Here is a 57,010-nt window from a genome sequence, read left to right on the forward strand (position 1 = left end):
GCAAGAGATTACGCAAACGCTCATCTTCCAGCTCTCGCTCTAAGCGTTTGATCTTCTGGGCGGGTGTTTCCTTGGCTTTCGGTGAGTGAGGCATCGTGCGTCCTTTCGATTGAGACCAATCAAGCTTACCGTGTTTACGTAACCAGTTAAGTACCGTACTGCGTCCTTGGATGCCGTAGATCCTTTGGGCCTGTTTATAGGTCATATCGCCTTTTTCTACCGCCGCGACAACCTGCAATTTAAAGCCCATTGTGTAGTCACGCTGTGTGCGCTTTTGGCGGGTAGGTCTAGAGGTGTCCATTATAGGTCTCCAATGTGTAAACCTATTTCAGGACGGGACAATATTCAAACAAAAAAAGGCAGCTCAAAGAGCTGCCTTTTGCGTTTACGCGGCGGAGGGATCAGTCCAGTTTGGACAGGTCGCGGACCGCGCCTTTATCGGCTGAGGTCGCCAGCTTGGCGTAGGCTTTCAATGCTGCAGAGACCTTACGCGGACGCTCTTCGACTGGTTTCCAGCCCAATTTGTCCTGTTCGGCACGGCGTGTTGCTAGCTCTTCGTCGGACAACAGTACGTCGATGGTGCGGTTCGGGATATCGATACGGATGATATCGCCGTTGCGTACCAGGCCGATCGCGCCACCGGCAGCCGCTTCTGGAGAAACGTGACCGATCGACAGGCCGGAAGTACCACCTGAGAAACGGCCGTCTGTCAGCAGCGCGCAGGCTTTACCCAGACCTTTGGACTTGATGTAGGAGGTCGGGTAGAGCATCTCCTGCATACCCGGGCCACCCTGTGGGCCTTCGTAGCGTACGATGACTACGTCACCGGCTTTCACCTTGTCATCCAGGATGTTGGCAACCGCTTCGTCCTGAGACTCGGTGATATGGGCAGGGCCTTCAAACACCAGGATCGACTCATCGACACCGGCAGATTTCACCACGCAGCCATCCAGAGCGATGTTGCCGTGCAACACTGCCAGACCGCCTTCCAGCGAGAAAGCGTTTTCCAGCGAGCGGATACAACCGTTTTCACGGTCGCCGTCCAGGGTTGGCCAGCGGCTTGCCTGACTGAAGGCGACCTGGGTCGGGATGCCGCCGGGGCCGGCTTTGTAGAATTCCATCACGTCGGCGGATGGGTTGCGCATGATATCCCACTCGTCCAGCGCATCCTTCATGGTGGCGGCATGAACGGTCGGTACGTCGGTGTGCAATTTACCGGCGCGATCCAGTTCGCCCAGAATCGCCATGATACCACCGGCACGGTGTACGTCTTCGATATGGTATTTCTGGGTGTTCGGCGCCACTTTACACAGCTGAGGCACTTCGAGGGAGAGGCGATCGATATCCTTCAGGGTGAAGTCGATCTCCGCTTCCTGGGCAATGGCCAGTAGGTGCAGGATGGTATTGGTAGAGCCACCCATGGCGATATCCAGGGTGATGGCATTTTCGAATGCTTTGAAGCCGACGGAACGTGGCAGTACGCCTTCGTCTTCCTGCTCGTAGTATTTCTTCGCCATCTCAACAATGGTGCGACCGGCACGCAAGAACAGCTGTTCGCGGTCGGCGTGGGTCGCGACCACGGTACCGTTACCCGGCAGGGCCAGACCCAGCGCTTCCGCCAGGCAGTTCATAGAGTTGGCCGTGAACATGCCGGAGCAGGAACCGCAGGTTGGACAAGCGGAGCGCTCGACTGCGTCGACCAGCTCGTCGGAAGCGTTCGGGTCGACCGCCAGTACCATCGCATCGACCAGATCCAGCTTGTGATCTGCCAGCTTGGTTTTACCGGCTTCCATCGGGCCACCGGAAACGAAGATCACCGGGATATTCAGGCGCATTGCCGCCATCAGCATCCCCGGGGTGATCTTGTCACAGTTGGAGATACACACCAGCGCATCGGCACAGTGGGCGTTGACCATATACTCGACGGAATCGGCAATAATATCGCGCGATGGCAGGGAGTAGAGCATGCCATCGTGACCCATGGCGATACCGTCATCGACCGCAATGGTGTTGAACTCTTTAGCGACACCACCGGCTTTCTCGATTTCACGGGCGACCAGCTGACCCATATCCTTCAGATGGACATGGCCGGGTACGAACTGGGTGAAAGAGTTGGCAACGGCGATGATCGGCTTGTGGAAATCTTCGTCCTTCATGCCGGTGGCACGCCACAGGGCGCGGGCACCTGCCATGTTACGACCTGCGGTGGAGGTCTTGGAGCGATATTGAGGCATTACGGATCCCTCGGGGCTTTATAGTATGCTTTTCTTTAATGGCCGCCGGCTGTTATATGCAGTCAGAATCGGGCAGACCGCCCGGCAGTGTTGTAGGGCCGAGTATATCAGAAGCGATGGGATTGGCGCATTTCTGTACTGTGATCTGACGCTTTAGGTGAATATACTTCGGACCCTGCCCGCGCTATATATAGCAACCTGTCAATAACCGGAGAAGTAGTATGTCCAGCCTCGACCGTAAACAGATCCGTTCAGATAAGTGGATGCAACGGCTGATGAAGACCGGTATTCCGGTTGCCATTGTCAGTGCACTGAGCCTCTGGATCGGCTGGTGGCTTAAAATCCCCGGGCTGGGACAGGTCTTTATTGTCACCGCTTCGATCGCCCTGGCGATCGGCATGCTCTACAACGTACGTTTTGTCTATCTGTCGGTGCGACAGCTGAAGGCGAAAGAGAAGTCCTAGTGGAAGCCCTGCAATCACTCTATCCGGCATTGCGCCAGCTCGATACCGAAGGACAGGCGCTGCTGGCCCAGGCACGGCGTATTGAGGCCCACGCCGGTACGGTGCTGTTTCGTCAGGGTGATCCCTGTGAGCAGTTTGTCATTGTGGTATCCGGCCAGGTCAAGGTGCTGGGCCGCTCGGCTGCCGGGCGGGAGATGGTACTCTATCGTATCGAGCAACAGGGTACCTGTGTCCTTACAACATCCTGCCTGCTGGGACATCAGTGCTATCCGGCGGAGGGGATTGTCGAGCAGGATCTGGTGGCGTATCTGTTGCCCCTGTCGGCCTTTGAAGCGGCGATGCAGCGCTCGCCAGTGCTGCGTGGCTTTATTTTTGAGAACTACTCCCACCGCCTGGCAGACCTGATCGGCCTGGTGCAGGCGATCGCCTTTGAGCGGATTGAGCAACGCCTGGCCCGCCATCTGTTGCAGCACCAGCAGGATGGAGTGATTGAAGTCTCACACCAGCAGCTGGCCGATGAACTGGGCAGTGCGCGAGAAGTCGTCAGCCGTCAGCTGAAGCAGTTTAGCGACAAGGGCTGGATCAGTTCCCGGCGCGGACATATTGAACTGTTGCACGCTGAGGAGTTAACTCAGTTGGCGGAAGAATAGTTTTCCGTTTTGGTGACTAAGTCACAGAAGTGATCTCCCGATCCTTTTATCCTGTAACCAACAGATGACCTGAAGAGACAGGAGAGGGATCATGAACAAGAATATCGGTAACATTGATAAAGCGGTACGTGTGTTGGTGGGTCTGGTGCTGATCGCACTGGTGTTTGTTGGTCCTCAGTCAGTCTGGGGCTGGATCGGCGTACCGGTGATCGCTATCGCACTGTTTGGCTGGTGTCCGCTTTATAGCGTGCTGGGTATCAGCAGCTGCAGCAAATGTGAAAAAGTATCCTGATCTTATCAGTCAGGAAACCGCTCCCAAGGCAGTCCATCGTGACTGCCTTTTGTGTTTCTGGGCCTTTCAGCTTTATCTCAGCCTGAGTTAAGAATTGATTCATCAGCGGGGTTCTATCCTGAGGACATGATCAACTGCTGGCCACCAGGCCGGAGAATTCTGATGAACAGGCTAACTCCCCTCGTACTCGGTCTGGCACTGCTGCCCCTGCAGGCTCAGTCCGATCATCGCAAGCATCATTACAACAGCGACTATGACTTTGCCAAGGTGGTTCATGTGGAGCCTCTGAGCCGAACGGTACAGCAGCGCATCCCCCGCGAGGAGTGCTATATCGAACAGGTGGCCGTGGAAGAACCCGGTTATCAGCGCGGTAACGGCTCCTACACTAATGAACTGGTGGGTGGTGTGATTGGCGGCGCGATTGGCAATGCCCTCGGCAGTAACAAGAGCAACAAGAAAGTTCAGGCGGTAATCGGCGCAGCACTGGGGGCTTCTATCGCCAATGATATGGAGCGACGCAACCTGCGTAACCACTACCAACCCGGCTATGTGCGCTATGAAGATGTGCAGCGTTGTACCGTGCGTCATGATGTGGAGTATCATGAAGAGATAACCGGTTACCGGGTGACCTACAAGTATCACGGACGAACATACCAGACACGTATGAACCATCATCCGGGTAAGCGCATCAAGGTGAGGGTTGATGTGCAGCCAATGTGATGCTTTTAAAACGAGGGTAGCAGTTGATGCTGAAAAAACTGATGATGCTGGCACTGGGGTGGTGCCTGTCAATCAGCTGTATGGCGATGCCTGTCGACCAGGGGATAGCGACAGGCTTTGCTCAGATCAGTCAAACACCGTTGCAGCTGGCAGGCGGCGGTTTAAGTCTTAAGCAAGCCGCGCGTAAGGTGCAGCGGCAGGAGGGCGGCCAGGTCGTGAAAGCGGAATCGGCCCGTATTCAGGGGCGCGCTATGTACCGTATCCGGGTTGTTAAGAACGGCCGGGTAAAAGAGGTATTGGTGGACGCTCAGAGCGGGCAGCTTTCTGGCCGTCGTAAGTAACAGTTAAAGGAGATACCAGATGAAATTGCTGGTGGTAGAGGATGATCCGGATCTGAGACGTCAGCTGGTTACGTCGCTCAGTGGGCGTGGCTACACCGTGGAAGAAACCGGCGACGGCGAGGAAGCGCTCTATCTGGGGCGTGAGTTTCCCTATGATCTGGCCATTGTCGATCTGGGTCTGCCCAGTCTGTCCGGGGTTGATGTCATCCGGCGCTGGCGTGCGGAAGACAAGGAGTTTCCCATCCTGATCCTTACCGCCCGGGGCGACTGGCAGGATAAAGTGGAAGGCCTGGAAGCCGGTGCCGATGACTATCTGGTCAAGCCGTTTCATATGGAAGAGCTGGCCGCGCGTATCAATGCGCTGCTGCGCCGGGCTGCCGGTCACGCCAAGCCGAAACTCAGCTTTGGTCCGCTGACTATTGATACTGTCGGCCGGGTGGTGCATCGCAATGGTGAAGTGGTCAGCCTGACCAGCTTCGAATACCGTACTTTCGAGTATCTGGTGCTCAATGCCGGTAAAACTATCTCCAAGACTGAACTGACCGAACACCTCTATCATCAGGATTATGACCGTGACAGCAACGTGCTGGAGGTGTTTGTACGCCGCCTGCGCCAGAAGCTCGATCCCGATCAGGATCTGCAACCGATCACCACTGTCCGCGGATTGGGCTATCGCTTCGATCTGCCGGTGGATTCTGACAGCAAATGAAGCGGCTCTGGCCGCTTCGCTCGCTGCAGGGCCGATTGCTGCTGGCATCACTGGTGATATTGCCACTGGTGATGCTGGCCGCAGGTCTGGCCCTGAAAAGTGCCTACCATAACAGCCTGGAAAGTGCGGTACAGGAGCGATTGCAGATACAGGTGTACCTGTTACTGGGGGCGATCGATCTCAGTGAAGAGGGCCTGAGTCTGCCACCGGCACTGCAGGAACCCCGTTTCCAGCAACTGGGATCAGGACTCTACGGTACGGTGCATGACGGATCGGGCCGCCTGCTGTGGCGATCAGAGTCGACTGAGCTGATGCCCGAATTTATCCTGCAGCTGGATGATCCGGCGGCCAGTATCCTGCCGCTGGGTGAAGCGCAGTTTGCCCATCTTCCCAATCAGGGCGTTTATCAACACCGTTTCCGGGTGATCTGGGAGCTGGCCGATGGCGAACATGCGCTGACCATCACGGTGATGGAGGCGGATGGCCCGGTACTGGCGGCGCTTAAGTCCTATACCCGGCAACTGCTGTTCTGGCTCAGTGTGGTATTGCTGCTGGCGATGCTGGCCCAGCTTGGCATTATGCGCTGGGGGATCCAGCCCCTGATCGGGCTGGCCGATGATCTGAAAAAAATCAAAGCCGGAGAAACCGAAAAGCTGGTGGGCCAGTATCCGCTGGAGGTACAACCGGTCACTGACAACCTCAATTTGCTGCTACAGAGCGAGCGCCAGCAACGGGAGCGCTATCGCAATACCCTGGGCGATCTGGCTCACAGCCTGAAAACCCCGCTGGCAGTGATTCGCGGCGCCGGTGAAGAGGGACTGGGATTCGGTCAGTACAGCCATATTGTGAATGAACAGGTGGGGCGGATGGATCAGATTGTCCAGTACCAGCTGGCCCGGGCAGTGAAATCCCAGGGGCCGGCCCTGCGCGATACGGTTTTGCTGCGGCCTCTGGTCGAGAGAATGCTGACAGCGCTGGGTAAGGTCTATCGCGAGAAAGATACAGCAACGGAGTTGCAGATCGATCCGGCACTGGGTTTTGCCGGTGATGAGCGTGACCTGATGGAGCTGCTGGGCAACTTGCTGGAAAACGCCTTTAAATACGGCCATAGCCAGGTTGCTGTCAGCGCGACACTGCGGGATGGCTTATTGGATATCGCTATCGAAGATGATGGCCCGGGGGTGTCCAGTGAACAAAGCCAGACCATCCTGCAGCGCGGTGCCCGGCTGGATACCTCCATTCAGGGACAAGGCATCGGCTTGTCAGTGGCGGCGGATATTGTCAGCTCTTATAACGGAGCGCTTTCCGTTGAGCGCTCGGAGAAGCTTGGCGGTGCGCTGTTCCGGCTGGAACTGCCGGGCTCGGTCAAAAACGGCTGAATGGTGCAGAATCTTTGCGCCTGCTTCTGCAGGCGCCGGGTCCTGATTTGCGTCTATCGCCCGTGGCTCAGTTTGAAGTACCAGTAGCGCCGGTGGTACCGGTCGTACCATCACTGCCGTTGCCTGCCGCGACTGCCACGGCACCTACTGCGGCGGCGGCTACAGCAACGGTGGTGACTGACAGCGCGCCGATGGCGCTGGTGCTGGCGACGGTAGTGCTGGCAGCGACCCCGCCGGAGGATATGCCGGTGGCGGCCCCGCCTGATGCAGAGCCGCCAGCCCCGCCTGCTTTCGCCGGATCAGTCGCCGAGGCCACTGCTGGCGCCAGTAGTGCGGCGCTGAAAACGATGGCTGCAACTTTTCTGAACGTAACTTTCATCTGACTGTTCATGGCTGACTCCTTGCAGGTGAGCAGGTGATCTGTAATGCATGTTCTGTAACAGATGTGCTCATTTCATCTTAGGAGCTTTGACGGGCGCTGCAAATGAAGAGCAGTCCACCTGATTCAGAATCAGGTGGTAAAACTTTCACTCAGAAATAGTCAAATTGTGCTTGTCCGAAGTTACTGGTCGGTAACCGATGTTGTCCTGAGCATAAGCAGGCGAGCCTCAGTGCCGGGGTGGCTGTCCAGCCAGCCAGTTGAGCCATCGCCGCCATACTGTTGTTCCAGCTTATGCAGCATCGTGGCGAGGTGGCCGGGGTCTTTATTCAGCTGTTGCAGCAGATCTATAGCAAAGCGGTCGGCTTCAGTTTCAAACTCGCGGGAGTAATGGGCTTCCACCAGCAGGGTTGGCAGCACTGTCAGTACGGAGGCCGCAGCATTCAGGTCACCGGTTACGGTGGTGAGAATCACCGCAACCGCGCTGCTCTGCAGAATCTGGCGCAGACCATGACGTTCGCGCACATGGCCAATCTCATGGGCCAGAACGCCGAGCAGTTCATCCGGGTGCTCTGTCAGCTCGACGATCTGATCGGTGACAATGATCTGTCCTGAGGGCAGGGCGAAGGCGTTGGCGCCGATCTGCTGGCCGTCTCGAAACAACAACTGGTAGTTGAATTCACCCGGCTGTCGGGCGGTCAGTTGGGCAAAGCGTGTTTGCCATTCACTGCGACTTGCCTCGGGCAGCTGACTTGGACTGAACAGCGCCTTATCCAGGGCCGCCAGAGTCTGGCGACTGATACTTTCTGTTACAGAGGGTGGGAGCTGGTAAGCGATCCGCTCTGCCAGTCCGGGCATACCGTAGACCACAAACCAGCTGACGAATGAAATGGTAATAAACAGTGACAGGGCCACATAGCGCAGGCGGCTTTCCAGCCGGTGAATCAGTCCGGTGCGCGGTGGGCTGTGCAGCTGGCAGAGCTGATCGATCAGGTCATTCTCACTGCACTCCAACCGGCTGCCATCGGGAAAGTCCAGATAGCGGGCGCTGCTGCCAATCCGGGCGCTGATCTCGACCTCCTGCCAGCGCCAGCTGAGACCATCCGCCAGCAGCACGCGCCCCTGCTCATCAACGGTGACGATCACCTGCTGGCGGGCTGATCTCTGGCCGTCGTATAGAAAACCCTGAATTCTCATCAGAAGCCCAGTTCGATATCCATCATATCGCTCAGCTCTTCACCGAATGCTGCGTCATCCTGCTGGTTGTTGCGGATAAAGTTATCCAGGCTGCCCTGTGCGATCACCGCGGTGGACTCGGCGCGATAGCGTGCCATGCGAATCTTTGCCCAGGGGATCGCCAGTCCCAGTGTCAGCAGGATGGCACAGCTGTTGATAAACATCAGCTTAAAGAAAGCGCCGGTTCTAAGCGTGCTGCTAAAGCGATGTCCCTCGAGCTCGCTGTTATTCAGGGTCATATTGATCACCTGTACCTTGATAAACACATAGGCCAGATAATACAGCGGCAGTACCAGCAAACCGGAAAAGGCCCCCAGTACCGGCATAAAGCTCATAATCGCAAACATCAGCAGCGCGGCGATTATTCCCAGGCCGAACACGACCAGATAGATTTTATAGAAAGCGCCAGTGCTCAGATTACTGCTGAAAGCTGAGCTGCCAAAGCGGGCATTATCGACCAGGAAACGTTGCTGGCGGCTCTGTACCCAGGGCCATGCGAGGCCGAAACTTAAGGCGCCCAGCAACGGTAGCAGTATAAAGTTCAGCGCTACTGTCCAGTAACTGCCTTCATAGCCAAAGCGGATGTTGCGATAGCGGGTATTGCGGGCGTTGAACTGCAATGCGCGCAGGATAATCCAGGGAATAAAAGGCAGGATCAGCAGGGCCATAATTACCGCGGCGATGGGGAAAAACTGCCCCAGCAGTGAATAGCTGGCGAAGACGATAAAGGCCAGGATCCGTCCCTGCAGGATCTGTAGCGGTTTGGCGGTGTACTCAAAACTGCTGCCATCAAGTGCGGTATGGCCGTAAAAGTACTGGTTAGTGCGCACTTTGGCCCAGGCCGAATAGATGCCCAGCGTGACGATACTGAGGCAGATATTGACGATCCAGATCTTAAAAAATTCGCCGGTGCTGCCGGAGAACTTAAACTCCAGAGTCTGACTGCTTTCTGACGTTTCCATCTGTCGTATTCCTTCCCAGGATTAAAGGGGTTTGGCGAAAACCTTAGAGTTTCGCTGCAGGTTGTAGAGGGCCTTCTTCTCCCCCGGTAGCTGGTTAACCGGTATTTCACGGAATCCGCGTTCGATAAACCAGTGGGCAGTACGGGTGGTGAGGACAAATAACTGTTCCAGACCCTGATCCCGCGATTGCTGTTCGATCGCTTCCAGCAGCGCATCACCGCGCTGCCCGCCGCGATAGTCAGAGGAGATTGCGACGCAGGCCAGTTCGGCCATCGCTTCTTCGGCAAAGGGGTAGAGCGCAGCACAGCCAATCACTACGCCATCGCGTTCGATGACGGTGAAACGGTCAATCTCGCCTTCCAGCCGCTCTCGCGAGCGCCGCACCAGTATGCCGGCGTCCTCCATCGGCTGGATTACTTCGAGGATACCGCCGACATCTTCAATCGATGCCGGGCGCACCTGTTCGTAGGATTCCTGCAGCACCATGGTGCCGGAACCATCCCGGGTCAGCAGCTCGGTGATCAGGGCGCCGTCCTCTTTATAACTGATCAGGTGGCAGCGCTCGACGCCGCCTCGGCAGGCCTGTACCGCAGCATTAAGGTGGCGGGAGATTTCGCTGTGCGACTGCCGGGCGTTTTCGATCGATGCAAGGTAGTGCTGTACCAGCCGTTCGGCCTTGCGGGTCAGCAGTTCGCTGCGCAACTGGTTCTTGCTGTCGTAGATGCCACGATGACTGCCAAACAGGATCAGTTTATCGGCGTTCAGGGCGGCAGCGGTGCAGCTGGCGATCTCCTCGCAGGCGACATTGAAGATCTCCCCGGTGGGCGAGTAGCCGAGATGAGAGACCAGAACGATATTGCCATCATCCAGCTGGTGACGCAGGGTATCGGCTTCGACCCGGCGCACCTCCCCGGTATAGCCGAGGTCGACGCCGTCATCGACACCCAGGGGGCGTGCCGTAATGAAATTACCGGAGATGACCCGGATACGGGAGCCGTGCATCGGGGTATTGGCCAGTCCCATCGACAGTCGTGCCTCAATCCGGGTACGGACACTGGCCGCGGCCTCGATCACGCACTGCAGGGTGTCGCTGTCGGTCACCCGCAGGTGATGGTGCAGCCGGTTGGGGATCTGGCGCTCCTGCAGGCGTTGTTCGATCTGGGGGCGGGAACCGTGCACCAATACCAGTCGCACGCCGAGGCTGTTGAGCAGGGCGATATCGTGAATGATATGGTCAAAGTTGGGGTCATCGACCGCTTCGCCGTCCAGCATCAGGACAAAAGTTTTGCCCCGGTGGGTGTTGATATAGGGCGAAGAGTGGCGGAACCAGTTGACGTATTGCTTGATGTCGTCGATCACGGCGCTTGTGCAGGGTCCTTATCCCGGATAACAGGGCCAGCGGGCTGATCCGGCGGCGGCTTGGCCGCCTCAGAGGCAGTATCTGGCAATCATTTGCTCGAGTATCGCTACTGTAGGCTTTATCTGGTCAAAAGCCAAATACTCATCGGGCTGGTGCGCCTGATCGATACTGCCCGGTCCCATCACGATCGTATCCATCCCCATCTGTTGCAGGAATGGTGCCTCGGTACCGAAGGCGACGCACTCGGCCTGATGCCCGGTGAGCTTTTCGGCGACTTTCACCAGCTCCGATTGCTCGTTGCTGAATGAGGGTACGCCGGGAAATAGGGCATGGGTTTCCAGGCTGACGCCAAACTGGTCGGCCAGCGGGCTAAGGCGCTGACTGATCGCCTCGCGCAGGTTGTCCAGATCCATGCCCGGTAATGGGCGCAGGTCATACTCCAGATCGCAGGAAGCACAGATCCGGTTGGGATTATCGCCGCCGTGGATGCAGCCCAGGTTCAGTGTCGGCACGCTGACCCTGAAGTTACTGTTGTGGTAGTTCTGTTGCAGCTCATTGCGGTAGCCAATCAGTTCGGATAGTACCGCATGCATCGCATCCAGTGCGCTGGCGCCCAGCGACGGATCAGAGGAATGACCGGCGCGCCCTTCGATACGCACGGTCTCCATCATGATCCCCTTATGCATATGGATCGGTTTCAGGCTGGTGGGTTCTCCAATAATGGCATAGCGGGCTTTGGGATAGCCGGCCTCAGCCAGTGCCCGCGCACCGCTCATGGAACTCTCCTCATCGGCGGTGGCGAGGATGATCAGTGGCTGCTGCAGGTCGCGGTCAAGGAAACGCTTTGCCGCTTCGATCGCCAGTGGGAAAAAGCCTTTCATATCGCAGCTGCCCAGACCGTAGAAGCGGTTGTCCCGCTCGGTCAGCTGCAGCGGGTCAGAGTGCCAGCGCTCTTCATTGAAGGGCACCGTATCGGTATGACCGGATAGCACCAGTCCGCCCGGGCCGCTGCCAAGGGTTGCGATCAGATTTGCCTTGCCCGGATGGTCAGGTACCGGGCTGATTTCGGTGCTGAAGCCAAGATCATCCAGCCAGGCGGCCAGTTTATTAATCACTGGCAGGTTGCTGTGATCCCAGTCGGGCTGGGTACAGCTGACCGAGTTGATGGCGATCAGTTCGCCAAGCATGGTGACAAGTTCCGGGCATCTGACTGACATGGGCAGGCTCCTTGGGTTGGCTGCCTCCATTGTGTCTCTAAATCCCTGCCTGAACCAGAACCACAGGCGCAAAAAAACCGGAGACGACAGGCGCTCCGGTTTTTTAGAGGGCTGCTAAATCGCCGGCTTAGCCGCCGAACATGCCCTTGAACATGAAGAAGAACATAATCGCCAGACCGGCACCCGCAGGCAGTGTTACCACCCAGGATACGAAGATGGTGCCGACAACACGCATGTTCAGCGCGGCCATGCCGCGTGCAATACCTACACCCAGTACCGCACCCACCAGGGTGTGAGTGGTGGAGATCGGCAGGCCGGTACCGGACGCCACTACGACGGTCGTTGCCGCCGCCAGCGTCGCGGCGAAGCCGCGGCTTGGTGTCAGCTCGGTAATGTTGTTGCCAACAGTGGCAATAACCTTATGACCGTACATCATCAGACCGGCCACGATACCGCCGCCACCCAGAATCAGGATCCATACCGGCATACTGGATTTCTGTGCCACTTCACCGCCGGCCGCAACCACGCTGACAATTGCCGCCAGTGGGCCAACGGCGTTGGCAACGTCGTTCGAACCGTGGGCGAACGCCATGGCGCAGGCGGTGAACATCATCAGGATACCGAACAGTTTCTCAACGCTGGCAAAGTGATAATCGCGGTCAGCAGAGACGTCTGGCTTGATCTTCTTCTGCATCTGCATGCCAAGCAGCATGGCACCGATACCGAAGATCACGGAGATGGCAGCACTCTGGCCCCAGCTCAGGTCCAGGCCAATATGCTTCAGGCCCTTGGTGAAAGTCACCATGGCAACAATGAAGCCCACCATAAAGATGTACATCGGCACGTAACGCTTGGCGTTTTTGAACGGGTCCTCGGTATCGAGGATCAGCTTCTGCACGCTGCGGAACAGGAAGAAGGCTATCAGTCCCGCGGTGACCGGTGAGACCACCCAGCTGGCCACGATCTTACCCACTTTCGCCCAGTTCACCGCATCGGCGGAGATACCGACTGCCGCGAAGCCGACGATAGCGCCGACAATCGAATGCGTGGTGGATACCGGCCAGCCGTAGTGGGTGGCGATCAGCAGCCAGACACCGGCAGCCAGCAGGGCCGCCATCATGCCGAAGATCAGCAGTTCCGGCGTGCCGGAAAGCAGGGCGGGGTCGATGATCCCCTTACGGATAGTGGCGGTTACAGCACCGCCAGCCAGCCAGGCACCGGCAAATTCAAATACGATGGCGATCAGGATCGCCTGTTTCAGGGTCAGGGCTTTAGAGCCGACCGATGTGCCCATAGCGTTGGCGACATCGTTGGCGCCCACACCCCAGGCCATAAAGAATCCAAAAATACACGCAAGGATGACAATAGTGTCACCGTACTGAGCGATGATTTCCATTTAGATAAGATCCGGAATATCAGATTAACGGGCAACCAGAAGCAGCAAACGGCTGCCTACCTGCTGAGCGCGGTCGGCCAGATCGCCAACCCAGTTGATCACTTTGTAGAGGAAGATCACATCCACCGGGTGCAGCTCTTTTTCGACTTTGAACAGGGTGCCGCGAATCTCGCGCTCCAGTTCGTCGGTGATGTGCTCCAGGCCATCCAGCTCGATGATCATCTTCTCGACAACGTCGACCTCGTGGCCGCTGAAGCCACTGGTGACCAGTTCGTCCAGTTCGTTCAATGCCTGCAATGCCTGTTCAGACGTTTTCAGCGAGGCGCGCACAAACTCTTTCATCTGAGGCTGAACGCATTCCGGAATTGACATCTCGCGACCGACCATCAGGCCTGCGATATCTTTGGCCCGGTTGGCGATCTTATCCTGCATACGCAGCAGCTCGAGAAGATCTGTACGAGGTACCGGCAGGAAGAGACTATTAGGCAGATTCTGGCGAACCTCCTTTTTCATCGCATCTGCTTCACCTTCCAGCACAGCGATCCGTTGCTGTATCTGTTCTGCTTGTTGCCAGTCTTCGTCCATTACGGCGTCAAAGAAAGGGACAAGCTCTACGGCGCACTCCTGTGCTTTTGCAATGTGTTCCTGCATCGGTTTGAACGGAGAACGGGCAAACATCTGTAGGAAAGGGTTACTGGTTACCATAAAACTAACCTTTTTGGGGTCTGATTTCGCGGCAAGTATAAGGGGTGATGGAGGTCACTTGTAGTAAAAATGACGCCTTAATGTCATATAAATGATATTTAATGAAGGGTTGCTTTTCTGTGGTCTGGTTGCATTTGTTGCAACAGACTGATTTTATGTCGGTTTCCTGTGCCTTTCGGGTACGCGGAGGCGTCCGGCAACAGGAGCCCGAAGATTGGGAATATCGGATATCTGGCGATAATTTCCCCCGCTATTGGCCTGCAGTGATTGGAATGGGTATGGCAAAAGAGATTGAGTTGAAGCTGGCGCTGAGTCAGCACCATGTAGAAGTACTGAAGCAACAACCCCTGTTTCTGTCTGATAAGGTCAGCGTGCTGGGCAACCGCCCGCTGAAGAATATTTACTTTGATACGCCGGATCAGTTGCTGTCGCGCCACAAGGTCGCCCTGCGTATCCGCAGTAAAGAGGGCGTCTTTATACAGACGCTGAAAACCCAGGGCGTATCGGAAGGCGGTCTGCACCAGCGCAATGAGTGGGAATGGGAGGTGAAGGCTCCTGAACTTGATTTCGAGTTGCTGAAACAGGTTGAGTGGCCGCTTGGGCTGGATCTGACTGCCCTGGAAGACGCGGTAGAGCCGATCTTTGCGACCGACTTTATGCGCCAGCTGTGGCTGTTGGAGGATCTGGATGCCGATGGCAATCCGCTGCAGGTCGAGATGGCGCTGGATATCGGCGAAGTCTGGTACGATGATGAGGCCAGCGGAGGTCGCCGGGCAGACCCGCTGTGTGAGCTGGAACTGGAACTGCGTCAGGGCGAACCCGCAGCATTGTTTGAGGTTGCATTGCAGCTGGCCAATCAGGTTCCCCTGCAGATCTGCGATATCAGCAAGGCTGAACGGGGCTACCGCCTGCGTAATGACGAAGCCGCATTGCGGCCCATCGCTGCGCTGGAACTGAATCCGGATGAAACGCTGGAGGTCGCCTTTGCCCGCCTGGTGCAGCATGAGCTGATGCAGTGGCCGCGCTATCTGGAAGCCTGGCAGTTCAGCGGCGACTGGCAGTATATCCCCAGGGCGCTGGAGTCCCTGCGCAATATGGGGGCGGTATATGAGAGTTTTTCCGACATCATTCCCTATGAGAGTTCGGTGCAGCTGGATGAGCAACTGACCAAGGTGATCCGCAAGATGCGTGATATCGATGCCTGGCGCCGGGCCGGTGCCCTGATGGGCGATGCCGGACAGGCATGGTGCCAGAGTGCCCAGGCCCGGGCCGAGCCGCGTATGGAGGTGCTGCTGCAGACCCGCGAACCGGGCGTTATCGCGCTGACGGTTGCCAGTCAGCTGGTCAACGCCGGCTGGCGTAAACACTGGAAAGAACAGCACGAAGCGCGGGCGCAGCAGCCTCTGGGTATTGCTTGACCGAGCGGGGCTTTGGTCCAGCTAAGCTGATTCTGCCTTGACCCCGGTCAGGCCGGTTGCCGCCAGCCACAAAGGGTTTGCTCGCAATCGGTCTGATTCTGGTAAGCTGATCCCAGTTAACCTAACAGGAGATGGGCTGGTAATAAGTGCTGCCGGCCCCAGTCAGGAGTTATGGGATGAGCAACGCCCTGAGTACCCCGCCAGCCGGTATCGAACTGCCCGCTGAACTTACCCCGCTACTGGCCCGCAACTGGGCGCAGATCACCGAAAAACTTTCTGCAACGACCGCGCCCGATACATCGGTGCTGCATGACCTGGCACGGGTTCTGGTCGGTAGCGACTTTGTCGCAGAACAGCTGTCCCGCTCTCCGGACATGTTGCGATCACTGCTGGAGTCTGGGGACCTTTATCGCGGCTATGCCGATGATGCATACAGCAGGGCCCTGAAGCAGCGGCTGACTGATGTGACTGAAGAGAGTGACCTGCATCGTCAGCTGCGCCAGTTCCGTCAGCGCGAACAGGTAAGGATTATCTGGCGTGACCTGACCCGCAGTGCCGAGATGGAACAGACCACCTGGGAGCTGTCCCGACTGGCGGATGCCTGTATCGATCAGACCCTGAGCTGGCTCTATGCCGATGCCTGCAAGCGCTGGGGCGTGCCGCATAGCCGCAACGGCAAGCCACAACAGATGGTGGTGCTGGGGATGGGTAAGCTAGGTGCCAACGAGCTGAACCTCTCCTCCGATATCGACCTGATCTTCACCTTTCCTGAAAACGGCGAGACCGATGGCGAACGCAAGTCACTGGAGAACCAGGAGTTCTTTATCCGTCTTGGTAAGAAGCTGATTCAGGCACTGGATAACGCGACTTTCGATGGCTTTGTCTTCCGTGTCGATATGCGCTTACGACCATTTGGCACCGCCGGGCCGCTGGCGGCCAGTTTTGCCGCACTGGAGGGGTACTATCAGGATCAGGGGCGTGACTGGGAGCGCTACGCCATGATCAAGGCACGGGTGGTGGCCGGTGATCAGCGGGCCGGTGCTGAGCTGCTGGATATGCTGCGCCCCTTTGTGTACCGCAAGTATATCGACTTCAGTGCCTTTGACTCGCTGCGTGATATGAAGCAGATGATCAACAGTGAAGTCCGCCGCAAAGGGCTGCAGCAGAATGTGAAACTGGGGGCTGGGGGGATCCGCGAGGTGGAGTTTATTGCCCAGGCGTTCCAGTTGATCCGTGGCGGCCGCGATAACCGGCTGCAACAGCGGGAGTTAAGAAATATCCTGCCATTGCTGCCGGATGCAGTGGGTATGCCGCCGCAGGCAGTGGACGAACTTCATGCAGCCTATCGTTTCCTGCGCAATGCCGAACATGCGATTCAGGCCATCGCCGATCGCCAGACGCAGGAGCTGCCGCGGGATGAACGGGATCAGGCGCGCCTGGCCTACAGTATGGGATGCGCCGACTGGGAGCAGTTCAGCGCGCAGTTACAACAGCACCGCGATGCGGTCAGTCGTCACTTTGCCGATGTGATCGCCCCGGCAGAGGAGGTCGATGACAATGCCGAAAGCTGTGATCGCACCGACTGGTTGCTGTTGTGGAACGGGACTTTTGATGAGGAGCAGGCTCTGGAATTCCTGCAGGCGCAGGGCTATGACGATCCGGTTGCCAGTCTGAGGGAGCTGAATACGCTCTATAACACCCGTACCGTGCAGATGTTGCAGCAGATCGCCCAGGAGCGCCTGCATGCGGTATTGCCAAACCTGCTGGAGCAGGTGGCGCTGGTGGATAACAGCAGTGCCACCCTGAGCCGGGTGCTGGTGTTAATCCAGGCGGTATTGCGCCGCTCTGCCTACCTGGTGTTGCTGGCAGAAAACCCGGGGGCGCTGCAGCAGCTGGTGAGGCTCTGTTCCGGCAGCAGCTGGTTCTCGGAGCAACTGAGTAAGCAGCCGATTCTGCTGGATGAACTGATCGACCAGCGCAGCCTCTATCGCCCGGTGGATAAGCAGCAGCTGCAGAATGAGCTACGCCAGCAGCTGCTGCGTATTCCCGAAGAGGATACCGAGCAGCTGATGGAGGCGTTGCGCTACTTCAAGGGCGCCCAGGTGCTGAAAGTGGCGGCCTCTGATATCACCGGCGTGCTGCCGCTGATGAAGGTGAGTGATTACCTGACCTGGACCGCAGAGGTGATTCTGGAAGCGGTGCTGGATATCGCCTGGCGCAATATGACCGAGAAATATGGCGTACCACTGCGGGCGGCGGGAGAGCCCTGTAATCCGGACTTTATTGTGCTCGGCTACGGCAAGGTTGGCGGTATTGAGCTCTCCTATGGTTCTGATCTGGATCTGGTCTTTATCCACGATGCCGATCCGAACCTGTTTACCGAGGGCGAGAAGTCGATTGCCAACTCGGTGTTCTTCACCCGCCTCGGCCAGCGCATTATCCATATCCTTAATACCTTCACCCCTTCAGGTCAGCTGTACGAAGTGGATATGCGGCTGCGTCCGTCCGGTAACTCCGGATTACTGGTGAGCAGCCTGAAAGCATTCCGTGACTACCAGCTGAAAGAGGCCTGGACCTGGGAGCACCAGGCACTGGTGCGTGCCCGCGTCGTGGCTGGCGATCCGCGCCTGGCAGAGCGCTATAGCGCGGTGCGGCATGAGATTCTCTCGGCGGCCCGGGATCGTCAGGAGCTGACTAAGGAAGTAGTGGATATGCGCGAGAAGATGCGCGCTCATCTTGGATCGAAAAAGACCGAAAATACCGAAAACCCGGTGTTTCACCTCAAGCAGGATAAAGGCGGTATCGTTGATATCGAGTTTCTGGTGCAGTTCTGCGCCCTGAACTGGGCCGGTCAGCATCCTGCACTGATCGAGTTTACCGATAATATCCGTATCCTCGATGCGGCGGAAAATGCAGGCCTGATGCCAGCCGGTGATGCGGAGATATTGCGTGAGGCCTACAAGGCTTATCGCTCGGTCGGTCATCGTCTGACGCTGCAGAATCAGTCGGGTGTGATTGGTGATGATGAGATGAGTGACTATCGTGTTGAAGTCAGCCGTATCTGGTCCTTTCTGATGGGAGACTGATGCCGCAAGCCTGAAAGCAAAAAGCCAGACTGTATAGTCTGGCTTTTTTGATGCTGCTGGCGGGCTTACAGGTGGGTCAGCCAGCCGTGCTTGTCTTCGGCCTTGCCCCACTGGATATCGTTCAGGGTCTGGCGCAGTTTTACCGTGGTACTGCCGACACCGCCGCTACCCACATCGTACTCTTTACCCTGATAGATCAGGGTGCCAACCGGTGCCAGCACCGCAGCGGTACCGGACAGGGCGGCTTCGCAACCTGGCTTGGCGGCACGTTCCAGCAGTTCTTCGACGGTCAGCTGGCGCTCAGAGACTTTCATACCCAGGTCGCGGGCGATGGTCAGGATCGAGTCACGGGTGATACCGTGCAGGAAGCTTTCGTCCAGGGCCTTGGTGATGATCTCATCGCCGTCGATCAGCAGGAAGTTGGCAGCGCCGGTTTCCTGAACATCACCGTTCGGGCAGAACAGTACCTGATCGGCCTGTACTTCGGCACGGGCTTTCATGATCGGGCGCAGGGCGCTGGCGTAGTTGCCACCGCTCTTAACCATGCCCATGTGCGAAGAACAGCGCATACCTTCATCATCCAGCAGCAGGCGCAGGGCTTTATCGCCACCGGCAAAGTAATCACCAACAGGGGAGAGCAGTACATACTGGCAGGAGGTCGCTGTCGGAGCAGCGGCTTTACCAATCGCAGGTTCAGTACCAATATGGGTCGGACGAATGTACATGGAGCCCGGAGGTGCCGGAACTTCATCTTTAAAACGGCCGACGATATCGGTGATCATGCGGCTGGTGGCAGCTTTATCGATCTCTGGCAGGGCCAGAAGCTGAGAACTCTGGGCCAGACGCTCGACGTTCTGATCCATACGGAAGATCTTGATAGAGCCGTCTTCGTGACGGAATGCTTTCAATCCTTCAAAGCAGGTGCTGGAGTAGTGCAGCACGTGCGCGCCCGGATGCATCTGGATACTGTCACTGGAGACGACTTCTGCTTCGCTCCATTCAGAACCATCAAACCAGGATATTGCCATCTCAGGCATAAAAACAGTACCAAACGCAGCCATAACGACCTTCCTAAAAAACAGACATTTCACTTCGCTTGCATGCTGGGGCGAAGTGAGTTTTTGTGATTATTCGATTTAAGAGAGTTGATTGTAAGCATCCTGCGGCAAATTGGAATTCCTCTGTGCGGAAATAATGGCCTAGTCGGCATGAATACAGCGATCCGCGCGGATCGCTGGTGGCGTTCGGACGATTCTTGATAGAATGTTGTCCGGTTTTCGGTCGATGGCCGTATCTCAATATCATTCAGCATCCAGCAGGGCGCCAGTGAAGCGAATCTTGATCATCAGTGATGGCAAACCCGGCCACCTCAATCAGAGCCTGGGTCTGGCGGAAGCATTACAGCGTCGATGTGAACATGTGCAGGTCGAAACTGTTGCGGCGCTGAAGCCGCTGCAGGCGCTGCTGAAACTGTCGGCTGGTCGGGATCGCCAGCTGCAGGCAGATCTGCTTATTGCCGCCGGGCACCGGACGCATCTGAGTCTGTTAGCGCTGAAGCGGGCGAGCGGTGCTGCAGCGGTGCTGATGATGACGCCGTCGCTGCCGAAACGGTTGTTTGATCTCTGCCTGATTCCGCGCCACGACCGGCCCGCTATAGCACCGAATGTTGTTGAAACCGATGGTGCCCTGAACCGGATGCAGGCCGGGTCAAAACAACCCCGGCAGGGGATGGTGCTGATTGGCGGACCATCCAAGCATTTTGGCTGGGACTCTGCTCAGCTGATCGCTCAGCTGGAGTCGATCTGTGATGGCACCACCAACTGGTTGCTGACGACCTCAAGGCGCACACCGGAGGACTTTCTACCGGCACTACGCGTAATGGACCTCCCGGGTCTGGAGATAGTGCCCTTTGAAGATACAGGCCCCGGCTGGCTGGCGACAGAGTTGCCCCGGGCCAGCCAGTGCTGGGTTAGCGAAGACAGCGTCTCTATGGTGTACGAGGCATTGACCGCAGGCTGTGCGGTCGGGGTATTGGCCGTTCCTGCCAATGCAGTCAGCCGGGTTTCAAAAGGTGTTAGGTTGTTGGCCGACGACAGAAAAATCACTCTGTATCGGGACTGGTCACCGGGAACTACCTTGCAATCTCCGGCGGCTGAATTTAATGAAGCAGAACGCTGCGCGCAGATTGTTTTGCAAAGAGGCTTATTGTGAAGGTTATTCAGGTTTTACCGGCGCTGGATGGCGGTGGCGTAGAGAAAGGCACGCTGGAAGTCGCCAGGGCGTTAGTGGATGCCGGGCACGAGTCCGTCGTGGTTTCAGGCGGTGGCCGGATGGTTGCGCAGCTGGAAGCGGAAGGAAGCCGTCATAGGGAATGGGATCTGGGCCGCAAGTCGCCGCTGACCCTGCTACAGGTCCGGGCAGTACGGCGTTGGTTGCGAGCCGAGAAGGCGGATATCCTGCACCTTCGCTCCAGGATGCCCGCCTGGATCTTCTATCTGGCCTGGAAAGGTTTGCCTGAGTCAGAGCGCCCCGGTCTGGTAACTACAGTGCACGGTCTTTATTCTGTTTCTGCCTATAGCGAGGTGATGTGCAAAGGTGAACGGGTGATCGCTGTCTCGGAAACCGTTCGCGACTACATCCGCACTAACTACCCCGGTACTGATATGGACCGGGTACGCCTGATATATCGTGGCATTGATCCGGAAGAGTTTCCGCGTGGCTACCAGCCTTCGCCGGAGTGGCTGGCTGAATGGCGACAGCAGTATCCTCAGCTGGCAGGGAAAAAGGTACTGACCCTGCCGGGCCGGCTGACCCGACTGAAGGGGCATAATGACTTTATTGATCTGATCATTCGTCTCAAAGCCGATGGCCTGCCGGTGCACGGTCTGATCGTCGGCGGCGAAGATCCCAAGCGACAACAATATGCGCAAGAATTGCGGCAGCGGATTAAAATCGAAGGGCTGGAGGGTGATATCACGTTTACCGGCGCGCGGCGTGATATTCGTGATATTTACGCGATGTCCGATCTGGTGTTCTCACTGTCGACCAAACCTGAATCGTTTGGCCGCACCACGCTTGAAGCTCTGGCTATGGGCACACCGGTGATTGGCTATGACCATGGCGGCGTGGGTGAGATTCTGTCACAGCTATACTCGGTCGGGAAAACGCCTCTGAAAGATATCGATGCGTTGCAGGTGCAGGCAGCAGAAGCTCTCCATAGCGAGGCAAGGCCACTGGAAAACCACTGTTTTCTTAAGACGGATATGCTGTCGAACACCTTGAAAGCTTATGGGGAGTTATGTCAGTGAAGGTGATGATGTTTATTGCCTCCAGCCTCGACGGCGGCGCCGAGAAGGTCGTTGCCGACCTGAGCAATAGCCTGGCGTTTAAGGGTGTTGAGGTTGTAGTCGTGGCCTTTGCGGGTAGTCTGTGGCTACCTCGACTGGAACAGCAGGGCAGGGTCATCACGCTTACCAGCAGTGAAGAGTGGTATGATCCGCGCCTGTATCTGCAGTTGCGACAACTGGTGGCTGCCGAAAAGCCAGACCTGGTGCACTCTCACGGCGCTAAAGCGTCTAAAATTGTTAAGCGCCTGTCCCGGTTAATAACCCTGACTCAGGTTGCGACCAAACACAATTCCCGCAAAGGCAAGGTCTTTAATCTGTTGCCAAATGTGACGGCAGTTTCTGCAAAAGTGGCCGAGTCTATTTGCCATCCCGCAACGGTTATCTACAACGGTGTACGGCGCGATCGTAGTATTCAGCCTCAGCTACCTTGTGGGGGCTTTTCCCTGCTGGCCGTCGGGCGTCTCGATCCAATTAAGCGGTTCGACAGCTTAATCCGGGCAGTGGCAGAGCAGCAGGATGATTGTACCCTGGATATTGTCGGTGAAGGTCCTCAGCGCGATTCATTGCAAAGGTTGATTGATGAACTGAAATTACATGATCGGGTGAAGCTGCTAGGGCATCAGAATGATATCGCTCAGCGTATGAGTCAGGCACATCTGGTCGTGATAGCATCCCGAAGCGAAGGTTTCAGCCTGGTGATGGTCGAGGCCCTGTTTTACGCCAATTTATTTATCTCTACCGAGGTCGGCGCGGCTCCTGAGTTACTGCCGCAGGAATTGCTCATTGAAGAAGATAAGTTATCGATCAAACTGCAGCAGGTCAGAGCGACTTTTGATTCCTTGCGGCACTCTTTTCACTATTTTACGGACCAGCATGCCAGTCAGTTTGAAATGCCGGAAGTCGCATCTTCCTACATCGATTATTACCAAACGGTATGTGCGGCGAAGGAGAGGTGATCTGAGGTGATAATCGTGATCGTTATAGCGGTACTTGTGCTGGCTGCTCTGTATTTCTCAGCTCACTATAACTGGTGGCGCAAACCCGTGTCGATGGGCTACCCACGGGTACTGATGTACCACAGTGTTAATACGGAGTATGGCAACCTCTCAAAGGACCTGGTGGTCAGTCCCGATTCGTTTGAAAGTCAGCTTAAATACCTGAGCCGACGCGGATATCGGTTTTGTACAGTATCGGAGTTGTTGGGCCTGGAGCCGGAAGCGCGTTCGAAATGTGTAGTACTGACTTTTGATGATGGTTTTCGGGACAACTACACCCATATGTTTCCATTGCTGAAGCAATTTAACGCCAAGGCGACTATCTATCTTGCTCCGGCAATCCCGGATATTGAGCGTCTGGATCAGGAGCAGATTCTGGAGATGCAGCAATCCGGGTTAATTGAATTTGGTGCTCACACTATGCACCATATCAATCTGGACAAAGCGGGTGACGAGACGGCCCGATCAGAAATTGAAGAGTCTAAGGCTGCGGTAGAAAGGCTGACGGGAAGGCCCTGTCAGGCATTCGCCTATCCATTCGGTCGCTATAACTCCCGGAATGTTGAGCAAGTCCGGGCTGCCGGTATGAGTAATGCCGTTACTGTTAAGAAAGGGATTGATGGCATTGATGACCCGTTCCGTATCAAACGTATTTCCGTACTGGGATCTACCAGTACGTTACAGTTCCATCTAGCAATGACCCGGGGACGTTACCGCGTATGATAAGTGTTTATCTGGTGGTGAAAAATGAGGAACACAATATCGAACGCGTGTTAAACAGCGTGCGTGACTTCGATGATATTGTGGTGGTAGACAGTGGTAGCACTGATTGTACGATGGAGCTTGCCGGGCGCTATACCGACCGCCTTTACTCTCGTGAATGGACCGGGATGGCGGAACAGAAAGAGTACGCCAAAAGCCTCTGTAAGCATGACTGGGTTTTAAACCTGGATGCCGATGAAGAGCTGACAGAGGATCTTCGCCTGCAGATTCTGGAAATTGCTGCCAGGGAAAGCGTTTCTGGCGCCAATATTCCGATTCAGGAATACTTTCTGGGCCAGGCTGTTCATGCCAAAACCAAGAAAAACCGCCATATTCGCTTTTTCCGTCAAAGCAAAGGCGCTTATGGCAAGGAACGCTTTCATGAGAGTCCGCTGGTGGACGGGGAAATAGTCGAACTGGACGGTGCGATCAACCATTACGGAGAAGTCTCTGTTGAAGTCAAAGTGGACAAGGTGAATCGCTACTCCTCAGGCAAAGCGCTGGATAAATTTGATAAGGGAAAGAAAAGCAGCCTGTTGAAATTGCTTTTGGTCATGCCTGTCACTTTTCTCAAGTCGTTCTTTATACGCCGAAATTGCTATAACGGACGCCGGGGCTTTGTGGGCAGTATGATCAATGCCTTCTATGCCTTTCTGAAGGAAGCCAAGTTATATGAGCTTGAGTTGCGTCAGTCAGATTTGGGTGAGAAGGAGAAGACCCGGCGATGATGGATTTTTTTCGCTCACTGGCAGGTGCTCCAACAAAAGTTATTGGCTCCAATCCTCGGTTATTGATGTATCACATGGTTTCGCCCCATCTTCCCTATAAACGTTATCGGGACGGACAGAAGGTGAAAAACTACCTGCGGGTAGAGCCTGAGATGTTTGATGCCCAGATCAGCTGGCTGAAAACCCGCGGTTTCAGCTTTTTTAAGATGGCAGATGTATTGCGTACCGACCTGCCAGAGCGATCGGTATTTCTTACATTTGATGACGGTTTTGAAGATAATTACACTCAGGCCTACCCTATTCTGAAAAAGCACGGGGTGCCTGCCACGATCTATCTGGTCGGTAACCGGTTTGATGGTAGCTGGTCTACTGACAGGGCGACGGGAGTCGTTTCCGCCGAGCTTAATGAACAGCCAATGCTAAGCCATGCTCAGGTTACGGAAATGCTGGACAGTGGTTTGGTCGAGTTCGGGGCCCATACGATGGATCATGTACGACTCAATGAGCTTTCTGAGGCTCAGGCGAGAGAGCAGATCCTGCGTTCGCGGGAGCTGATCAAAGAGCATTATCAGGTTGAATGTAGCAGCTTTGCCTACCCTTTCGGCTACTTTGATCAGCAAAGTGTTGCACTGGTGGAAGCTGCAGGGTTCAGTAATGCCTGTACCACAGTAGAGGGGACCGACAGTGACCGTCAGGCCCGGAGGTTTTGCTTACAGCGCCTGATGGTGAGTGGTAATGACACTATGTGGAAGTTCAGGCGTAAGATCCTGAAAGGAACACGCAAGTAATCTGCCACTTTCAGATCCGTATTCCTGACCCGGTCGACATATGTCTTGGATTGACGAACGACCAGCGCTCAGAACTTAAAGAGTTTCAACAGTATGAACACTTCAAGATCGCTCCGTATTCTTCACGTCGCTAATTTCGAACGCTTTAAGTACGGACAGTGGTATATGGGGCTGGATTCCAAACTGTCCTATGGCTTCGTGCAACTCGGTCACTGTGTAGAGCCGTTTTCACATCGTGATGTTGCACGCGCTGAGAACATGTTTAAAAGCAAAAAAGGCGGCACTAAGGTGATGAATCGACGTCTGCTGGAGATGGTCGACAACTACCAGCCCGATTTCATCATGTTGGGGCACTCGGAACTGATATCGCTGGAAACCCTGCAACAAATTCGCAGCCGCTATCCGAATGTTCCGATTGCGATGTGGTACTGCGACCCTTTGTTCCATGAACACGGTGTGGAATTGCTTAACAGCCGCACCTCTTTGCTTGATGCCCTGTTTACTACCACCGGCGGGCCGCTGCTGGAAGCGATTGGTCAGTCAGAGGGCGGGCGGAACTGTACCGTAGCTCATATACCCAACTGGGTTTATAAGGGGGCTGAGAGTGGAGAGGCATTCCGTAATCCCGAACCGAGTAGCGATCTTGTCTTTGCTGGTAGTGACTACCATGAACCGGAGCGGCAGGCGCTATTGAAAAAGTTACGCGATGACGTGCCGGGTGTTAACTTCCGGATTTTCCAGGCGCTGGATAATCCACGTATCCATGGTCGTCCTTATTATGCAGCATTGGAATCTAGCTTGATGGGATTGTCCTTGTCACGCAGAGTGGATGTGGACTGGTACAGCTCGGATCGACTACAACAGATGACAGGCAATGGCCTTTGCACATTCTCACCACGGACTCAGGGATTGGATCAGCTATTTAGCGATGACGAAGTCGTCTGGTTCGATTCCAATGATGAGTTGATCGATAAAGTCGCTTATTACAAACAGAATCCGCAGGCAGCCAGAGATATTGCTGAAGCTGGCTGGAACAAGGTTCATCGGATTTGTGATGCGCGTCGGGTAGCAAAGTTTATCCTTGAAGTTGCTCAGGACCGGCCTCTGTCCGAAGGCTATGAATGGGCCTCCCAAATCTATAAGGCACCTAAATGCGGAGCTGTTTCTAAATGAGTGTGGTCGTAGAAAGCCAGTCGCTACGAATTGAGCGAGTAGGCAACTGGGCATTGTATCTGTTCTTCTTAACCGCATGGGTGGCACCGGGGGCCGCAAACCTTGCACTGCTGACTATGCTGGTCTGCAGCTTACTCACGCCCCGCGTCAGTTTATCTGCATGGAGCCGTATGCCGATTTTCTGGCTTGTCGTGGCCTGGAATCTCTATCTGGGGTTGCGGTTGGGCTTAGTCTATATAGAGACCCCAGAGCAGTTTGGGATCCACCTATCTGCAACTGCTGATTTCTTCAAACTCAGTCTGTTCTTTATCGTCGGCTGGTGGGCGAGGGGGGATGAGCGCAAGATCAAGTTGCTGCTAGTATTGGCCCTTACCGGGCTTGTTCTCAATACTTTAAAGCGTGTTGATTGGGATAGCCTTCCTCACTATCTGTTTACCAATCGTAGGACAGGGTTTGGGGTGCAGATTCCAATGGCTGCATTGTTAAGCGGGGCGCTTGTAGTGGGCTTAGTAGCCTTGCATAAGGAAATGGTAGGGAGCATTGGGCGGTGGCGGCTGGGGCGTGGCGTTATGTGGACGCTGCTACTGACTTTTTCGCTGACTATCGTTTTTCATACTCAGACCCGGGCAATCTGGCTTGCTTTAATCATTCTGACTCCCAGCATCCTGTTTTGTCAGTATGGGGGGGCTGGCTTGAAGGAGAGTATTCTTCGTGGTGTTGCGTTGCTATTGATTAGTGTGCTTGTCCTGGTTGGGTTGTATCAGCTGGATACAGTCTCTTCCCGAGTGTTATATGAGTTAGAGACCATCAAGTCTATTTTTGATCCGCAGAGAGCTGTACCCGGAGGCTCTCTGGGTGTCCGGTATCATGCTGTTTTGCTTGGTTTTGAGGCATGGTGGGAAAAAGCTTGGCTGGGGTGGGGGGCAGGATATGAGCTGGCAAAAGAAGGAGCGGATTCTCTGCCGTTAAAAATTTACCATCTGCATAACACTTACCTGGAACTTCTTGTTCGCTTTGGTGCGATTGGCATTGGGATTTTAAGTGTGGGTGCGGCTTTGCTCCTGTTCACCTTATTGGATGCATGGCGTAAAGGTGTTTTGGAGCACGGGGTAGTGCTGGCTCTTATTGGCTTGGGGCTTAACTTTGCAATCTGGAGCTTGGCTGATTATCAAATCATGCGAGGCTACTGTCAGATGTACTGGTTCCTTCTTGGGGGGCTTTTTCTATCGGTGCACTTCTCACAATCTTTCTCAATTCCGCCGGTGAGTAAGGAGGAACTACAATATGACACAATCTAATATGGTATTTTACACATTGGCGGTGGGCTCATCCGTGAGTTATCACCAAGAGGCCCAGCTCTCTGTCATATCACTCTACGCTTATTCTGACCCCGAGACTGTAATTGTAGTCTATACGGATCATCCAGAATACTACTGTTGGTTAGAGGGAGGACGTATCCAAATCCGGACAATGCCGCAAGATCAATTGCAAGGATGGATTAATGGCGGGCCTGGGAAGAACCCCTACTTTTTCCGTGCAAAGCTATGTCTGGCTGCTGACATAGCCAGTGCATACAGCTGTGCGTCAATATGGTTTGATACTGACTGCGTGGCTGTGTCCCATCTTTCTGGCTTACAGGAGCGATTGGAGCAGGGTGTAGCATTGATGCAGAAGTCAGAAGACCGCTTCAGTGATGGTGATACCAAGGCCGAGAGGGCCTATTGGAAAGCCCTGAAAGGTAGCGACTTTGCAGGTATACGGGCGACTAAGGAATCTCGTCAGTGGAATTCAGGCATCATCGGAGTACCCGCGGGGCAAGCGAGCAGGGCGATGAAAGCCTTGCAAACTCTTGATGCGATGATGGCTGCTGAGATACCCGGTCGAACTTTAGAGCAGGTTGCCGCGGGATTGGCATTGGAGGAAAGTGGGCCGTTAGAGGCCTGTGATCAGGTTATCTATCACTATTGGGCTAATAAAGCACAGTGGCATGATTTTGCCCTTACTCTGCTTTTTCAGGCGCTTAATATAAAGGCTGATATTGATCAGGTTGCAGGTAAGTATCGTGAGCTAGTAGAAAATCACAAACTGCCACCGTTACGAGCTGAACGCCCCTCCCGTGTGGAGCGGCATAAGCGCAGATGGCGTAAACGTTTGAGGCTACTTGCCCCATGTGAAAAGTAGCTTTTGCACGCAGCAGCGTAGGTAATGCGCGGCTGCTTTTATCTGGCGTGGATCGGCTTTGATAGCTTCCCAGTAAAGCCGACGGGCCGCAGCTTTCTTGCCCGCTTTATCGCAGGCTCTGGCAGCAGCGTACCAGGTTTTCCAGATAGCCCAGCGAACGTCCGGGTTTCGTAATTGGTTTTGATCACAAAGCTCGTTGAGTCGTTTAGATAAAACTCGTGCACAGCGTAGCCTTGAAGTGAGTTGAGGCGCGGTGGATGCGTGGGGCTGCTGCGGGTTATGGAAGTATCGGTACTGAAATGGTTTACCCGGCAAGTAGCCCCAGCTGCCTTGTGTAGCAATCAAATGCCAGAGAAGATGGTCCTCACCGTATCTGATACGTACATCAAACCAGCCAATAGAGTCTAGGGCGCTAAGCTTAAACACGGTGGCACAGACAAGCGGTGATCGGTTTCTTAGTAACCTAAACGACTGCGGGTTTGGTTCAAGAGGTAATAGCTTTCGATGAGTAATAGAGCCTTGTTCATCATAAAACAACTTTACTCCATCGGATGATGCCGCTATGTCATCTGGATTTGCTTGAAAGTGGTTTTTAGCGCGGCGGACAAAATCCTCTGGCCAGATATCGTCGGAGTCCAGAAAGACAATTAAGTCCATATTGCTCACAAAAGGCCTGGCCGCGTTTCGAGCGCTTGAGAGTCCTTTATTTACCTGATGTACAAGCCGCCATCTGGCTGGATCCAGTTTATGACTTTGAATCCAGTGTTCCACATTCGTGTGGCTACAATCCGTTGAGCCGTCATCAATGATCACAACCAGATCAGGCTGAACGTCTTGACGCCGGACTGAATCCAATGTCTCCAGAACCAGAGTCTCACGGTTGTATACAGGGATTACAACAGCTAGCTGTGCTTGAGGCATAAACGCTTGTGGGTTCCTAGACACGTAAGATACCGATCGGGTTATTCGTAGCGGACAGCTTTATCGCTACCATCAAAAGCGGTCTTAAAGCGACGGTGTACCCACATATACTGGGTTGGATATTCCCTGATCGCTTGTTCCAGTGCAATATTGACGCGAGTGGTGTCGGATATTTCATCGTCAGAAGGGAAGTCGCTCATTACGGGGTGAAACTTTAACAGGTAATGCCCATCTTCAGATGATCTGTAATGCGCGAAGATCATAACCTGAGCTTTGCCGAGCCGAGCCAGCTTCGATGCCGAAGGGACTGTCGCTGCTGGGATGCCAAAAAAAGGAACCTCTATTGATTGCTTCGGCCCCATATCCTGATCGGGCGCAAACCAGACGATATTGCCGTTGCGAAGGTTCCGGATGATCCCTCTGCTGCTTTCATTGTTGATCAGCTGTTTTATAAAGCGATTGCGTCCCTTGCAAATAAAATGATCGAACAATGGATTGTTGTGAGGGCGATAGACTGCATAGAAATCAAGATGCTGTCCCAGCAGAAAGCCTCCCAGGTCCAGAGTTGAATAGTGCGCTGCAGTTAATAAAATGCCTTTCCCGTTGGCCTTTGCCGCTTCCAGATGTTCAAGACCCTCTATGGTGCAGCGGTTTTCGAACCGGGCAGTTGATGACCACCAGGCGTTGGCTGTTTCGAGCAGGCCGATGGCGTTGTTCTCAAATACTTCTATAGCCATCTGCCGGCGCTCCGGGGCGCTCTTTTCCGGAAAGCAGAGTTCCAGATTGACTTCGACAATTCGACGCCGACGCCTGATGGCTCTATACAAAAGTCGGCCTAGTTGGCGACCCAGTGCGTATTGAATTCGCAGAGGCAGAAGTATCGCCAGTCGCAATAGCGCTAGCAGCAACCAGGTGGGCCAGAAACGGGGAGCGTAAAATGACATGGGCTGTGATTTTAAGGTAAGCGGACGTTGATTCAAAAAGCTGATTGTACCATGTACATGGCACGCTGCCGCGCAGAATATGCAGTATATGAAGCCCGTTGCTAATCGGGGTATACTCCTTGCCTCATCCTTTTGTTTTTATTACTGCCATGCCTCTACAATCTGATTCCGCACATGCGTCAAGCTGGCGCGTCTACCTGCGTTTGCTTACTTATGTACGTCCATACTGGTTTACCCTGGTAGTCAGTGTACTGGGCTTTGGACTCTATGCCGGCACACAGGCGGGGTTTGCCAAGTGGCTGCAGTATGTGGTGGACAGTGTCAGTGCAGGTGATCTGGATGCCAGGGGCTGGCTGGCCCTGTCAGTGATCGGGCTGTTTTTTGTCCGGGGGATAGGCAGTTTCCTGGGGCTGTATAGTATTTCCTATGCTGCCCGGCATGTGATTAACAACCTGCGCAAGAGCCTCTTTGACCATATGCTTCGACTGCCCAGTGCATTCTTTCAGGGCAGCTCCAATGGACAGATTCTTTCACGATTTACCTATAACGTTGAGCAGGTCACGGATTCGGTGACGATGGCCTTGCGAATTCTGCTGCGCGAAGGTCTGACCGTGATTGGCTTGTTTGGCTATCTGATTTATTTGAATTGGAAGCTCACGGCTATTTTTCTGGTGGTCATGCCTGTGGTGGCCTTGCTGGTGACCCTTGCAGCGAAAAGGTTTCGTAAGCTAAGCGGTACTATTCAGGATTCGGTCGGTGATGTGGCCCATGTCGCTACCGAAGTGGTTAATGGTATTGATGTGGTGCGGGTGTTCGGTGGTATTGAAGCGGAGCAAAAGCGTTTCCATGAGGCCAGCGATCGAAACCGGCAGCAGTTTATGAAGCTGGTAGTGACCGAAGCAATCAGTACTCCGCTGATTCAGCTGATTGTGGCCTCGGCGCTATCGATACTGGTCTATATGGCGATGCATCCTTCACTAATGGCGGCGATGTCAGCAGGGGAGTTTATCTCCTTCATCACAGCAGCGGGGATGATAGCAAAACCGCTACGCCAACTTACGAGCGTCAATAGCGTGATTCAGAAAGGGATCGCCGCCGCTGACAGCGTTTTTGAAATTCTGGACGAGAAAGTCGAGCAGGATAACGGGATTCTTGTTGTGGAAGAATGCCGGGGAGACCTCCGCTTTAAGGATCTCTGTTTCCGCTATCAGGGGGCTGACTCTGATGCGATCCGAAACCTGAGTCTTGATGTGAAAGCCGGCGAATCAGTGGCTTTCGTTGGCCGCTCCGGCAGCGGGAAATCAACCCTGGTGAGTCTTCTGCCGCGCTTTGGAGAGCCCACATCGGGTTCGATATATCTGGATGATGTAGTACTGAAGGATTACAGCCTCAACTCTCTGCGAAAGCAGATCTCAATCGTCAATCAGAATGTAGTGCTATTCGATGGCACACTAGCTGAGAACATCGCTTATGGCGCACTGGCCACATGCAGTGCAGAGCAGGTGCGTCGGGCTGCAGAAGCTGCTCATGTGGTGGAGTTTGCCGATAGGCTGCCTCAGGGACTGAATACTCTGATTGGGTCTCAGGGGATAAGTCTCTCCGGTGGACAACGGCAACGTATTGCAATAGCGCGCGCACTATTAAAGGATGCCCCGATCCTGATCCTGGATGAAGCGACATCGGCATTGGATTCAGAGTCTGAACGCCATATTCAGGATGCCATGCATAATGTAATGCGGGGCCGCACTACGCTGGTGATTGCCCACCGTCTTTCAACGATTGAAGACGTAGACAGAATCGTGGTGCTGGATCAGGGGCAGATTGCCGAAGTTGGCAGTCACGCAGAGTTATTGGCGCTGGATGGTATTTATGCCCAGCTGCACAGCCTGCAATATCAGAGAACCTCAGAGTAATTGCGGCGTAGGGGTAAGCAAAAGTGAGATGGCTCTATTCCTGTGCCTGGTATCTGGCACTGCCGCTTGTACTGGTCAGGCTTTACCTGCGTAGCCGTAAGGCTCCTGCATACGCTGAGCGCGTATCCGAGCGTTTTGGCCTGGCTCCGAAAATATCGGGTCAGCCGTTATGGATTCATGCGGTTTCTGTGGGTGAGACCGTGGCAATTGCACCGCTGGTTGAATTGCTGCTGAAGCGTCATCCGGAGCTGCCTGTCCTGGTGACCACTATGACACCCACCGGGGCTGAACGGGTGAGATCGATTTTTGGCGATCGTGTGCTGCACTGTTATTGTCCCTACGATCATCCCTGGCTGGTGAGCCTGTTTTTACGCCGTACAGATCCCCGCGCGCTGGTCGTAGTGGAGACTGAGTTGTGGCCTAACATTGTCTCGGGCTGCCATACTCGCGCTATTCCGGTAGTGCTGGCCAACGCCCGGCTTTCGGAACGTTCCGCTAGGGGATATGCGAAGTTTTCTTCACTGACCCGGCCGATGCTGCAGCAGCTGACGCTAGTGGCGGCTCAGAACAGAGTAGCGGCAGATCGGTTCCTGCAATTGGGCCTGCCTGAAAATCGACTGCAGGTTACGGGCAGCATCAAGTTTGATATTTCGCCAGCCGATGACTTGGTGGCTAAAGCCTTTCAGCTCAAGGCAGAGTGGGGTGCTCGCCCGGTTATTGTGGCGGGTAGTACCCATGATGGCGAAGAGCAGATGCTGCTTGAAATATTGCCTGCATTGCAACAGCTGGAGCCGGATCTGTTACTGGTTATAGTCCCCAGGCATCCAGAGCGATTTGGTCCGGTCGCTGAATTGTGTTCTTCCAAGGGCTTCCAGGTTGTGAGTCGGAGCAGTGGTGCTGAAGTTCGCTCCAGTACGGCGGTCTATATTGGCGATACCATGGGTGAGCTTCTATTGCTATTTGCAGCAGCCGATATCGCTTTTGTCGGCGGTAGTCTGATAGAACGTGGGGGGCACAATCCGCTGGAGCCTGCGGTGTTGGCAAAGCCGGTGGTGATGGGGCCGCATGTGTTCAACTTTGCAGAAATCTGTAGCGAGCTTGAGCTATCGGGTGGTCTGCAACTGGCTGAATCAGGAGATGGTCTGCAACGTTGTCTGGTCGACCTGATGGCTAACCCTGAGCGCGCATTGGAGCAGGGAAGGAAGGCGGCGGCCTTTGTCAAACAGAATCAGGGAGCGTTAGAGCGCCTCTACTCCCTGATCGAAGAACATGGGAATATCAGCTGAAATCGAAGCTGAAAGTTTCGTTTGCCTGATCTCGGAACGCAGATTGCAGGAAGTCTGCCAGTGACTCGCCATCACTGTCTCGCACCCAGCCTCCGTCTTTGTAATCAAAGTGGAAACCGCCGCTGCGGGTAGCAACCCATAGCTGGAGCACCGGAGCCTGGCGGGTGAAGATTATCTGACTACGGTTTTCGCAGATAACCGTTAATACGCCACCGCTATTTTCGTAATCCAGATCACTTTCCGCATCATCCAGTTGGTACTCGATGTTTTCCAGCGTTGTGTCCACCAGATCGTTAAATTCTGATTCGGTCATCTCCAGGCCCTTACATCACTAAAACTCTGTTTGCAGAGAAGTGTATTCCTTTTAGCCTCCGGAGACACCTCCGACGGCCACCATTTTGTCAGCGGCAGGCAGCTTTTTGACGGCGTTAAAGCGCTCTTTGTGCGGGGTTTTGCGGTACTCAAGCCGTTGGGAGGCCGGTATACTTTGCCTATCAACTAATCAGGCTGTGGATATAGATGTGAGAAAATTCGGACTGATGCTGCTGGTCAGCATGACGTTACTGGGTGGTTGCGGACAGAAGGGCGATCTCTACCTTCCGAAAGGCGACGCACAGCAATCACAGCAGAACTGACGAGACAACAGATGGATAATTTTGAATACCGAAACGGCCGGCTGCACTGTGAAGATCTGGCGGTCACGAAGATTGCCGCCCAGTATGGCACGCCGACTTATGTTTACTCCCGCGATGCCTTTGAGCGTAACTACCTGCAGTATGCTCAGGCCCTGGAAGGGCGGGATGCGCTGGTATGCTACGCCGTAAAGGCTAACTCCAATATTGCCGTGCTGAACCTGCTGGCCCGTCTGGGGGCGGGGTTTGATATCGTCTCCGTCGGTGAGCTGGAGCGGGTATTAAAAGCCGGTGGCGAGCCGTCGAAGATTGTTTTCTCTGGTGTGGGTAAGAAGCCTGCCGAGATCAAGCGTGCGCTGGACGTGGGTATCCACTGCTTCAATATCGAATCTGAGCCGGAGCTGGAGCGCGTTAATGAAGTGGCTGCGACAGAAGGCAAAGTCGCCAAAATCTCGTTTCGCGTAAACCCGGATGTTGATGCGGGGACTCACCCCTATATCTCGACCGGCCTGAAAGAGAACAAGTTCGGTATCGATATCGATGAGGCGGTACGTATCTATGGTCGTGCAGCGGCGATGGATAATGTCGAGGTAGTGGGTATGGATTGCCATATTGGCAGCCAGCTGACCGAGATTGAGCCGTTCCTGGATGCCCTGGATCGCCTGTTGGTACTGGTCGACAAGCTGGCAGAGCAGGGAATCACCATCCGTCACCTGGATCTGGGTGGTGGCCTCGGCGTTTGCTATACCGATGAAGAGCCGCCGGCAGTGGCGGATTATATCGATGCCATTGTTGCAAGACTGGGAGATCGCCCGCTGGGACTGATTTTTGAGCCGGGGCGCTCTATTGCGGCGAATGCCGGCATCCTGGTCACTGAAGTGGAGTTCCTCAAGCCAACCGGTGAAAAGAACTTCGCGATTATCGATGCGGCGATGAACGACCTGATCCGTCCGGCGCTCTACAGCGCCTATCAGGAGATCATTCCGGTCGAGCTGCGCGAAGAGGGTGAGACTAAAGCCTGGGATCTGGTGGGACCGGTCTGCGAAACCGGCGACTTCCTCGGAAAAGAACGTCAGCTGAATCTGCAGCCGGGTGATCTGCTGGCGGTATGCTCGGCCGGAGCCTACGGCTTTACCATGGCTTCTAACTACAATACCCGAGGCCGTGCCGCCGAAGTGATGGTGGATGATAATAAAGCCCACCTGATTCGCCAGCGCGAGTCGCTGACCGATATGGTACGGGGCGAGAAGCTGCTGCCGAAAGATGCATGAGGATAACCTGATGCTGGTACGTTTTACGAAAATGCACGGCCTTGGCAATGACTTTATGGTGCTGGATCTGGTGACCCAGCGCCTGAAGCTGACGCCAAAAATGGTAAAGAAGCTGGGTGACCGTCATTTTGGTGTCGGCTTCGATCAGTTGCTGATTGTCGAAGCGCCATCCGATCCGAACGTAGACTTCCGTTATCGGATCTACAATCAGGATGGCTCTGAAGTCGAGAACTGCGGTAACGGTGCGCGCTGCTTTGCCAAGTTTGTGCGGGATAAGCGCCTGACGGCAAAAGATGAGATTGTGGTCGAGACCGCTAATGGTCGCGCGATCCTGAAAGTGCGCGAAGATCGTCAGGTTGAAGTGGACATGGGGGCGCCGGTACTGGAACCGCCGAAGGTGCCCTTTGATGCGCCTGAACAGGCCTCAGTCTACGATATCGACGTGCAGGGTGAGTCTTATCAGATCAGTGCGGTATCGATGGGTAATCCCCATGGTGTATTGCTGGTCGATGACACGGCAAGCGCTCCGGTCGAAACGCTGGGGCCGCTGCTGGAAGCGCATCCACGTTTCCCGGCGCGCGCCAATATCGGATTTATGCAGCTGATCAGCCGTAGTGAAGTGAATCTGCGGGTGTTCGAACGTGGTGTGGGTGAAACCATGGCCTGCGGTACCGGCGCCTGTGGTGCCGTTGTCGCGGGGATACTACGGGGGAAGCTGGATCAGACTGTCACAGTGCATCTTCCCGGCGGTGATCTGGAAATCAGCTGGCAGGGCATGGGGCATCCGGTCATAATGACCGGTCCGGCAACCACGGTCTATGAAGGTCAGATATTCCTATGAGTAACAACACAGCAGAGAACAGTCAGGTCACTCTGGATGAAGCGGCGGTGGCGGAGTTCCTCTCCAGTACGCCTGACTTCTTCAGTCGTCATCAGCATCTGCTGGCCGAACTCTATGTGCCTCATGACAGCGGGCGGGCCGTTTCTCTGGTCGAACGCCAGACCGCGGTCCTGCGTGAGAAAAACCAGACTCTGGCTGGCCGCCTGAGCGAACTGGTGGATATTGCCCGCTTTAATGACCTGCAATTCAACAAAACCCGGCGTATGGTACTTTCCCTGCTGGAAGCCCACACTCTGGATGATGTCGCCGTGGCGATCGACGAAAGCCTCTGTCAGGATTTTAATGGCGATGAAACTGCCCTGATCCTGTTCAGCGAGAGTGCATTTGAAAGTAACGATCTGCGTTGCGTCCATCCGGATGCTACCGGGCCGATCGAGGCGCTGATAAGCAGCAACCTGGCCAGTGTTGGTCAGCTGAACGAGGCGCAGAATCGCTTTGTTTTTGGCGAAGCGGCGATCCGGGTCCAGTCTGCAGCGGTCGTGCCGCTGGTGCAGGGCGAAACCATCGGTTTGCTGGCGGTCGGCAGCTATGATGCTCATTACTTCCAGAGCAGTCAGGGCACCCTGTTGCTGAGCTATGTCGGTGAAGTACTGAGTCGTGTTGTTTCCCGCCTGACACACTGATTGCCGATCAGCCATGCATATTGACGTTCAGGACCGCTGGCTGGAAGCCTTTATCCACCATCTGCAGACTGAGCGTCAGCTTTCTCCTCATACCTGCAAAAATTACCGCCGTGATCTGCAGCAATTACTGGCTTTTATCTATCTGCAGCCACTGAATGGATGGGCTGATCTGCAGAGCACACAGGTGCGTCAGTTCGCGGCGAAGCTGCACCGCGAAGGTCAGGGCGGCCGCAGTATCCAGCGAGTGCTTTCCGCAACCCGAACCTTTTATAAATATCTGCACCGTGAAGGTGTGGTCGAACACAACCCCGCGTTAGGCGTACAGGCTCCTAAGGCACCCCGCAAACTGCCCAATACGCTGGATGTCGATCAGACTGCCATATTGATGGATATTCCGGTCAGTGATGCCGTATCGGCGCGTGATAAGGCGATGGTCGAACTCATCTACTCCTCCGGATTGCGACTGGCTGAGCTGGTGAGTCTCAATGTGACCGACCCGGACCTGGCAGACGGGAGTCTGGTTGTGACCGGTAAAGGGCAAAAAGACCGCCAGTTACCGATCGGAAGCAAGGCCGTTGATGCATTGCAGCGCTGGCTTGGTTATCGGGATGAGTTTGCCGGGCTGGATCAAACGGCGCTGTTTGTCAGTAACCGGGGCAATCGCCTCAGTAGCCGGGCGGTGCAACAGCGCATGGATCATTGGGGAAAGTTGCTGGGTGTGCAGGGGAAAGTTCATCCTCACCGCTTGCGGCACAGCTTCGCCAGTCATATGCTGGAATCCAGTGGTGATCTGCGTGCTGTTCAGGAGCTGCTGGGCCATGCCGATATCTCTACCACCCAAATCTATACACACCTCGACTTCCAGCATCTGATGGAGGTTTACGAGAAAGCGCACCCAAGGGCACAGAAGAAAAATGATTAAATGTATTACATTCGACCTCGACGATACCCTGTGGGCAGTGGATCCGGTGGTTGATCAGGCCAACCATACCCTGTTTGAATGGCTGGCGAATAATGCGGCACCATTCGGTGAGTTGTACCGATCCAGTGACTGGCCGGAGCTGCGCCGCACTGTGATGCAGGCAAAGCCGGAAATCAGTCATAGCGTTACACTGATCCGAATGGAAGTTATGCAACATGCGTTGCGCAAGGCCGGTTTTGATGCCGATCAGGCGACGGTGATTGCTGAGAAAGGTTTCGAAATCTTCCATGAAGCCCGCCAGCAGGTGGAATTTTTTGAGCACGCGCTGGGCATGCTGCAGCAACTGAAAGATCAGGGCTATCTGCTGGGGGCTCTGAGTAACGGTAATGCCGATATCCATAAGGTCGGTCTTGGCCATCTGATGGATTTCGGTCTCAATGCCGATCAGGTCGGTGAGGAAAAGCCGCATCCGTTGATGTTTGAACAGATGCTGCAGCAAAACAATCTGCGGCCTGAACAGGTGATCCATATTGGTGACAACCCGGTGGCCGATGTGCAAGGAGCCAATGACCTGGGAATCTGGACCATCTGGGTCAATCTGACCGGCTCTGATCAGCCGGTAGAGGCCAGCCGCACGGTCCAGTGTCTGAGTCAGATACCGGCGGTGATTGAAGATATTGCCGGGGAAGCGAAAGAGCGGTTTACGCTGTAGCGGCGAATAGAGGCGTCTGTTTTATTCAGGGGCCGGTTGTATGCAACGAGGTTATTGCCGATCGCAGGGGAGGCGGTTTGTCGTTCCCGCAACAGGCCCGAACATAAAACAGAGTTCACCTCGCTTCAGTTAGGCTCTATACTTTCGGCAACAGCAACCGAAATCGTTGTAAAACAATTTGTTGGATTAAGTTGCAACGATTTCCAGGCCAACAGGACTGCACATGGGACAGGATCCTATCACTCTGATTATTCGCACCTTGGGTGAATTGTATGCGTTTGTGGTGATTATGCGCTTTCTGCTGCAGATCGCCCGGGCCGACTATTACAACCCGATATCACAGGCCGTGGTGAAGCTGACATCTGTGCCGATGGCGCCGCTGCAGAAGCTGGTGCCGCGCATGGGGCGCTTCGATTTGTCAGCATTGATTCTGGCCTGGGGGGTGAAGTTTGCAACCCTGCTGCTGATGTTCCTGGTGGTGGACCAGATCCCTAATGTGGTGCAGTTGCTGATCTACGCCGGGATCGGTGTCTTTGATACCATCCTGACCATTATGTTCTGGGCAGTACTGGCATCGGTGATTATCAGCTGGGTTGCACCCGGCAGCTATCACCCGGGGCCGCAACTGATTCAGCAGCTGACCGAGCCGCTGTTTGCCCTGGCGCGTAAAGTTATTCCACCTATTGGTGGACTGGATCTGTCGCCTATCCTTATATTTCTGGTCATCCAGATCGTGCAGTCTCAGTTGTCGCGTCTGGTTGTCTGAGCAGGCTGTCTGAGTTGGACTGGTACCAGTGGCAGGCGGGTGACTTGATTCTGAGTTGCCACCTGCAACCGAAGGCTTCAAGAGATGAGTTCGCCGGCCTTCATGGTGATAGTATTAAGATCCGTATTACGGCACCGCCCATAGAAGGGCGTGCCAATGCGCATCTGAAAAAGTTTCTGGGTAAGCAGTTCGGCGTCGCTAAAAGCCATATCAGTATTATCAGTGGTGAGCTGGGCCGCCAGAAGCGGGTGAAGATCGACAAGCCTGCTAAGATTCCGCCAATATTAGAGATAGAGACCCCTTAAGGTGATCGCGAAGACCCTTTTCCTCTGCCGTCGCGTCCTCCTCCTATACGAGATGTGATGCTCGACCTGCGGCCGTTAGCGGCCATGTTCAAACCTATTGTCTGTTTTTGAATTGTCGAGTATTCACAATGCCTGAATGTATTCCCGAAGATTCGGTTGGTATCGTCCAGCCACGCCTAGTTCACTTTGACCAGCCTCTGGAGTTGTCCTGTGGTCGCACGCTGGATAGCTATGATCTGATGGTGGAAACCTACGGAGAGCTCAACGCTGATGGCTCCAACGCCGTGCTGATCTGTCATGCCCTGTCCGGGCATCATCATGTGGCGGGCTATCACAGCATGGATGATAAAAAGCCGGGCTGGTGGGATTCTGCGGTGGGTCCCGGTAAACCTATCGACACCAATAAGTTCTTTGTCGTGGGGTTGAATAACCTGGGTGGCTGTCATGGCTCCACGGGGCCGAATACGACCAATCCGGATACCGGTAAGCCGTTCGGGCCGGATTTCCCGATTGTTACCGTAGAAGACTGGGTCGAGAGTCAGCGTCGTCTGGCGGATAATCTTGGTATTCAGCAGTGGGCGGCAATCGTCGGTGGCAGCCTCGGCGGCATGCAGGCGTTGCAATGGTCGATTAAATTCCCGCAACGCCTGCGTCACTGCATGGTTATTGCCAGCGCGCCTAAACTGTCGGCACAGAATATCGCCTTTAACGAGGTGGCGCGTCAGGCTATCAGCCGTGATCCGCAGTTTTATGCCGGACATTATTACGAGAACAATGAGGTGCCCAAAACCGGGCTGATGCTGGCGCGGATGCTGGGGCATATTACCTACTTGTCAGCCGATGGTATGCGTGAGAAATTTGGTCGCGACCTGAAGGAGGGCAAAATCGGCTTCGACTTTACGCCACAGTTTGAGGTCGAATCCTATCTGCGTTATCAGGGCGAGCGTTTCTCCGGTGAGTTTGATGCCAATACCTATCTGCTGATGACCAAGGCGCTGGATTACTACGATCCGGCGGAAAAATTTGGTGACGATCTGGCGGCAGCGCTGTCGAATGCATCCTGTCAGTTTATGCTGGTCTCCTTTACCACCGACTGGCGCTTTGCGCCGGATCGCTCGCGTGAAATTGTCGATGCACTGGTGGAGGCCGAAAAGCAGGTCAGTTATGCCGAGATTGACGCCCCACAGGGGCACGATGCGTTTCTGATCCCGATTCCGCGCTATATGGAAGTGTTCCGTGCCTACATGCAGCGGGTGGAGGCCGATACTCCGGCTCTTGCAGCGAAGGGAGGTCGATAAGATGCGTTCGGATCTGGATATTATTAAGAACTGGGTTAAACCCGGGAGCCGGGTGTTGGACCTGGGCTGTGGTGATGGTGAGCTGTTGCACTGCCTGACACAGGAAAAGAAGATCCGAGGCTACGGCCTTGAGATTGACCATGACAATATCACCTGCTGTATCGCCAAGGGCGTTAATGTTATCGAGAAGAATATCGATGACGGGCTGGCATCGATCAAGGACAACAGTTTCGATACGGTGATCATGACTCAGGCGTTGCAGGTAATGTCGCGCCCCGAGTTGATCGTCGATGAGATGCTGCGTATCGGCAAGGAGTGTATCGTCACTTTCCCGAACTTTGGCCACTGGCGTGCCCGGGGATATCTGGCGTTTCGCGGTAAGATGCCGGTGTCAAAGTTCCTGCCCTATACTTGGTATAACACGCCCAATATCCATTTTTGTACCTTTAAGGATTTCGAGCGGCTCTGTGTAGATCGTAATATCTATATCGATGAGCGCACGGTGGTGGATAACGAGCATAAAGATCACTGGTGGATTCGCCTATGGCCCAATATGCTGGGTGAAATTGCAATCTACCGTATTACGCGATAACAGGCAGGTATGTTATGAAGCGAGTTCCACATCTTTTCTGCCGCCTTGCAGCACTGGCAGGCATATCACTGGCGCTGATGATGAGTCAGGTCGCCCGGGCTGATCAGTTTGTTTCTTACGGCGATTATGAGATCCATTACAACGCCTTTAACAGCAGCTTTCTGCAACCGGACATCGCACAGGAATACGGTTTACAGCGCGGTAAGCGACGAGCGATGGTGAATGTGTCGGTACTGAAAAAAGCCCCCGAGGGGAAAGCCGTGCCGGTATCCGCGTTGGTGCAGGGTAAAGCCAGCAATCTGCTCGAACAGACCCAGGATATGCCGTTTAAAAAGATCGACGAGGGTAACGCAATCTACTACATTGGCCAGTTCGGTTTCAGTGACGATATGCTGATGCGTATTTCGCTGAGTGTGCAACCGGATCCAAATCAGCCGGCTTATGATCTGCAGTTTGAACAGAAGTTCTACGCCGACTAGGTCGTGTGTTCAGGCTTGCGTGTTGCATCCGATGGCGGCGCGCAAGTCATCATTGTTCACTACCTCTTTAGTTAGTCCCCCGACTTGCCTGATAGCAACTCTACGTCCTGGCCTCAATCACTGATACAATCGCGCCTTTCGAATTTTCCAGCTTCAGAGACCTCCGATGATTGACAAAATCGTGCTCGCCAGTGGTAATAAAGGCAAATTGCGTGAATTTAATCAGGTGCTCGCCGACTTTCATATCGAAGTGCTGCCTCAGTCAGATTTTGGCGTGACCGATGCGGACGAAACCGGACTGAGTTTTGTTGAGAATGCGATTCTTAAAGCCCGCCATGCAGCAGCTGCGACCGGCCTGCCGGCGCTGGCGGATGATTCCGGTCTGGAAGTCGATGCACTGAAGGGCTCACCGGGGATCTATTCGGCGCGTTTTTCCGGCGAGAATGCCACGGATGCGCTGAATAATGCCAAACTGCTGGAGATGCTGAAAGATGTGCCTGAAGCTGAGCGAAGCGCGCGCTTTCAGTGTTTGCTGGTATTTATGCGTCATGCAAATGACCCGACGCCATTGATTTGCCAGGGAAGCTGGGAAGGCCGGATTCTGACAGAGGCGTGTGGTGAAAATGGTTTCGGCTATGATCCGTTGTTCCTGATTCCGGAGCTGGGCAAGGCTTCGGCCCAGTTGCCCCCTGAGCAGAAAAACCGCCTCAGCCATCGGGGTCAGGCAGTGGCGCAGTTTATTGCCGAGATCGGACGCCGCTACGGACAGCGCTAAGTCCTATCTCCCGTTAATCCTTTGATGGGGAGGCCTACTCTCCTCCCCGTTATAATGTCCGAAGTCCTTTTATGATTCAGTTACCGCCGCTCTCCCTCTATATCCATATCCCTTGGTGTATCCGTAAGTGCCCCTACTGTGATTTCAATTCCCATGCCGTCAGGGATGAACTCCCGGAAGCTGATTACATCACAGCACTGATGGCGGATCTGGAGCAGGAGTTGAATTCGGTTGCCGGCCGTGAGCTGCAGAGCATCTTTATCGGAGGAGGCACGCCAAGCCTGTTCTCTGCTGAAGCACTGAAAGAGATTCTGCAAGGGGTCGAGCAGCGTATCCCGTTCGCGCAGGGCATTGAGATCACAATGGAGGCAAACCCCGGGACCTTTGAGCAGGAAAAGTTTGAAGGCTTCCGGGAAGCCGGTGTAAATCGTCTGTCGATCGGCATTCAGAGCTTTCAGGATGAGCAGTTAAAAGCCCTGGGCCGGGTGCATTGCAGCGACGAAGCCAGGCATGCCGCCGGGACCGCGCGCAAGATCTTCGATAATATCAATCTGGACCTGATGCATGGCCTCCCCGGACAAGGTCTGGAACAGGCCCTGGATGATCTGCGTAGCGCGATAGCGTTGCAACCGGATCACCTTTCCTGGTATCAGCTGACGATAGAGCCGAACACGGAATTTCACTCCCGCCCGCCATCGTTACCTGTGGATGAAACCCTGTGGACGATCCAGGAGCAGGGGCAGGTGCTCCTGGCTGCTGAGGGATATGCTCAGTATGAGATATCAGGTTATGCCCGAAATGGAAAACAGGCTGTGCATAACCTTAACTACTGGCGGTTTGGCGACTATCTGGGAATCGGTGCCGGTGCCCACGGTAAAGTCACTTTACCCACAGGTGAGGTGTTACGCCGCTGGAAGCTGCGTCAGCCAAAAGCCTATATTGGCGAAGAAAACCGCCTGTCCGGAGCGGATCGGATTGCACCGGATGCGCTGCCGTTTGAATTTATGATGAATGTCCTGCGACTGCATCAGGGTGTGGATAGTTCTTTATTTGAATTACGCACAGGCTTGAAGCTGGAAACTATTCACAGGCAGCTTGAGGCTGCGCGTATGAAAGGCTTGCTGGTCGAGGATCCGCAGCGATTGCAGCCAACTCAGCAAGGACGCCTGTTTCTGAATAACCTGCTGGAAATGTTTCTGGAATAGCCGTTTAGTTTGCAAGACCGGCACGATACCAGAAGCATCGTGCCGACCTTTAGCGGTTGGATTTAGCTGTTAGCTATCACCTAGCTCGCGTGCCATCTCCTCAGAGCGATCGTTGCAATCCTGCATCGCGTCTTCCACCAATTTCGGCAGGCCATCGGCAATAAAGCGTTTGACCGCCCGCTCAGTAGTGCCGTTGGGGGAGCAAACCCGGCGACGCAGTTCTGCAGCATCTACATCACTGGCTTGTGCCATCTTCGCAGCCCCCAGTGCAGTTTGCAGTGTCAACTGAGTTGCGACCTCTTCGGTCAGTCCCAACTTTTGGCCTGCTTCAATCATCGCTTCCATAAACAGAAAATAGTAAGCGGGTCCGGAGCCGGATACCGCAGTGACCGCGTCCAGCAACGCTTCATCGTCTACCCATACTGCAATACCGACGGCGCCGAGGACCTGCTCGGCCTGTTGCTTCTGCTCCGCTGATACCTTGCTGTTAGCATACAGGCCACTTGCACCGGTCTGGACCAGAGCCGGGGTGTTTGGCATGCAGCGGACGATGCTGCAGTTGCCACCGAGCCAGTTATCAAGACTGGGTGCCATGATACCGGCTGCAACCGATATGATCAGCGGCTGCTTCTGCTGGACTGAGTCGGCCATCGCCTGGCAGACGCCTTTCAGGATCTGAGGCTTAACCGCCAGTACCACGATATCAGCTGCCAGCACGGCTTCTGCATTATTGGTGGTGGTTTTCAGGCCCAGGGCTGAGTGTTCAGTCAGTTTATTAGCATCAGGCTCAGCGGCCCAGATATGATCGGCGGGATAGCCATTGTCGATCAGGCCACCAAAGATCGCCTTGGCCATATTTCCTGCGCCGATAAAGGCCAGTACGGGGTAGTTATTCACTTTGAATTCCTTACACAGTTTTATTGCTGTAATCGCGTGGGCCAAAGATGGCGGTGCCGATGCGGACAATGGTTGAGCCGGCAGCTATGGCTTGAGCCATATCACCGGACATCCCCATCGAAAGAGTATCCAGTTGTGGATGATCTTCAAGCAGGCCTGTGAACAGAGTGGCCAATCCGGCAAACGCCTGCTGCTGTTCAGTTGGATCGTTGCTTGCCGCAGGAATCGCCATCAGGCCACGCAGGGTAATATTGGGCAGGCTGGCTATTTCACTGGCGATATCCGCCACCTCTTCGGGCAGGCAGCCGCTCTTGCTGTCTTCCCGGCTGATGTTCACCTGAAGGCAGATATTGAGTGGGGGCAGGTTAACGGGGCGCTGTTCTGACAGGCGCCGTGCTACTTTGAGACGATCGACACTGTGTACCCAGCTGAAACTCTCCGCAACGGAACGGGTCTTATTGGACTGAATCGGGCCAATGAAATGCCAGCAGATCGCTAAATCCGAAAGTTGCTCGATTTTCTCAAGGCTCTCCTGCAGGTAGTTTTCCCCGAAATCCCGCTGGCCTGCTTCATAAGCCCGGCGCAGCTCGTCGGCCGGGCGGGTTTTGCTGACCGCCAGCAGGGTGATTCCTGCAGGATCACGCTGTGCTTCTTGTGCAAAGAGTTCTATCTGTTGACGAACCTTGCACAGGTTGTCTGTTATGCTTTTCATACTTAGTTTGATCCGTGCAATTGGATTGCTAGGGGTATTCTGCTAGAACTTATCTAAACCTTGAAGTAGCCGGGTAGAAACAATTTTATGGATATCACTGAACTGCTGTCATTCACCGTACAACAAGGGGCTTCGGACCTGCACCTTTCTGCGGGAATGCCGCCTGTGATTCGCGTTGATGGTGACGTGCGCCGGATTAAACTGCCGCCATTGGATCATAAGCAGGTTCACGCGCTAGTTTATGACATTATGAACGATAAGCAGCGTAAGGATTATGAGGAACATCTGGAAACAGACTTCTCTTTCGCGGTGCCCGATCTGGCGCGTTTTCGTGTCAATGCTTACAATCAGGAGCGCGGTGCCGCAGCTGTTTTCCGAACCATCCCGAACAAGATCTTGCCGATGGAGGATCTCGGGCTTGGGCAGGTCTTTAAAGATCTGGCAGATAAGCCCAGGGGACTTGTGCTGGTGACCGGTCCGACCGGCTCCGGTAAGAGTACCACCCTGGCGGCGATGATCGACTATATCAACAATACCCGGGCCGATCATGTTCTGACCATTGAAGACCCGATCGAATTTGTGCATGAGAGTAAGAAATGTCTGGTAAACCAGCGCGAGGTGCATCGCGATACTCACAGCTTCAACAACGCACTGCGTTCGGCATTGCGTGAAGACCCGGATATTATCCTGGTAGGTGAGATGCGAGACCTGGAGACCATTCGCCTGGCTTTGACCGCCGCGGAAACCGGGCATCTGGTGTTCGGAACCCTGCATACCACTTCGGCGGCTAAAACCATCGACCGTATCGTTGATGTGTTTCCCGCGCAGGAGAAGGCAATGGTACGTTCTATGCTGTCAGAGTCGTTGCAGGGCGTTGTCTCCCAGTCTCTGCTGAAGAAACCGGGTGGTGGTCGTGTGGCGGCTCATGAGATTATGATTGGTACGCCGGCAATCCGTAACCTGATCCGAGAAGATAAAGTCGCCCAGATGTTCTCTGCTATCCAGACCGGCGCCGCGTTCGGAATGCGTACCCTGGATCAGTCTCTTGCCGATTTGCTGGCAAGGGGCCTGATCACGCGTGATGCTGCCCGTGAAAAATCCAGTAACCCTAATGCATTCTGATACCTGATCCGGAGAGTGAGAAATTGGACTTTACACAGCTACTGAAGGTGATGGTAGACAGGGAGGGATCTGACCTGTTTGTAACAGCAGGCGCCCGCCCAACCTTGAAAGTGGATGGCACTTTAAAGCCGATCACCCGAGAGGCCGTTAGTGCTCAGCAGACCCGTGCACTGGTTTATAGCACGATGAACGACAAACAGCTGGCTGAGTTCGAGCGCACCTGCGAGTGCAATTTCGCCTTGTCAGTGCCTGGACTTGGGCGTTTCAGGGTCTCCGCCTTTGTGCAGCGAAACACCCCGGGAATGGTATTGCGTCGTATCAGTAACCATATTCCCTCGATGGATGAGTTGAACCTGCCTGAAGTGTTGAAAGAGCTGTCGATGACCAAACGCGGTCTGATTCTCTTTGTAGGCGGAACCTCGACGGGTAAGTCGACCTCGCTGGCCTCGATGATCGACTACCGCAATACCAATAGTCGTGGACATATCATCACGATCGAAGATCCGGTGGAATTTATCCATCCCCACAAAAACTGCATCATTACCCAGCGTGAAGTCGGGCTGGATACTGAATCTTTCGAGGTGGCGCTGAAGAATACCCTGCGACAGGCACCAGACGTGATTCTGATGGGGGAGATTCGTACCCACGACACGATGCAGTATGGCCTGACGTTTGCGGAGACCGGACACGTCTGTCTGGCGACATTGCATGCCAACAATGCCAACCAGGCGCTGGACCGGATCATCAGCTTCTTCCCACCGGAGCATCATGATCAGCTGTGGATGGATCTGTCACTTAACCTGAAAGCGATCATTGCCCAGCAATTGTTGCCGACGACCGACGGTAAGGGGCGCCGCGCAGCTATCGAGGTGCTGATCAATACGCCGCTGGTGCAGGACCTTATCCGAAAAGGCAGCGTCCACGAAATCAAGGATGTGATGAAGAAGTCGACCAACCTTGGGATGCAGACCTTTGACCAATCGCTGTTCCAGCTTTATCAGGAAGGTGTGATTACCTATGAGGCTGCGCTCGCCCACGCGGACTCTGCCAATGACCTGCGCCTGATGATCAAACTGCATGGAAATGGAACTGAGGAGCCTGACAGCGGCGAAAATACGCTTACGCTACAGGGCGATGATGACCTCTCGCCGGGAGGTGGTTTTTCGTTAGGTTAGCCGATAACGTTGGCGATTATTGAATGTGATATTTACGACTTATAGCTGAAGTTGTATTGAAAAGTTAACAGTGAACACAGATAATCTGGTTGATTACAGGCTGTTTAGTGCGCAGGGTCTCATCTGTTGTTAACTTGCGCTACTTTAGATATAGCGTAGAATGCCTACGCAAACAGGCATGATGGGCGGTGTTTTTTACTAGTTTTGCTAGAGCACGCACCAACCAGGAAGACTGATTCTTTTGGGAGAAAAAGATGGAATTGAAAGGTAAATTTGCTGCTTTGGTAATGAGCGCTGCTCTGGTTTCTGCTCCTGCATTTGCTGCTGGTGAAGCTGCTGGCTCAGCGTCTTCTAGCGGTACAGCTGCTTCCAGTGGTACGGCCGCATCCAGCGGTACAGCAGCTGGTACTGGTACAGCAGCTGGTACTGGTACAGCAGCTGGTACTGGTACAGCAGCTGGTACTGGTGCTGCAGCTGGTACTGGTGCTGCAGCTGGTACTGGTGCTGCAGCTGGCGGTGCTGCAGCTGCTGGTGGTGCTGTAGCGGCTGGAGGTACTGTTGCCGCCTCTGCCGCGGCTCTTGGTACTATAGGCACTGTGGGCGCCATATCAGTGGCTGCAGTAGCTGTGGGTGCTGTGGCCGCTGCAGCAAACAACGATGGTACTTCAGGTACTACGGGTACTACTGGTACAAACTAAGATTCTTCATTGATTTTAGTTGAGTCTAAAAAGCGTTAGCCCCTTAATCGGCGCTAGCGCTTTTTTATGGATTATTGCTGTTTTGCATGAGGCATTACAGTCTTCTGGTTTCAGGATGATTTCGGGTAGTTCGCTGTGAAAAAACCTTTCTTTTTTGTTAATAGTATTATTTCTGTTTCTCTCGCAGTGGTTGTTACTGGTTGTTCATTGGCACCAGGTATGCACTACGAAGAAGAAGGGGTATTAAAAGAATTCAGTAGTAGTGATGCGACGAAAGAAATCGAATCCCGGGTTGAACTGGTTCGTCTGACACCTAAAACGGTGCAATTACAGGACGCTGTCGATGCGAGTCTGCCTGCCGCGCTGGCATCCTATCAGCCTGATGACTACCGGGTTGGTATCCATGATGCGATCCAGATTGTTGTCTGGGATCACCCTGAAATTACCACGCCTGCTGCAGGAGTGACTGCGATGGGGGTAAACAGTCGTATTGTGAAAAACGATGGCACTGTTTTCTTGCCCTATGCTGGTGAGGTGAAAATAGCGGGTAAAACCCTGGGCGAAGCGCGAAAGCTGATTGCCACCAGGCTGGCGCGCTTTGTAGAGAGTCCTCAGGTTGATGTGACTGTAGTGGATTATGCCAGCCAACACTTCAGTGTGAATGGTGAGGTCCTAAAGCCGGGTCGACAGATTGTAACGGCTAAGCCGATTAACCTATTAGACGGTATCGGTCTTGCTGGTGGATTTACGGATATTTCCGATCGTCGCGATGTGTCTTTGGTACGTGATGGGCGCCGCTATCAGTTGGATATGATTGCGCTTGCAACTCAAGGCGTGGATCTGGCAAATATCTACCTAAAAGATGGCGATACTCTGTTTGTTCCTGACAATACAGACCAGAAAGCCTATGTGATCGGTGAGGTCAATCGCCCGAAGGCAGTTGAGTTCAGCTATAAAGGCTTAACCCTGACGGATGCACTGGGTGAGGTTGGAGGTGTCAGTCAGCTGTTCGCCGATGCCTCTGATGTTTATGTGGTGCGTAGTGCTGACCAGCTAGGTCGTAAGGCTAAGGTTTTTCATCTCGATGCTGCTTCTCCTGTTGCATTGGTGGTTGCCGATAAGTTCTCTTTACAGCCGCGCGATGTGGTGTTTGTCGGGGCTTCTGATGTGACCCGTTGGAACCGCGTGATCAGTCAGTTGCTGCCATCTCTGAATGTGGTCGATAAGTCTAACGACATTAAGAATAACTAAGCGGTTTGCTTGCTATGTCCTATCGTTGGCTTGTTAAGGCTGGTCTAGTCTTACTTCTGGTAGTTCTTACCGGCTGTTCAGCCAGCCACTCCAATTACACCGGAACTCTGGGGACTCTGAAGCTGGCACTGTTCGGTACGCCTGACTACCAACCTACTCTGGCAGAAATTGAAGCCAGCCCCTATGCATCGCAGGTTATGCGTATGAATGGCGGTCCCCAAGGGTTAACAATTCTTAGTGGAATCTTTGCCACTGAGAAGGGGCGGGAGTTGCGCTGGACTTCAGCAGACGGCGTCAGTGTTATTACACGCCATGGTCGTGTGGTAAAAATTGCTAACTGGAAAGAGTTAGAGGTCAGCGCTTTTCGCGCCAGGCAGTCAGACCCTTTGTCTTTGATGCACAAGCAGGAAGCGGCCCGGTTTGAGTATGAGCTTGATTATATGCCGGGCTATCGTGACGGGGTGGTTTTCCAGAGTGAGTTGAAGCAACAGGGTATGGAACGCCACGATATTTTGGGTCAGACGCGAGAGTTGCTCCACATTGTCGAAGCTGTTGAATCAAAAACGCTGAATTTCAGGGCGACCAACCATTACTGGCTTGATCCGGCTAGCGGTCATGTTGTTAAAAGTCGGCAGTTTCCACTGCCGCAGATCTCTAAAGGTATTGAGATCACCGAGGCCAAACCTTTTGGAGGGCGTCGCTGATGTTCTGGCCATCTAGCCCTTGCTTATTAACGACCGCGCTGGCTCTGATCCTCTCTATATCATCCTCAGTGTACGCTGAAGAGGTTAAGGCTGTGACAGCCTATGTATCCGGTGCAGTGAATCCGCAGAGCGGTTTCCGCTTTAGCGGCAAGGCCCGTATATCGGATCTGTTGAAGCAGGTCAGCTATGACGAAAGTGCTTGCCCCGGAAGCGCTGCGCTACTGCGAAACTCTCTTAAGAACACACAGGAAAAGTGGAAGGCTGGAATTCTATACGATATTCAGGCCCTGCAGTTTAATGCGCGTCTCAGTGGGCAGGTGGCGCTGCTGGCTTGGTTGCAGGAGCTGGAAAAGCTGGTTTCCAGTCAGCCTATTACAGGGCGCTTGCCTGCAATCTATATCAATCCGCATGGCAACGAATCACGGCCGGCCGATAACCTGTTGTTAGAGCCGCTCGATCGGCTGTACGTCGCTGCTTGTAGCCGAGAATTAAACCTGGTCGACGGAAAATTGGTTCATGTGGCTTACCGGGCGGATCTCACATTGAATAAACTGGCCGGGCAGCTAACTGATCATCGCTGGCAGCAGTCCGGATATGTATGGGTCGTGCACCCTGATGGCGCATTCAAACGAGTCAAGGCAGGCTACTGGCAGCATCTGAAGCTGTATCCGGGAGACGGGGCTTTTATCTTTCGGCCGTTAAAAAAAGAACTGTTAGCAGGATTGAACCAAAGGTTTAACTTTGAATTGGCGCGCTGGTTGTCGACACAGGTGGTACCAGGGGAATGAGAAAGGAAGTTGTAGTTCTCTTAGGCGTTTTAACGTCAGTGTCTGTTTATGCGGATGAGCCCTTGCGCTACTCCCAGTCTGACTTCGGGGGGGTGGGCTTGCTGCAGATGCCTACTGCGCGCATGACTCCAGAGGGTGAGTTTACCTTCTTTATGTCACATGTATCACCCTATACCCGGGGAGGTGTCGTGGCGCAGCCTTACCCTTGGATGGAGGCGCTTTTTCGTTACACGAATATAAGCAATCGGCTATTTGGTCCGGAAATAGCAGGTGATCAAGATTATAAGGATAAGGGGTTCGATCTTAAGTTGCGGCTTTTGGAAGAGGGTTATCATCTACCACAAGTTTCTGTTGGATTCAGAGATGTGGGTGGTACCGGCCTATTCTCAGGAGAATATCTGGCGGCGAGCAAGCAAATGGGAAGGTTTGATTTTACGCTAGGGGTGGGTTGGGGCTATATGGCTAATAGGGGGGAGTCTATCAAATCCGTTAACTGTATTATCTAGTCGTTTTGAAGATCGAGGTGCTAATACTGGGCAGGGTGGTGAATTCAGCCTTGGTAACTACTTTCGTGGTGAGCAGGCTGCGATATTTGGTGGTGTGGAGTACCATGCTCCGTGGGCGCCATTAGTATTCAAAGTTGAATACGACGGAAACGACTACCAGAATGAACCGCAGGATAATAATCAGTCAGCACGCTCGCCTTTGAACTTCGGTGTGCTTTATAAGGTCAATAATGCCTTTGATATCAGTTTGGGCTGGGAACGCGGCGAAGAGCTGATGCTGGGCTTTAGTCTGCACACCAATTTTATCTCAGATGCCGAGCAGCCTAAAGTTCTGGATCCCAAACCGGTTGCCTATCGCCCTGATGGTCAGTCTGCACAGAATGTAGATTGGGCTCAAGCCACTCAGCTGTTAAAGTCTAATGCTGGATTAGACGTAAGCCGAATTGAGCAGCGCGGCAACGAGCTGGTGGTTTTTGCAGATCAGCGGAAGTATCGCAATGTATTCAAGGCTTATGGTCGGGCCTCTCGTATTTTGGCCAATGTGATTGATCCTGAGATACGCTGGTTCAGCTTTGTTGAAACGGAGCGGGGCATTCCGCTACAGCAGACTACGCTTGAACGAAAGTCGGCTGAACAGGCTTTTCGTTATGAAGCAGATAAAAGTGATCTCTTTGCAGCTACAGACGTTATTCGACCTGAAAGCGTAACCGGAAAGCTTGAATATCAGAGTAGTGGGCAGCCCTTCCGTTACTGGCTGTCTCCTGGATTTACCCAAAGTATTGGTGGACCTGATGGCTTTATCCTCTATGAAATATCGGCGAAAGCGTCCGCTGAATACAATTTCCAGCCAAATACCTGGCTTTCGGGAGGATTAGTTGCCGGTGTAATCAGTAACTTTGATAAGTTTGATTACACGGCGCCCAGTGACTTGCCAAGGGTGAGAACCAATATCAAGGAGTACCTGACCACATCTGATGTGCGTTTGGGTAATCTGCAGCTGACCCATGTGGAGCAGCTGGCGGATGACTGGTTTGTTCAGGGATATGCCGGTTATCTCGAAAGTATGTTTGGCGGTATCGGGGCGGAAATTCTGTATCGACCGTTCGGTGAAGAGTGGGCGATAGGCGCGGATATTAACTACGTCCAGCAGCGCGACTTTGATATGGCGTTTGGTTTTCGGGATTACGATGTCATCACCGGGCACGGCACTCTCTATTATCCGATGCCATGGCTGAAGTCGACTCTGGCTAAAGTGAGTGTTGGTCGATATCTGGCCAAAGATATGGGTGTAACCTTTGACTTTAGCCGTTCATTTGAAAACGGTGTCAGGTTAGGGGGCTGGGCAACCTTTACCGATGTATCCAGTGAGGACTTCGGTGAGGGGAGCTTTGATAAAGGGGTCTATGTGGAGTTGCCACTGGATCTGTTCTTTGCTAAGAGCAGCAGCCAGAGTACTCGCTTGAACTGGAGCTTCCTGACTCGAGATGGCGGTGCGCGGCTGAATCGCCGCTATCAGTTGTATAACCTGGTAAGCCGCAGTAACCCCCGTCAGGTTCGTCAGAGCTTTGCCCGCGTTCTAGATTAGCAGAATCTGATCAGTGGTTATCGTAAGCATACCTGAAAAGGTCTGTAGAGGTGGACTTATGCTGTGTTGATGGGGCGTATCACAGTCAATGAACAGTGTTCGGAAGACTGTTAAAGTAGTTAACAGATCACGAATTGATCGTAATGCTAATGTAGTCATATAGCTGTAATGTTGCTGATCAGTTACACTAGCGGCACCTTTAGGATGCATTGAGTATCGCTATTGTTTAAGAAAGAATAAGCAGATTCTAATTTAGAAGCCATTGTCCTTTTCTATTCATCCGTATGATTGTTAATTATGTTTAATAAAATACTTGTGGTCTGCGTAGGTAATATCTGCCGGAGCCCGGTTGGCGAATACTTGCTTCAGGATAAACTGCCTTCCTCATTTGAAGTACGGTCAGCAGGGCTAGGTGCACTTGTCGACAAGCCTATGGATCCGACTTCACTAGAGCTCTTGAATGAACTGGGTATCGATGGCAGTGCTCACAGGGCTCAGCAGATCGATGGCACATTGATTGCGTGGGCTGACCTTATTCTGGTGATGGAGAAAGGGCATCTGGAGGCGTTGGCAGTCAAGGCGCCGCAAGCGCGCGGGAAAATCCATCTGCTTATGAAGTGGGAAGACGATAAAGATATACCTGACCCTTATAAGCAATCAAGAGAAGCATTTCAACATGCGATTACTTTGATCGAACTGGGCTCTAGCAGTTGGCTCAAAAAACTCGGTATTTAATATTTTTGAGATTGGTAGCTTTTAATGACAGTGCAACCAAATATACAGCCTGTATCGAATAAGTCTTCCACTAGTGATAGTGATGAGATTGATCTAGGACGCCTTCTGGGTATTCTCGCCGGTGGAAAGTGGACCATTGCCACGATAACTCTGCTCGCGGCCCTGATTGGTATAGCGGTGGCTGTGTTAAGCACGCCGGTTTACCGGGCCGATGCACTGATACAGGTGGAAGAGAAGTCCAGTGGCATTCCGGGACTGGGAGATATGGGAGATCTCTTTTCTCAGGAGTCCAGCTCGGGCACCGAAGTTGAGGTTATTAGGTCACGCTTTGTGCTTGGTCAGGCTGTTGAGCAGGGAAAGCTGGCAATTGTCGCGGAGCCAAAGCGCTTCCCTATTATTGGCGAATTTCTGGCACGACGTTACGGAAGAGCAGTGCCTGCCGAGCCACTATTCGGCTTGGGTCTACTGAAGGCTTTCGCCTGGGGGGGCGAACAGATTGAAATAGATCAACTTCATGTTGAGCCTGCGCTGCAGGGTAAGCAGATGACCCTGATCGCTGGTGATGCAGGGGCGTTCCAGCTTCAGGATAGCGAAGGTGTCTTGTTGCTTAAGGGGCAGGTTGGGGAAGTCGCGGAAAGTACTCCTGCTGGTGTGGCCGTTCTGCTTACAAAGCTCGAGGCCCGCACGGGTACTGAATTTTTGGTTAAGCGTAAAAGTAAACTCCAAGCTATCAACGGCCTGCGTGCCGGTTTGTCCGTCAGTGAAAAAGGCAAGGGGACGGGAATCCTGTCACTGGCATTGACGGGGGTTGATGTCCAGCAAATCCGTACTTCCCTGAATCATATATCTACCTTATATCAATTACAGAATGTTAATCGTTTGTCTGCTGAAGCCAGCAATAGCTTAACATTTCTGCAGGAGCAACTGCCTAAGGTAAAACAAGACCTTGAGCAGGCAGAGCAACGACTGAATAGCTTCCGTAAAGATCAGTCGTCTGTTGATTTGACGCTGGAAACACAATCTTATTTGGAACAGTTAGTTCAGGTAGATGCGTCTTTAAATGAACTTGATTTGAAAGAAGCTGAGTTAAGCCGCAAGTTTACCCGGCAGCACCCGGTTTACGTGACGCTATTGCAGCAAAAGCAGGAGCTAATCGCCCAGAAAGAACTATTATCTGGAAAAGTGCAACAGTTACCGGAGACACAACGCGAAATACTGGCTTTGACGCGTGATGTCGAAGCCGGTATCCAGGTTTATACCCAGCTGCTGAATAAGATGCAGGAACTAAATATTGTTAAGGCGGGCACCGTAGGCAATGTGCGTATTCTAGATGATGCTGCGGTTGTGTCGCAGCCCATCAAACCGAAAAAGTCTCTGATTGTGGTGCTGGCCATAGTGCTGGGCCTGATGCTGGCCGTTGCCATAGTTTTGGTGAAGGGAATGCTTCGGAGTGGTGTGGAGAGCTCTGAAGTTATCGAAGCGGAAACAGGACTGGCGGTATATGCCACTGTGCCAAACAGTGCTGACCAGCAGAAGCTGAATGATCAGCTGGAGAAACTAAAACGCAGCCAGGGGCTTCTGGCTGTGGAAAACCCTGCTGATCTGGCGATTGAGTCTCTTCGGGGCCTTCGTACCAGTCTACACTTCGCCATGATGGAAGCTAAAAATAATGTGGTGTCCATTTCCGGGCCTAGCCCTGGGGTAGGTAAAAGTTTTATTAGCGCCAACCTGGCAGCGGTTATGGCCGGTGCAGGCCAGAAAGTTTTGGTAATCGATGGTGATATGCGTAAAGGGCATATGCAGCAGGCCTTTGGTGCAGAGCGTCACAATGGCCTTTCAGAAATTCTTTGTGGTGATCTGATGTGGCAGCAAGTGGTGATCAGCACAGAGCAGCCAGGGCTGGACTTTATTTCCACGGGTTCGATCCCCCCTAACCCGTCAGAGCTTTTAATGCATCCGCGCTTCGAGGCGCTGATTGAAGAAGTGTCAAGAGCTTACGATCTGGTGCTAATCGATACACCACCGATTATGGCGGTCACTGATGCTGCGATTGTCGGCAAGTTATCCGCTGCAACCTTGATGGTGGTGCGTTTTGGGCTGAACCCGGTGAAAGAGATTGCGGCGGCGCAGCGCCGCTTCGAACAAAATGGCATACGTATCAATGGCTGCATCCTTAACGGTATTGAGCGTAAGACCGGTGGCTATGGTTATGGCTACTACAACTACGAATATAAGTAATAGAGATGTGTTGCCGCAAACTTCAGCAAGCGGAAGCTTGATGGCGTCAATTGTTTACAGGAAATTGTGAGAAATGCTGACAGATATCTGCAACGCAAATATTGCGATAATTGGCCTTGGTTATGTTGGGCTGCCCCTTGCTGTTGAATTTGGTAAGAAGTATCCAACCGTAGGGTTCGATATCAATACGGTCCGGCTTGAGCAGTTACGTCAGGGGCATGATGAAACTCTGGAAGTCTCTGGTGAGGAACTCGCAGAAGCCTCGAAGCTGAGTTACAGCAATCAACTGGATGCGATTTCAGGCTGTAATGTCTACATTGTTACAGTGCCGACGCCGATTAATGAGCATCGTCAGCCTGATCTGACTCCGCTGGTAAAGGCGTCTGAGACTATTGGTAAAGTCCTGAGCAGGGGCGATGTTGTTATCTACGAATCTACAGTCTATCCAGGCGCAACAGAGGAAGACTGTGTGCCAGTGTTGGAGGCTGTCTCTGGCCTGAGGTTTAATGAAGATTTCTATTGCGGCTATAGC

The 57,010-nt window shown here is 53.9% G+C and carries 59 protein-coding genes (1 of these 59 cut by a window edge); 44 read left to right on the forward strand and 15 right to left on the reverse strand.

What is annotated here, in order from left to right; all coding sequences use genetic code 11:
- On the reverse strand, positions 1–301 hold a 301-nt coding region (locus Q354_RS0113360), incomplete at its 3' end, for an IS3 family transposase (RefSeq protein WP_027858043.1).
- Positions 302–401: 100 nt separating this feature from the next.
- On the reverse strand, positions 402–2,234 hold the full coding sequence (ilvD, locus tag Q354_RS0113365) for a dihydroxy-acid dehydratase (RefSeq protein ID WP_027858044.1): 1,833 nt from the start codon (positions 2,232–2,234) through the stop codon (positions 402–404).
- 221 nt (positions 2,235–2,455) lie between these two features.
- On the opposite strand from ilvD, the gene Q354_RS0113370 reads away from it, so the two are divergent.
- From Q354_RS0113370 to Q354_RS0113400, 7 genes are all read left to right on the forward strand, one after another.
- Positions 2,456–2,698 carry a hypothetical protein gene (locus tag Q354_RS0113370; RefSeq protein WP_027858045.1) on the forward strand — a complete coding sequence of 81 codons (243 nt, stop codon included), beginning with the start codon at positions 2,456–2,458 and terminating at the stop codon, positions 2,696–2,698.
- Complete coding sequence (locus Q354_RS0113375; protein ID WP_027858046.1) at positions 2,698–3,348, forward strand: Crp/Fnr family transcriptional regulator; 651 nt, start codon at positions 2,698–2,700, stop codon at positions 3,346–3,348. The genes Q354_RS0113370 and Q354_RS0113375 overlap by 1 nt, the downstream gene beginning before the upstream one ends.
- Before the next feature lie 91 nt (positions 3,349–3,439).
- The gene (locus Q354_RS0113380) at positions 3,440–3,640 is read left to right on the forward strand and encodes a YgaP family membrane protein (protein WP_027858047.1); all 201 of its coding nucleotides are present in this window, start codon (positions 3,440–3,442) and stop codon (positions 3,638–3,640) included.
- Positions 3,641–3,802: 162 nt separating this feature from the next.
- Positions 3,803–4,360: a glycine zipper 2TM domain-containing protein gene (locus Q354_RS0113385; RefSeq protein ID WP_027858048.1), complete on the forward strand. Its 558-nt coding sequence runs from the start codon at positions 3,803–3,805 to the stop codon at positions 4,358–4,360.
- A 26-nt stretch (positions 4,361–4,386) separates the two neighbouring features.
- Positions 4,387–4,701 (forward strand): PepSY domain-containing protein, encoded by a 315-nt coding sequence (locus Q354_RS0113390; protein WP_027858049.1) that lies wholly within the window; start codon positions 4,387–4,389, stop codon positions 4,699–4,701.
- Positions 4,702–4,720: 19 nt separating this feature from the next.
- Positions 4,721–5,410, forward strand: coding sequence for a response regulator transcription factor (locus tag Q354_RS0113395; RefSeq protein ID WP_027858050.1), 690 nt, complete (start codon positions 4,721–4,723; stop codon positions 5,408–5,410).
- Positions 5,407–6,789: an ATP-binding protein gene (locus tag Q354_RS0113400; protein ID WP_027858051.1), complete on the forward strand. Its 1,383-nt coding sequence runs from the start codon at positions 5,407–5,409 to the stop codon at positions 6,787–6,789. Before Q354_RS0113395 ends, Q354_RS0113400 begins: the two co-directional genes overlap by 4 nt.
- Before the next feature lie 67 nt (positions 6,790–6,856).
- On the opposite strand, the gene Q354_RS0113405 is transcribed toward Q354_RS0113400, so the two are convergent.
- The 7 genes from Q354_RS0113405 to Q354_RS0113435 form a co-directional block, all read right to left on the reverse strand.
- Positions 6,857–7,180 (reverse strand): hypothetical protein, encoded by a 324-nt coding sequence (locus Q354_RS0113405; protein ID WP_156948327.1) that lies wholly within the window; start codon positions 7,178–7,180, stop codon positions 6,857–6,859.
- A 171-nt stretch (positions 7,181–7,351) separates the two neighbouring features.
- On the reverse strand, positions 7,352–8,365 hold the full coding sequence (locus Q354_RS25745; protein WP_051560123.1) for a M48 family metallopeptidase: 1,014 nt from the start codon (positions 8,363–8,365) through the stop codon (positions 7,352–7,354).
- Positions 8,365–9,366, reverse strand: coding sequence for a YjgN family protein (locus Q354_RS0113415; RefSeq protein WP_027858053.1), 1,002 nt, complete (start codon positions 9,364–9,366; stop codon positions 8,365–8,367). Before Q354_RS0113415 ends, Q354_RS25745 begins: the two co-directional genes overlap by 1 nt.
- A gap of 21 nt (positions 9,367–9,387) precedes the next feature.
- Complete coding sequence (argA, locus tag Q354_RS0113420; RefSeq protein ID WP_245601048.1) at positions 9,388–10,725, reverse strand: amino-acid N-acetyltransferase; 1,338 nt, start codon at positions 10,723–10,725, stop codon at positions 9,388–9,390.
- Positions 10,726–10,794: 69 nt separating this feature from the next.
- On the reverse strand, positions 10,795–11,943 hold the full coding sequence (argE, locus tag Q354_RS0113425) for an acetylornithine deacetylase (RefSeq protein ID WP_027858055.1): 1,149 nt from the start codon (positions 11,941–11,943) through the stop codon (positions 10,795–10,797).
- 127 nt (positions 11,944–12,070) lie between these two features.
- Positions 12,071–13,339, reverse strand: a complete 1,269-nt coding sequence (locus Q354_RS0113430; RefSeq protein WP_027858056.1) for an inorganic phosphate transporter — start codon at positions 13,337–13,339, stop codon at positions 12,071–12,073.
- 24 nt (positions 13,340–13,363) lie between these two features.
- On the reverse strand, positions 13,364–14,044 hold the full coding sequence (locus tag Q354_RS0113435) for a TIGR00153 family protein (protein WP_027858057.1): 681 nt from the start codon (positions 14,042–14,044) through the stop codon (positions 13,364–13,366).
- A 278-nt stretch (positions 14,045–14,322) separates the two neighbouring features.
- Between Q354_RS0113435 and Q354_RS25750 the strand changes: the two genes are divergently transcribed.
- Both Q354_RS25750 and glnE read left to right on the forward strand, forming a co-directional pair.
- Complete coding sequence (locus Q354_RS25750) at positions 14,323–15,462, forward strand: CYTH domain-containing protein (RefSeq protein ID WP_169828889.1); 1,140 nt, start codon at positions 14,323–14,325, stop codon at positions 15,460–15,462.
- Between the two features lie 176 nt (positions 15,463–15,638).
- On the forward strand, positions 15,639–18,548 hold the full coding sequence (glnE, locus tag Q354_RS0113445; RefSeq protein WP_036229818.1) for a bifunctional [glutamate--ammonia ligase]-adenylyl-L-tyrosine phosphorylase/[glutamate--ammonia-ligase] adenylyltransferase: 2,910 nt from the start codon (positions 15,639–15,641) through the stop codon (positions 18,546–18,548).
- Between the two features lie 65 nt (positions 18,549–18,613).
- Here glnE and Q354_RS0113450 read toward each other — a convergent pair whose 3' ends face one another.
- Positions 18,614–19,609, reverse strand: a complete 996-nt coding sequence (locus Q354_RS0113450) for a branched-chain amino acid aminotransferase (protein WP_027858059.1) — start codon at positions 19,607–19,609, stop codon at positions 18,614–18,616.
- Positions 19,610–19,874: 265 nt separating this feature from the next.
- Between Q354_RS0113450 and Q354_RS0113455 the strand changes: the two genes are divergently transcribed.
- The 9 genes from Q354_RS0113455 to Q354_RS0113495 all read left to right on the forward strand — a co-directional run bounded on the left by Q354_RS0113455 (position 19,875) and on the right by Q354_RS0113495 (position 28,522).
- Positions 19,875–20,759, forward strand: a complete 885-nt coding sequence (locus Q354_RS0113455) for a mitochondrial fission ELM1 family protein (RefSeq protein ID WP_027858060.1) — start codon at positions 19,875–19,877, stop codon at positions 20,757–20,759.
- A complete protein-coding gene (locus Q354_RS0113460; RefSeq protein WP_027858061.1) occupies positions 20,756–21,856 on the forward strand; it encodes a glycosyltransferase family 4 protein in 1,101 nt (366 codons plus the stop codon). Before Q354_RS0113455 ends, Q354_RS0113460 begins: the two co-directional genes overlap by 4 nt.
- Entirely contained in the window at positions 21,847–22,851 is a 1,005-nt protein-coding gene (locus Q354_RS0113465) for a glycosyltransferase (RefSeq protein WP_027858062.1), read from the forward strand. The genes Q354_RS0113460 and Q354_RS0113465 overlap by 10 nt, the downstream gene beginning before the upstream one ends.
- 6 nt (positions 22,852–22,857) lie before the next feature.
- Complete coding sequence (locus tag Q354_RS0113470) at positions 22,858–23,613, forward strand: polysaccharide deacetylase family protein (protein ID WP_036229824.1); 756 nt, start codon at positions 22,858–22,860, stop codon at positions 23,611–23,613.
- On the forward strand, positions 23,610–24,380 hold the full coding sequence (locus tag Q354_RS0113475) for a glycosyltransferase family 2 protein (RefSeq protein WP_027858064.1): 771 nt from the start codon (positions 23,610–23,612) through the stop codon (positions 24,378–24,380). Before Q354_RS0113470 ends, Q354_RS0113475 begins: the two co-directional genes overlap by 4 nt.
- Positions 24,377–25,168 carry a polysaccharide deacetylase family protein gene (locus Q354_RS0113480; RefSeq protein ID WP_051560127.1) on the forward strand — a complete coding sequence of 264 codons (792 nt, stop codon included), beginning with the start codon at positions 24,377–24,379 and terminating at the stop codon, positions 25,166–25,168. Before Q354_RS0113475 ends, Q354_RS0113480 begins: the two co-directional genes overlap by 4 nt.
- A gap of 93 nt (positions 25,169–25,261) precedes the next feature.
- On the forward strand, positions 25,262–26,341 hold the full coding sequence (locus tag Q354_RS0113485) for a glycosyltransferase family protein (protein WP_027858066.1): 1,080 nt from the start codon (positions 25,262–25,264) through the stop codon (positions 26,339–26,341).
- Positions 26,338–27,639 (forward strand): O-antigen ligase family protein, encoded by a 1,302-nt coding sequence (locus Q354_RS0113490; RefSeq protein WP_027858067.1) that lies wholly within the window; start codon positions 26,338–26,340, stop codon positions 27,637–27,639. The genes Q354_RS0113485 and Q354_RS0113490 overlap by 4 nt, the downstream gene beginning before the upstream one ends.
- Positions 27,626–28,522: a hypothetical protein gene (locus Q354_RS0113495; RefSeq protein ID WP_156948328.1), complete on the forward strand. Its 897-nt coding sequence runs from the start codon at positions 27,626–27,628 to the stop codon at positions 28,520–28,522. The genes Q354_RS0113490 and Q354_RS0113495 overlap by 14 nt, the downstream gene beginning before the upstream one ends.
- On the opposite strand, the gene Q354_RS0113500 is transcribed toward Q354_RS0113495, so the two are convergent.
- A complete protein-coding gene (locus Q354_RS0113500) occupies positions 28,499–29,443 on the reverse strand; it encodes a glycosyltransferase family 2 protein (RefSeq protein WP_027858069.1) in 945 nt (314 codons plus the stop codon). The genes Q354_RS0113495 and Q354_RS0113500 overlap by 24 nt on opposite strands.
- Before the next feature lie 41 nt (positions 29,444–29,484).
- Entirely contained in the window at positions 29,485–30,387 is a 903-nt protein-coding gene (lpxL, locus tag Q354_RS0113505; RefSeq protein ID WP_027858070.1) for an LpxL/LpxP family Kdo(2)-lipid IV(A) lauroyl/palmitoleoyl acyltransferase, read from the reverse strand.
- A 149-nt stretch (positions 30,388–30,536) separates the two neighbouring features.
- On the opposite strand from lpxL, the gene msbA reads away from it, so the two are divergent.
- Both msbA and waaA read left to right on the forward strand, forming a co-directional pair.
- A complete protein-coding gene (gene msbA / locus Q354_RS0113510) occupies positions 30,537–32,300 on the forward strand; it encodes a lipid A export permease/ATP-binding protein MsbA (protein ID WP_027858071.1) in 1,764 nt (587 codons plus the stop codon).
- Between the two features lie 23 nt (positions 32,301–32,323).
- Positions 32,324–33,586: a lipid IV(A) 3-deoxy-D-manno-octulosonic acid transferase gene (waaA, locus tag Q354_RS0113515; protein WP_027858072.1), complete on the forward strand. Its 1,263-nt coding sequence runs from the start codon at positions 32,324–32,326 to the stop codon at positions 33,584–33,586.
- Here waaA and cyaY read toward each other — a convergent pair.
- A complete protein-coding gene (gene cyaY / locus Q354_RS0113520; protein WP_027858073.1) occupies positions 33,579–33,899 on the reverse strand; it encodes an iron donor protein CyaY in 321 nt (106 codons plus the stop codon). The two genes, waaA and cyaY, sit on opposite strands and share 8 nt — an antisense overlap.
- A gap of 208 nt (positions 33,900–34,107) precedes the next feature.
- Here cyaY and lptM point away from each other — a divergent pair, with 208 nt between their 5' ends.
- From lptM to hemW, 13 genes are all read left to right on the forward strand, one after another.
- On the forward strand, positions 34,108–34,221 hold the full coding sequence (lptM, locus tag Q354_RS27920; protein ID WP_245601049.1) for an LPS translocon maturation chaperone LptM: 114 nt from the start codon (positions 34,108–34,110) through the stop codon (positions 34,219–34,221).
- Positions 34,222–34,232: 11 nt separating this feature from the next.
- Positions 34,233–35,489, forward strand: coding sequence for a diaminopimelate decarboxylase (gene lysA, locus Q354_RS0113530; protein ID WP_027858074.1), 1,257 nt, complete (start codon positions 34,233–34,235; stop codon positions 35,487–35,489).
- Between the two features lie 10 nt (positions 35,490–35,499).
- A complete protein-coding gene (gene dapF / locus Q354_RS0113535; protein ID WP_027858075.1) occupies positions 35,500–36,330 on the forward strand; it encodes a diaminopimelate epimerase in 831 nt (276 codons plus the stop codon).
- Positions 36,327–37,013: a DUF484 family protein gene (locus tag Q354_RS0113540; protein WP_027858076.1), complete on the forward strand. Its 687-nt coding sequence runs from the start codon at positions 36,327–36,329 to the stop codon at positions 37,011–37,013. Before dapF ends, Q354_RS0113540 begins: the two co-directional genes overlap by 4 nt.
- A gap of 13 nt (positions 37,014–37,026) precedes the next feature.
- A complete protein-coding gene (xerC, locus tag Q354_RS0113545; RefSeq protein WP_027858077.1) occupies positions 37,027–37,935 on the forward strand; it encodes a tyrosine recombinase XerC in 909 nt (302 codons plus the stop codon).
- Positions 37,928–38,647 (forward strand): HAD family hydrolase, encoded by a 720-nt coding sequence (locus Q354_RS0113550; protein WP_027858078.1) that lies wholly within the window; start codon positions 37,928–37,930, stop codon positions 38,645–38,647. Before xerC ends, Q354_RS0113550 begins: the two co-directional genes overlap by 8 nt.
- A gap of 223 nt (positions 38,648–38,870) precedes the next feature.
- Positions 38,871–39,413, forward strand: coding sequence for a YggT family protein (locus Q354_RS0113555; protein ID WP_027858079.1), 543 nt, complete (start codon positions 38,871–38,873; stop codon positions 39,411–39,413).
- Positions 39,414–39,427: 14 nt separating this feature from the next.
- The gene (locus Q354_RS0113560; protein ID WP_027858080.1) at positions 39,428–39,718 is read left to right on the forward strand and encodes a DUF167 domain-containing protein; all 291 of its coding nucleotides are present in this window, start codon (positions 39,428–39,430) and stop codon (positions 39,716–39,718) included.
- A 128-nt stretch (positions 39,719–39,846) separates the two neighbouring features.
- Positions 39,847–41,016, forward strand: a complete 1,170-nt coding sequence (gene metX / locus Q354_RS0113565; RefSeq protein WP_027858081.1) for a homoserine O-succinyltransferase MetX — start codon at positions 39,847–39,849, stop codon at positions 41,014–41,016.
- A gap of 1 nt (position 41,017) precedes the next feature.
- The gene (gene metW / locus Q354_RS0113570; protein WP_027858082.1) at positions 41,018–41,608 is read left to right on the forward strand and encodes a methionine biosynthesis protein MetW; all 591 of its coding nucleotides are present in this window, start codon (positions 41,018–41,020) and stop codon (positions 41,606–41,608) included.
- A gap of 14 nt (positions 41,609–41,622) precedes the next feature.
- Positions 41,623–42,087 carry a DUF4426 domain-containing protein gene (locus tag Q354_RS0113575; RefSeq protein WP_036229832.1) on the forward strand — a complete coding sequence of 155 codons (465 nt, stop codon included), beginning with the start codon at positions 41,623–41,625 and terminating at the stop codon, positions 42,085–42,087.
- Positions 42,088–42,253: 166 nt separating this feature from the next.
- A complete protein-coding gene (gene rdgB / locus Q354_RS0113580) occupies positions 42,254–42,862 on the forward strand; it encodes an RdgB/HAM1 family non-canonical purine NTP pyrophosphatase (protein ID WP_027858084.1) in 609 nt (202 codons plus the stop codon).
- Between the two features lie 71 nt (positions 42,863–42,933).
- Positions 42,934–44,067, forward strand: coding sequence for a radical SAM family heme chaperone HemW (gene hemW / locus Q354_RS0113585; RefSeq protein ID WP_027858085.1), 1,134 nt, complete (start codon positions 42,934–42,936; stop codon positions 44,065–44,067).
- Positions 44,068–44,136: 69 nt separating this feature from the next.
- Here hemW and proC read toward each other — a convergent pair whose 3' ends face one another.
- On the reverse strand, positions 44,137–44,964 hold the full coding sequence (gene proC / locus Q354_RS0113590) for a pyrroline-5-carboxylate reductase (RefSeq protein WP_027858086.1): 828 nt from the start codon (positions 44,962–44,964) through the stop codon (positions 44,137–44,139).
- 10 nt (positions 44,965–44,974) lie between these two features.
- The gene (locus tag Q354_RS0113595) at positions 44,975–45,676 is read right to left on the reverse strand and encodes a YggS family pyridoxal phosphate-dependent enzyme (protein WP_027858087.1); all 702 of its coding nucleotides are present in this window, start codon (positions 45,674–45,676) and stop codon (positions 44,975–44,977) included.
- An 87-nt stretch (positions 45,677–45,763) separates the two neighbouring features.
- On the opposite strand from Q354_RS0113595, the gene Q354_RS0113600 reads away from it, so the two are divergent.
- From Q354_RS0113600 to tviB, 11 genes are all read left to right on the forward strand, one after another.
- On the forward strand, positions 45,764–46,798 hold the full coding sequence (locus Q354_RS0113600; protein ID WP_027858088.1) for a type IV pilus twitching motility protein PilT: 1,035 nt from the start codon (positions 45,764–45,766) through the stop codon (positions 46,796–46,798).
- Positions 46,799–46,821: 23 nt separating this feature from the next.
- Positions 46,822–47,973 carry a PilT/PilU family type 4a pilus ATPase gene (locus Q354_RS25755; protein WP_036229835.1) on the forward strand — a complete coding sequence of 384 codons (1,152 nt, stop codon included), beginning with the start codon at positions 46,822–46,824 and terminating at the stop codon, positions 47,971–47,973.
- A gap of 327 nt (positions 47,974–48,300) precedes the next feature.
- Positions 48,301–48,516, forward strand: a complete 216-nt coding sequence (locus tag Q354_RS27450; protein WP_156948332.1) for a hypothetical protein — start codon at positions 48,301–48,303, stop codon at positions 48,514–48,516.
- Positions 48,517–48,806: 290 nt separating this feature from the next.
- Entirely contained in the window at positions 48,807–49,922 is a 1,116-nt protein-coding gene (locus Q354_RS0113615; protein WP_156948334.1) for a polysaccharide biosynthesis/export family protein, read from the forward strand.
- Between the two features lie 14 nt (positions 49,923–49,936).
- Entirely contained in the window at positions 49,937–50,626 is a 690-nt protein-coding gene (locus Q354_RS0113620) for a YjbF family lipoprotein (RefSeq protein WP_027858091.1), read from the forward strand.
- 92 nt (positions 50,627–50,718) lie between these two features.
- Positions 50,719–51,414, forward strand: coding sequence for a capsule biosynthesis GfcC family protein (locus Q354_RS0113625; protein ID WP_027858092.1), 696 nt, complete (start codon positions 50,719–50,721; stop codon positions 51,412–51,414).
- Positions 51,411–51,920 carry a YjbH domain-containing protein gene (locus tag Q354_RS28880; protein WP_051560131.1) on the forward strand — a complete coding sequence of 170 codons (510 nt, stop codon included), beginning with the start codon at positions 51,411–51,413 and terminating at the stop codon, positions 51,918–51,920. The genes Q354_RS0113625 and Q354_RS28880 overlap by 4 nt, the downstream gene beginning before the upstream one ends.
- Positions 51,880–53,505 (forward strand): YjbH domain-containing protein, encoded by a 1,626-nt coding sequence (locus tag Q354_RS25765; RefSeq protein ID WP_281174726.1) that lies wholly within the window; start codon positions 51,880–51,882, stop codon positions 53,503–53,505. Before Q354_RS28880 ends, Q354_RS25765 begins: the two co-directional genes overlap by 41 nt.
- A gap of 297 nt (positions 53,506–53,802) precedes the next feature.
- Positions 53,803–54,240 carry a low molecular weight protein-tyrosine-phosphatase gene (locus Q354_RS0113635; RefSeq protein WP_027858093.1) on the forward strand — a complete coding sequence of 146 codons (438 nt, stop codon included), beginning with the start codon at positions 53,803–53,805 and terminating at the stop codon, positions 54,238–54,240.
- 24 nt (positions 54,241–54,264) lie between these two features.
- Positions 54,265–56,478 carry a polysaccharide biosynthesis tyrosine autokinase gene (locus tag Q354_RS0113640; protein ID WP_027858094.1) on the forward strand — a complete coding sequence of 738 codons (2,214 nt, stop codon included), beginning with the start codon at positions 54,265–54,267 and terminating at the stop codon, positions 56,476–56,478.
- A 73-nt stretch (positions 56,479–56,551) separates the two neighbouring features.
- On the forward strand, positions 56,552–57,010 hold the beginning of the coding sequence (tviB, locus tag Q354_RS0113645) for a Vi polysaccharide biosynthesis UDP-N-acetylglucosamine C-6 dehydrogenase TviB (protein WP_027858095.1). The gene runs 822 nt beyond the window's last position; only the first 459 of its 1,281 coding nucleotides appear in the window; the start codon lies at positions 56,552–56,554; its stop codon lies off the right edge, out of view.

The organism is Marinobacterium jannaschii DSM 6295 (genome assembly GCF_000620085.1).
GTDB classification, from domain to species: domain Bacteria; phylum Pseudomonadota; class Gammaproteobacteria; order Pseudomonadales; family Balneatricaceae; genus Pontibacterium; species Pontibacterium jannaschii.

Excerpts from the sequence above, each read along its gene's own strand:
- Q354_RS0113430 (WP_027858056.1), bottom strand. The coding sequence starts at position 13,339 with ATGGAAATCATCGCTCAGTACGGTGACACTATTGTCATCCTTGCGTGT.
- Q354_RS0113405 (WP_156948327.1), bottom strand. The coding sequence starts at position 7,180 with ATGAACAGTCAGATGAAAGTTACGTTCAGAAAAGTTGCAGCCATCGTT.
- Q354_RS0113555 (WP_027858079.1), top strand. The coding sequence starts at position 38,871 with ATGGGACAGGATCCTATCACTCTGATTATTCGCACCTTGGGTGAATTG.
- rdgB (WP_027858084.1), top strand. The coding sequence starts at position 42,254 with ATGATTGACAAAATCGTGCTCGCCAGTGGTAATAAAGGCAAATTGCGT.
- Q354_RS0113635 (WP_027858093.1), top strand. The coding sequence starts at position 53,803 with ATGTTTAATAAAATACTTGTGGTCTGCGTAGGTAATATCTGCCGGAGC.
- metX (WP_027858081.1), top strand. The coding sequence starts at position 39,847 with ATGCCTGAATGTATTCCCGAAGATTCGGTTGGTATCGTCCAGCCACGC.
- Q354_RS0113400 (WP_027858051.1), top strand. The coding sequence starts at position 5,407 with ATGAAGCGGCTCTGGCCGCTTCGCTCGCTGCAGGGCCGATTGCTGCTG.
- Q354_RS0113395 (WP_027858050.1), top strand. The coding sequence starts at position 4,721 with ATGAAATTGCTGGTGGTAGAGGATGATCCGGATCTGAGACGTCAGCTG.
- Q354_RS0113490 (WP_027858067.1), top strand. The coding sequence starts at position 26,338 with ATGAGTGTGGTCGTAGAAAGCCAGTCGCTACGAATTGAGCGAGTAGGC.
- Q354_RS0113370 (WP_027858045.1), top strand. The coding sequence starts at position 2,456 with ATGTCCAGCCTCGACCGTAAACAGATCCGTTCAGATAAGTGGATGCAA.
- Q354_RS0113385 (WP_027858048.1), top strand. The coding sequence starts at position 3,803 with ATGAACAGGCTAACTCCCCTCGTACTCGGTCTGGCACTGCTGCCCCTG.
- xerC (WP_027858077.1), top strand. The coding sequence starts at position 37,027 with ATGCATATTGACGTTCAGGACCGCTGGCTGGAAGCCTTTATCCACCAT.
- Q354_RS25745 (WP_051560123.1), bottom strand. The coding sequence starts at position 8,365 with ATGAGAATTCAGGGTTTTCTATACGACGGCCAGAGATCAGCCCGCCAG.
- Q354_RS0113640 (WP_027858094.1), top strand. The coding sequence starts at position 54,265 with ATGACAGTGCAACCAAATATACAGCCTGTATCGAATAAGTCTTCCACT.
- Q354_RS0113380 (WP_027858047.1), top strand. The coding sequence starts at position 3,440 with ATGAACAAGAATATCGGTAACATTGATAAAGCGGTACGTGTGTTGGTG.
- Q354_RS0113495 (WP_156948328.1), top strand. The coding sequence starts at position 27,626 with ATGACACAATCTAATATGGTATTTTACACATTGGCGGTGGGCTCATCC.
- Q354_RS0113415 (WP_027858053.1), bottom strand. The coding sequence starts at position 9,366 with ATGGAAACGTCAGAAAGCAGTCAGACTCTGGAGTTTAAGTTCTCCGGC.
- Q354_RS0113595 (WP_027858087.1), bottom strand. The coding sequence starts at position 45,676 with ATGAAAAGCATAACAGACAACCTGTGCAAGGTTCGTCAACAGATAGAA.
- Q354_RS0113550 (WP_027858078.1), top strand. The coding sequence starts at position 37,928 with ATGATTAAATGTATTACATTCGACCTCGACGATACCCTGTGGGCAGTG.
- Q354_RS0113500 (WP_027858069.1), bottom strand. The coding sequence starts at position 29,443 with ATGCCTCAAGCACAGCTAGCTGTTGTAATCCCTGTATACAACCGTGAG.
- Q354_RS28880 (WP_051560131.1), top strand. The coding sequence starts at position 51,411 with ATGAGAAAGGAAGTTGTAGTTCTCTTAGGCGTTTTAACGTCAGTGTCT.
- Q354_RS0113480 (WP_051560127.1), top strand. The coding sequence starts at position 24,377 with ATGATGGATTTTTTTCGCTCACTGGCAGGTGCTCCAACAAAAGTTATT.
- Q354_RS0113600 (WP_027858088.1), top strand. The coding sequence starts at position 45,764 with ATGGATATCACTGAACTGCTGTCATTCACCGTACAACAAGGGGCTTCG.
- Q354_RS0113435 (WP_027858057.1), bottom strand. The coding sequence starts at position 14,044 with ATGGTAACCAGTAACCCTTTCCTACAGATGTTTGCCCGTTCTCCGTTC.
- Q354_RS0113450 (WP_027858059.1), bottom strand. The coding sequence starts at position 19,609 with ATGGCTGCGTTTGGTACTGTTTTTATGCCTGAGATGGCAATATCCTGG.
- msbA (WP_027858071.1), top strand. The coding sequence starts at position 30,537 with ATGCCTCTACAATCTGATTCCGCACATGCGTCAAGCTGGCGCGTCTAC.
- Q354_RS0113540 (WP_027858076.1), top strand. The coding sequence starts at position 36,327 with ATGAGTAACAACACAGCAGAGAACAGTCAGGTCACTCTGGATGAAGCG.
- lysA (WP_027858074.1), top strand. The coding sequence starts at position 34,233 with ATGGATAATTTTGAATACCGAAACGGCCGGCTGCACTGTGAAGATCTG.
- Q354_RS25750 (WP_169828889.1), top strand. The coding sequence starts at position 14,323 with ATGGCAAAAGAGATTGAGTTGAAGCTGGCGCTGAGTCAGCACCATGTA.
- Q354_RS0113575 (WP_036229832.1), top strand. The coding sequence starts at position 41,623 with ATGAAGCGAGTTCCACATCTTTTCTGCCGCCTTGCAGCACTGGCAGGC.
- lpxL (WP_027858070.1), bottom strand. The coding sequence starts at position 30,387 with ATGTCATTTTACGCTCCCCGTTTCTGGCCCACCTGGTTGCTGCTAGCG.
- Q354_RS0113390 (WP_027858049.1), top strand. The coding sequence starts at position 4,387 with ATGCTGAAAAAACTGATGATGCTGGCACTGGGGTGGTGCCTGTCAATC.
- Q354_RS0113475 (WP_027858064.1), top strand. The coding sequence starts at position 23,610 with ATGATAAGTGTTTATCTGGTGGTGAAAAATGAGGAACACAATATCGAA.
- glnE (WP_036229818.1), top strand. The coding sequence starts at position 15,639 with ATGAGCAACGCCCTGAGTACCCCGCCAGCCGGTATCGAACTGCCCGCT.
- ilvD (WP_027858044.1), bottom strand. The coding sequence starts at position 2,234 with ATGCCTCAATATCGCTCCAAGACCTCCACCGCAGGTCGTAACATGGCA.
- hemW (WP_027858085.1), top strand. The coding sequence starts at position 42,934 with ATGATTCAGTTACCGCCGCTCTCCCTCTATATCCATATCCCTTGGTGT.
- metW (WP_027858082.1), top strand. The coding sequence starts at position 41,018 with ATGCGTTCGGATCTGGATATTATTAAGAACTGGGTTAAACCCGGGAGC.
- dapF (WP_027858075.1), top strand. The coding sequence starts at position 35,500 with ATGCTGGTACGTTTTACGAAAATGCACGGCCTTGGCAATGACTTTATG.
- cyaY (WP_027858073.1), bottom strand. The coding sequence starts at position 33,899 with ATGACCGAATCAGAATTTAACGATCTGGTGGACACAACGCTGGAAAAC.
- Q354_RS0113465 (WP_027858062.1), top strand. The coding sequence starts at position 21,847 with ATGTCAGTGAAGGTGATGATGTTTATTGCCTCCAGCCTCGACGGCGGC.
- Q354_RS0113485 (WP_027858066.1), top strand. The coding sequence starts at position 25,262 with ATGAACACTTCAAGATCGCTCCGTATTCTTCACGTCGCTAATTTCGAA.
- argE (WP_027858055.1), bottom strand. The coding sequence starts at position 11,943 with ATGTCAGTCAGATGCCCGGAACTTGTCACCATGCTTGGCGAACTGATC.
- Q354_RS0113620 (WP_027858091.1), top strand. The coding sequence starts at position 49,937 with ATGTCCTATCGTTGGCTTGTTAAGGCTGGTCTAGTCTTACTTCTGGTA.